Raw genomic sequence first — 57,671 nt, forward strand, 5'->3', positions numbered from 1 at the left:
TTTTCGTGTTAAAAAATCCTGTAAATTGACCGCACTTGCGGCTTGTTCTACAAGTGCTTTTTCTTCTGCATTTAAGGCTAAATTCGGTTTTAAACCTAAGGCGATATTCTCTTCTACGGAAAGATGAGTAAAGAGATTGTTTTCCTGAAATAGCATGGAAACGGGGCGTTCAAAAGGTGCCGTTTTGGTATGATTTTCATCATTAAGCCAAATCTCGCCACTATCAGCATATTCAAATCCGGCAATTAAATTCAGCAAGGTACTTTTTCCTGCGCCACTTTCACCAATGATGGCGATTTTTTCCTGGGCTTGAATCTGTAAATCAAATACCATCGGCATGGATTGATAATTGAAGACCACATTATTTAATTTAATCATTCTGTTCCTTCTGCCCTTCAATAAACATAAATAACCCTAAACATAAGCCCAACAAAATCAATGCCGTCACTGCCGCTTCTTGGCTTCGATATTGCCCGATTTGTTGATAAAGCAAATGAGGCAAAGAAGTAAAATCAGGGCTACCAAACAAGGCTATCGCCGTAAAATCGCCGAGTGATAAGGTCGTCGCAAGCGCCAAGGCATATTTCAATGGGGCTTTTAGCAGTGGATATTCAATTAAACGAAAACGTTGCCAACCTGTAATATTCAGCGATAAACAGAGTTTTTCATAATATTGCATCGATTGATTCATTGGTGTATTGAGAATTTTGATAACAAATGGCAAGGCAGCCAAGGCGTTACAAACCGATACCACTACAAACAAATGCCCTGCTGAAAAATCAATATCTTGCAACCAAAGGAATAAGCCGACTGCTAAGACAATCGTCGGAATGGCTAAAATCATCATGCCCCCCGTTAAAATTAAATGGGCTAATTTGGGGTGATATAACCATTGTAGTTGCCGTGAAAGCAATAATAAGAAAAATCCAAATAATACCGATAAAATCCCGGCTGTCGGTGCCATGGTTAATGAATAAGCAAGCGCCTTCCATAATTGTGGATTTTGCCAATAGCCAAATAATTGAGTTGCAGATAAACCTTGAAAAACAATATTGAATAAGGGACTTAAAATAAATAAGCACACAGAGAATAAGACAAAAACATGTCCAAATTTGACCGCACTTGAAGAAGGCAAAACCCAGCGGTAACGTTGCGAAATCTGCGTTTCAGGTGCTTTTGCCCAATATTGTGAAAGTGAAAATAAAGCAAAACAAAACGTAAATTGTACAAGCGCAAAAAGTGCGGCTTTGGGTAAATCAAATTCAAAGAAAATAGCTTGGTAAATCGCAACTTCTAGCGTGCTATTTTGTGGCCCGCCACCCAGTGCCAACACTATCGTAAAACTGGTGAAACACAGCATAAAAATCAGCACAAAGGCAGAGACTATTTGGCTTTTCAAATAAGGCCATTCAATTAAACGGAAAAATGTGAAACCTTTGATATTTAATTGTGCCGCAAGTTGGTGCTGTTCAGTCGGTACACTTTGCAAAGCTTGCAAACTCATTCGTGCCGCTAGAGGAATATTAAAAAATAAATGAGCAATGAGAATCCCACTTAAACCATAAATGGAGGGTTTCCACGAAATGCCTAAGATTTGCAGCAGTTGTGTTAGCCAACCGGCCGAGCCATAAATACCAATTAGACCGAAAATAGCCAATAATGCCGGCAAAACAAATGTGAGGGAAAAAATGCGTAAAATGAGCGATTTACCTTTGAAATCTAAATAGAAAAAAGCACGCGCAAATAAAGTTCCAATTACGCTAGAAAGCAATGCTGATAAGAATGCCTGCCCGACACTAAAGGTAATGACTTGATGCAGATAATCGTCTTTTAAAAAATCAGATAAGGCATAATCACTTCCTACTGAAAAAACCGCAGAAAGTGAAAATCCATAGAGTAAAACAATGAAAAAAATGACCGCACTTCCGCCCAAATAATGGCGAGGACGAAAATGCGGATGTTGCAATAAGCTCATTAATACTATTTAGATAAGGCTTTTTGCCATTGATTGATCCAGCCTTTAAGCTGCTCACTTGTCACCGTAGTGGTATCTAAAATACGCATTGATTTTGCACGAGAATTAAGCGCATCAATATGGCTTTCGATATTAGTCTCTACCACGGGTAACATCACATTATTTTTAGCAATATCCGCTTGAGCTTGTGGTGAAAGTAAGAATCCTAAAAATTCATCTGCACAGGCATTATTACGGTTAGCAACTTTTGCTGCGACTTCAACTTGTAATACGCTCCCCTCTGCAAATTCCGTTGCCACATAATTGTCTTTTTGTTCAGAAAGAATATGGTAAATCGGTGAAGTATTGACGCTTAAAACGACATCACCTTCGCCTTTTAAGAAGGCACCATAAGACTCAGTCCAACCTTTGGTGACCGTGACAGTATGTTTAGAAAGGGTTTTCCAAGCATTTTCGACATCTGCTGCTGGATAAACTGCATTCATCCAAAGTAATAGACCACGTCCTATACTGCTTGTGCGTGGATCTTGATATAACACTTTAAGATCTTGACGCTCAACTAATTCTTTTAAGCTCTTTGGTGGATTAGTCAGTTTATTTTTGTCATAAATAAACGCATATTGCGCATAATCAAATGGTAAGAACGTGTGATTTTCCCATTTAATTGGTAAACGTAACTGGCTTAAATCCACTTTATTTGGCTCAAAAATATTGAGTTTTTGTGCATCCTCAATTTGATAACTATCTAAACCGAGCACCACATCCGCCTTAATTTTTTTACCTTCTAGACGAACACGGTTAAACAAGGTGCCATTATTGTCAAAAGCCACATAATTCAGCTTACATTGCGGGAATTGTTGTTCAAAAGCCGCTTTAACTTTTGGTCCAGCGCTCCAATCAGCACTAAATGAATCATAAGTATAAACATCTAATGTTTGAGGTGCAGCTTGTGCGAAAGCGGAAGCAGTAAAAAGTGCGGTTAAAATGGGAAGAGTTTTGTTCATTATGCGTTCTCCTTATTTTTGCATAACGAAACAGCATAATGAGATGATTAGTTTCCTACGCCAGCATTATCTGTTTCAGGTTCACGGGTATTTCTCAGCCGTTAATATAGGCACCCCGACTAACGCGATGTAGTCTATCTTAAGGAAATTTAATCAACAAGTTATTTCATTTAAAAATGTTAATTCGATCACACTTTTCTATCTGGTTTATCATTTTTTGAGCAAAAGAAAACCTGCTAAAAAGCAGGTTTATCTTGATAATCGGTTATCAATTAAGCTTGATGTTTAGCCGCTACTTCACTTAATAAAGTTTGAAGTTCACCCGCTTGATACATTTCTAAAATAATATCACAACCACCAATTAGCTCACCTTCTACCCATAATTGTGGGAAAGTTGGCCAGTTTGCATAAGCCGGTAATTCAGCACGAATATCTGGGTGTTGAAGAATATCAACATAGCCGAAAGGCACTTTGCAATTCATTAATGCTTCAGATGCACGTGCAGAGAAACCACAAGAAGGTAATTTTGGTGAACCTTTCATGTAAATTAAAATTGGGTTTTCAGCGATTTGCTTTTTGATTTTGTCTAACGTTTCCATAATGTTCCTTGTTCAAATAAGTCTGAATAGGGCGTTATTCTAGCATAAGATAGAACCTGAGTGAAAGGCTTGGTCTTACCAACTTCCACCCGCTCCACCGCCGCCGAAGCCACCGCCACCAAAACCACCACCGGAAGAACCACCTCCGCCGAAGCCACCACCAAATCCACCTCCAAAACCGGAACCGCCGCCACGACGACGAGAAATAGTACTTTGACGAATGATTTTATTCAGTTGATCACGTTGATTCGGGCTAATATAGACTTCATCTTTGTGATATTGGAATTCACCAAATAGAACAATGGCAATAAATGCCAATACCATTAAGAATGGGATGTATTTATCGAACGCATCTTCTTCAACTTGTGCCGCATCGAACTCGCCTTTACTTGCCGCAATAATTTGGTTTAAGCCATCATTAATACCTTGCGCATATTGGCCTTGTTTAAATTGTGGCAAAATTGCCGAACGGATGACTTGTGATAAAAAAGCATCCGGCAATACGCCTTCTAAACCTTGACCTGTTGCGATAAAGACTTTGCGATCATCCTTCGCTATCAGCATCAACACGCCATTGTTCAGATTTTTTCGTCCAATGCCCCATTTATCACCTAAAGCAAAGGTATAATCCGCAATTTCATATTCACCAGTTGTAGGAACCAAAACAACAGCGATTTGTGAACTCGTTTCTTTACTATAAGCAATCAGTTTATTTTCTAAAATTTGCTTATGTTCTGATGAAAGTGTGTTGGTGTAATCGTTTATGTAATGGAAAGGATTTGGTGCAGGCGGAAATTCTACCGCAGCAACCATTTGAGCAAAAAAAATAAGGCTAAAAATAACCGCACTTTTCATAAAAGATAAAAGCTTAGCCATTAATAATTACCTCATTAGATAATTCATTCACATCATCAGGCTGAATGGGGAAATGGCGAGATAAAATATCACTGATACGATCAATCGCATCGATAATGCCTTGTGTATAAGCTTTTTGTTTAAACTGCTCAATCATTAAATCGCATTGTAACTGCCAATAAGCCACATCAACAAATTGATGAATACCTTTATCTCCTACGATTGCACAGAGATGATTTTTATATCCCACATAAATCAACACGGCATTTTGCGCCGCTGTTTTATGCATTTCCAGTTCATCAAACACTTCTAAAGCACGTTCCATTGCAGACAGTTGTGCAGAAGCCTTTGGTACTTTACGTTCAATATAAACACGTAACTCAGCCGAACTTAAGCTTTCGAGGCGACTAATCGCCGCCTCGATTTGCTTTTTATCTACCGGAATTCTGGAAAAGAATGGCATAGATAAACCTTAGTTAAAGTTTACAGTTGGTGCATTTTCAGCGCCTGCAGCTGATTTAAAGTAAGGTTTAGCTTTAAAACCAAAAATCATTGCTGCTAATTTAGTTGGGAATTGACGTACTTTTTCATTATAGATACGTGCAGCTTCATTAAATTTATTACGAGCCACATTGATACGGTTTTCTGTACCTTCAAGTTGCGCTTGTAAGTTCATAAAACCTTCATTCGCTTTTAATTGTGGGTATTGTTCTACTGTAACAAGTAAGCGAGATAATGCTGAACCCACTTGATTTTGGTTTTGTTGGAATTCGTTTAATTGTTCTTCCGTTAAATTAGACGGATCAATTTTAGTTTGTGTCGCTTTTGCACGCGCTTCGATGACATTAGTTAATGTTTGTTGTTCAAAATTAGCTTGACCTTTTACAGTATTTACTAAGTTTGGAATTAAATCAGCACGACGTTGATAAGATGATTCAACATTCGCCCAAACAGAATCAATTTCAGTTTCTGCTTTTACTAAACCATTGTAGCTAGACATTAAGCCTAAACCTGCAGCAACTGCGATAATAATCAAGATAATCCACTTTTTCATTCAAAAATTCCTTCAATTATAGGTTTAATTTATATAAGAAAAGACCTAAACCGAAGTTTAGGTCTTCTAATGTTAATCCGTTAATGGATAACTAAATAAAATTATTTAGTACCGTTAACTGCGATTTCAACACGACGGTCTGGTGCTAAACAAGCGATAAGCGCTTTACGACCTTTAACCGCGTCACAAGTAGAACCTGTAACTGGGTTAGCTTTACCGTGACCAACTGCAGAGATGCTTTGAGCTGGAACACCTTTAGCTACTAAGTAATTAGCTACAGAGTCTGCACGACGTTGTGATAATTTCACGTTTGGTGCATCTTTACCGATACGGTCTGTATAACCAGCAACAGCTACGTTAGCGTTGTTGATTTGAGCGATTTCACCATAGATACCGTCTAAAGTTGCTTTAGCTTGTGGTTTTAAGTTTGCTTTACCGAAAGCGAAAGTTACATCAGAGCTTAAGTTGAAAGTTTTGCTTACAACTTCAGGTGCAACAACTGGAGCAGCACCTTGACCGAAACGGTAAGATAAACCAGCGTTGATAGAACCGATCCATGGGTTATAGTCTTGAGAACTATTGTGAGTATCTTGAGTACGTAATTTACCTACGCGAGTTAACCATTGGTATTCTAAACGTAATGCTAACTCTGGTAATGATGGTAATGCATACTCAACACCAGCTGCGAACATTGGAGAAACGCGTAAGCTGTGACGACCTTCTGCGTGATCACGAGCACCAGTTGCTGTGTCATAGAATTTGTAGTCTGAACGTACTAAAGCTGCACCAACACGACCGTAAACATCTAAGCCGTCTAAAGCAGAAGTTAAACCGCCTAAACCATAGCTACCTTTTAAGCTTAAGTGAGCACCGTGGTTAGTGTGTTTGAATGCTACTTTACCAGCATCTTTGAATTTAACACGACCGAAGTCATCGTAACCTAATTCAACCGCTAAACCTAAGTTGTCACGATTTAAGATTTGGTAACCACCGAATACACCGTAAGTGAAAGAGTTACGGTTGTAACCAGCACCGAAATCAGAGTATGCATTAGTAGAGTGAACTACAGTGTTAGCTTTGATACCATCGTGGAAAGATGCTTGACCAGCTTTAACACCTGCATAGAAAGTGTTTTCTTGTGGAGCTGCTTGAGCTACAGAAGCTGCTGCTAAACCAGCAACGACTAATGCGATTGCAGTTTTTTTCATTTTGATGTCCTCTATTTAGTCATCGTTATTAATAAGAAAAGTTTCCTTGTTTATTGTGAACTTTATAAAAAAGAAACACTCTAAACGTTGCTTAACTAGGGTTTTGAATTTGCCCTAACTTATCCTTTTGACAAATTCAATTCCTTTGCCATAGCCAAAGGAACGTTCAAAAGTATGGTTATTATCCTATAAAAACACCAAAGATCAAACTTTTTTTGCCCTTTTTGGTTATTTTATAGACAAACAACCCCTAAAATGAACATTTGTTCACAAAAATCGGGTTAATTTTTAACCCGATTTCTATTCTAACAAAAAATATCTTTTGTTGAAATCGACTTTTTTTTGAGCTTCATATATCATCAAATTCACTTTCTTCTCTTTATATAGGTGAGTGATTTTATGTTGCCCCGTCTTTCTAATGTACCTCAACTTAATCATGTCGTAAGTGATTATCTTAACGAACTCCAAAAACAGCATTTTGAAGGTGATATTGCCTCAAATTATGCTGACCGTTTAAGTCTTGCGACAGATAACAGTGTCTATCAGCAGCTTCCTCAGGCTATTTTATTCCCTAAATCTGTTGCCGATGTAGTACGTATTACCAAATTAGCCAATAAAGAGAAATACCTTCAGCTAACTTTCACACCTCGCGGTGGTGGCACGGGCACCAATGGGCAATCTATTAACAACAATATTATTGTTGACCTCTCTCGCCACATGACAAACATTTTAGAGCTTAATATAGAAGAATGTTGGGTTCGAGTGCAGGCGGGCGTCGTAAAAGATCAATTAAACCAATTTTTAAAACCTCACGGTTTATTCTTTGCACCAGAGCTCTCCACCAGTAATCGAGCAACACTAGGTGGCATGATTAATACCGATGCCTCCGGTCAAGGCTCACTACAATACGGAAAAACCTCTGATCACGTTTTAGCATTACGTTCTGTTTTAATGAACGGTGAAATATTAGATACAAGTGCGGTCAAATCTGATGATGTTTTAGAAAACTACCCGCTTGCAGAAAATGGTAAAACGCTACATCAAACGATTTTCCAACGTTGCAAAGAGAAACGCGCCTCAATCATTCAAGATTTACCACAACTCAATCGCTTTCTCACTGGTTACGATCTTAAGAATGTCTTTAATAAAGATGAAAGTGAATTTAACCTCACCCGAATTCTGACAGGGTCAGAAGGGTCACTTGCGTTTATCTGTGAAGCTAAACTTAATTTATTACCGATTCCGAAATATCGTACCTTAATTAATGTGAAGTACAGCTCATTTGATGCCGCCCTTCGCAATGCGCCTTTTATGGTGAAAGCCAATGCCCTTTCCGTTGAAACCGTCGATTCCAAAGTGCTGAACCTTGCTAAGCAAGATATTATTTGGCATTCGGTAAAAGAACTTTTAACAGAAGAAGAACAAAATCCAATTCTGGGTTTAAACATTGTGGAATATGCGGGTAACAATCAAGCTAAAATTGACAGCCAAGTGAGCGCACTTTGTCAGAAATTAGATGAAAAAATTGCACAAGGCAAAGATCATATTATCGGCTATCAACTTTGTTCTGACTTGCCTTCTATTGAACGTATTTATGCTATGCGTAAAAAAGCGGTGGGGCTATTGGGGAATGCGAAAGGCACTGCCAAACCGATTCCTTTTGTGGAAGATACCTGTGTACCACCAGAACATCTTGCGGATTACATTGCAGAATTTAGAGCTTTATTAGATAGCCATAATCTGCAATACGGGATGTTTGGCCATGTTGACGCTGGCGTATTGCACGTTCGCCCCGCTTTAGACCTATGCGATAAAGACCAAGTTAAACTCTTTAAACAAATTTCAGATGAAGTGGCTGAACTCACGGTGAAATACGGCGGTTTGTTATGGGGAGAACACGGAAAAGGCGTACGTTCTCATTATGGCGAGAAATTCTTTACTCCCGAACTTTGGCAAGAGTTGCGTTATGTGAAATTCTTATTTGATCCAAACAATCGTCTAAACCCTGGCAAAATCTGTACACCACTTAATAGCGATGCGGAACTCTATTCCATTCTCTCACCGATGCGTGCGGACAATGATCGCCAAATCCCGATTCAAATACGAGATGAATTCAAAGGCGCGATGAATTGTAACGGCAACGGACTTTGCTTTAATTTTGATGAGCACAGCATTATGTGTCCTTCCATGAAAGTGAGTAAAAATCGCGTATTCTCACCAAAAGGACGAGCCGCGATGGTGCGTGAATGGTTGAGATTAATGGCCAATGAAAACGTATCGCCTGATCAATTAGATTTTCATAAAACACAAGTGAAACTGACCGCACTTGTGGAGCGTTTCCGCAATAGCGTGCAGAAATGGCGTGGTGAATATGACTTCTCACATGAAGTGAAGGCAGCAATGGATACTTGTTTGGCGTGTAAAGCCTGCGCAAGTCAATGCCCGATTAAAATTGATGTACCAAGTTTCCGTGCAAAATTTTTCCATTTTTACCACAGCCGTTATTTGCGTCCAGCCAAAGATCATATTGTGGCGAATTTAGAAGTTGCCGCACCTTATATGGCGAAACAACCGGCATTATTCAATTATTTCACCAAGCTAAAAATCACACAAAGCCTGGTTGAAAAAACATTGGGTATGACTGACTTGCCTCTCCTTTCTGAGCCTAACCTTCAACAACAATTAGTCGAAATCGGCTACCAAGGCAAAAAATTAGAAGAATTGGAAGGTCTCAGTGCAACAGAAAAAGCCAATATGCTCTTTATCGTACAAGATCCTTATACCTCTTATTATGATGCTAAAGTGGTCCGTGATTTTGTCGCTCTCACACAAAAACTAGGTTTTGAGCCAATCATTCTGCCTTTTAAACCGAATGGTAAAGCCATGCATATTAAAGGTTTTTTAACTCGCTTTAGTAAAACAGCAAAAACACAAGCGGAGTTTTTAAATCGCGTTGCTAAATTAAATATGCCTTTGGTCGGTGTAGATCCAGCGATTGTGCTTTCTTATCGAGATGAATATAAAGAGGCCTTAGGGGATTCTCGCGGTGATTTCCATGTGCTTACGGCGCACGAATGGCTGACCAATCAATTAGAAAGTAAAGCATTACAAAGTGCGGTGAAAAATATCGCGAAATCTGACCGCACTTTTGAGTGGCATTTATTCCCTCATTGTACTGAATCCACCTTTATGCCAAACAGTCCGAAAGAATGGCAGCATATTTTTGCACAATTTGGACAAACCTTGAAGGTCGAAAAAGTCGGCTGCTGTGGTATGGCGGGGGTATTTGGCCATGAGGTTCAAAATCAAACCATGTCAAAAGATATTTACAACGTATCATGGGGCAAAAAAATACAAGGTAAAGATCCGAATTATTGCCTTGCGACCGGCTATTCCTGCCGTAGCCAAGTGAAGCGATATGAAAAAGCTATCTTGAAACACCCTGTTCAAGCATTGCTTGAAGTGCTGAATAACTAGAGTGGATTTTCTACTTATAAGAATATTGTGAAAAATAAAAAGCGGCCAGATTTAAACTCTGACCGCTTTCTTTATTTAAAAACTACAACGCTTCAATCGCTTTATACTGCTCTTGGATTTTTTCTAATCCAGATTGGTATTCTGCTTGTTTTTCACGTTCTTTCGCAATTACCGCTTCAGGCGCTTTAGCCACGAAAGCTTCGTTGCTAAGTTTGTTTTCGATACGTTTAACTTCATTTTGATATTTTTCAATCTCTTTAGTTAAACGGGCAAGCTCTGCTTCTTTATTGATAAAGCCAGCCATTGGTACGAGCAATTCAGCATTGCCGACTAATTTCGCTACCGCAAGTGGTGCGGTTTCGTTTGCCGCTAACACTTGAACGTTGTCTAACTTCGCCATGGCTTTTAAAAGAGCGGTCTGTTTTTCGAGAGTTTTTGCATTTTCTGCGCTTAAATTACGGAATAACAGATCTAAGCCTTTGCTTGGTGCGATGTTGCTTTCTGCACGGATATTACGTACCGCAACGATCACTTCTTTTAACCACTCAATTTCAGCTTCTGCTTCTGGATCAAAGCCGTTTTCTTCCACTTGTGGGAAAGGTTGTAACATAATGCTGTCAGCTGTAATGCCCACAAATCCTTTCACTTTTTGCCAAATTTCTTCGGTAATAAATGGAATAAGCGGATGTGCTAAACGTAATAATTTTTCTAACACATGAACCAAGGTTTGGCTTGCCGCACGAATTTGTGCTGCATTGCCGCTTGCAAATACCGGTTTAGTTAATTCTAAATACCAGTCACAGAATTGGTTCCAAGTAAACTCATAAATCGCATTGGCACAAAGGTCAAAACGATATTGGCTTAATGAGTTACGGAAAGTTTCCACTGTGCGGTTGAATTCTGATTGAATCCAACGATCCGCTAATGAAAATTCGATCTCGCCTTCGCTTAAATCTAATTTTTCATTCGTAAGAACGAAACGGCTTGCATTCCACAATTTATTACAGAAGTTACGGTAGCCTTCTAAACGTTTCATATCCCAATTGATATCACGACCGTTTGAAGCCAATGCCGCTAATGTGAAACGTAATGCGTCTGTACCGTGAGCCGCAATACCTTCCGCAAATTCTTTACGGGTCGCTTTGGCAATTTTCTCTGCCAACTGCGGTTGCATCATGTTGCCGGTACGTTTTTCAAGTAAATCTTCAAGGCTGATACCGTCAATCATATCGATTGGATCGAGCACGTTACCTTTCGATTTCGACATTTTTTGTCCGTTTTCATCACGGATTAAGCCCGTTACGTACACGGTTTTGAATGGCACCTGTGGTTTACCGTTTTCATCTTTTACGAAGTGCATCGTAAACATAATCATACGCGCAACCCAGAAGAAGATGATGTCGAAGCCGGTAATTAACACATCTGTCGGGTGGAACATTTTGAGCTCTTTAGTTTGCTCTGGCCAACCTAAAGTAGAGAACGTCCATAAGCCTGATGAGAACCAGGTGTCTAACACGTCTTCATCTTGTTTAAGTTCAACCGCAGAATCTAAGTTATATTTTGACCGCACTTCTTCTTCGTTACGCGCAACATACACATTGCCTTCCGCATCATACCACGCAGGAATGCGGTGTCCCCACCAAAGTTGGCGAGAAATACACCAGTCTTGAATATCACGCATCCAAGAGAAGTAAAGGTTTTCGTATTGTTTTGGCACGAATTGGATTTCGCCGTCTTCCACCGCTTTAATTGCCACATCAGCAAGCGGTTTCACGCTCACATACCATTGGTCGGTTAGCATTGGCTCGATTGGCACACCACCGCGGTCGCCATAAGGCACTTTGAGATCGTGTGGTTTGATTTCGTCTAATAAACCTAGCGCTTCAAAATCTGCCACGATTTTCTTACGTGCAGCGAAACGCTCTAAGCCACGATAATCTGCTGGAATTGTCGCTTCATAGCCTGCAAGTGGTTTGCCGTCTGTACCGATAATTTCGGCTTCATCACGAATATCTGCATTTAAGGTTAAGACGTTAACCATCGGCAAGCTGTGACGTTTACCCACTTCGTAGTCGTTAAAGTCATGCGCAGGCGTAATTTTCACCACACCAGTACCGAATTCGCGATCCACATATTCATCAGCAATAATCGGAATTTCACGGTTTGCCAATGGCAGAACCACAGTTTTACCGATTAAAGATTGATAACGTTCATCTTCTGGATGTACCGCCACTGCTGTATCGCCCAACATGGTTTCTGGACGCGTGGTTGCCACCACTAAATAATCTTTACCGTCTGCCGTTTTTGCACCGTTAGCTAACGGATAACGGAAATGCCAAAGGGAACCTTTGCTCTCTTTGTTTTCTACTTCTAAATCAGAAATCGCGGTGTGAAGTTTTGGATCCCAGTTTACTAAGCGTTTGCCACGATAAATCAAACCTTCTTCGTGCAAGCGAACAAACACTTCTTTCACCGCATTTGATAAACCATCGTCCATGGTAAAACGCTCGCGTTCCCAGTCGATGGAGTTACCTAAACGGCGCATTTGTTGGCTAATTGTGCCACCAGAATAGGCTTTCCAATCCCAAATTTTGTTGATAAACGCTTCACGGCCATAATCATGACGTGTTTTGCCTTCTTCAGCCGCAATTTTACGTTCCACCACCATTTGGGTTGCAATACCCGCGTGGTCTGTCCCCGCTTGCCATAAGGTATTATGCCCTTCCATACGGTTAAAACGGATTAAGGTATCCATTAAGGTTTGTTGGAAAGCATGCCCCATGTGTAGGGAACCTGTGACGTTCGGAGGTGGAATCGCAATGCAATAGCTCGGCGCGTTTTCATTTTCAGACGGTTTAAAATAACCGCTCTCTTCCCAATGTTGATAAAGGGCTTGTTCTACCGCAGACGGATTAAAACGGTCTGCCATTTCGAATTTTTGTGTCATTTATACTTTCTCTTTAATTACTCACTTTAGTTTTAATTTTTTCTAATGATGGCTTAATAGCATTCTCAAATTTTTTCATATTCTCAATATGCCAATCTATAGATCTATCCCAATTAGCCATATCATCACGATTAAAACTATCATTTGATGATATAGATATTCTAGATGCCTTCTTATCCTCTAAAAGCTCCCAAGTCAATTCAGCACCAAATCTGTCCTCTATAATATCCTTTTCCTCTTTTAAGAGATTAAAAATTTTCTTATTATCATCAGATGATTCTTTGTTTATATACAACTCAACTCTAATCTTATCCTTTAATAAAACAAGGTTATATTGAATATTTGCGAGCCCTGCTCCAGTTGATATCCAACAACTCTGAGAACCAGTTCTCTTATCATATAGAGAAAAATCCCGACTTTTAGCACACTCCAATAACTTAGCCCAATATTTTGAATATAATTCTGCATTCATATTTTGAGTTATAGCATTTTTCTTTTCTTCTGCATCTTTCAGAGATACTCTAATTGTAAATTTTTCAATCTCAGGGACTGGAATTATTTTATCTACATCTATAATCAAATTCTGGTTCCACATATAGGGAACTACTTTAATACATTGAATATCAATATTATTTGATCGTAACCATAAAACAGTACTCGTAACCTCTGGTCTAAATTCCTTTGCAACAAGAATAATTCTCTGAGTATTTCCTGTATTAAGGCTAAAATTCTCGTTTTCTAAATAATCTATAATTTTATCTTCAGCATTAACAGGCAAGCCTTTTTTATTTAAATAGTTCTGATAAATCTCAATAATTTCTCTTTGAGTTAAAGCTGAACAATAAGATACATACTTCAGAGCCTGCCAGACAACATCTTTCCCACTATCATCTAATTTATTCTCAATAATGACTAAATTTCCTTTTTTATCTAATGCTAATAAATCTAGCCTTTCGTTAGTTTTATCAAATTCAGAAAATTCTTTTTGAATAATTAAAAGTTCTTCTTGCGCGCCAAGTTCTTTTGCCAATATTCTAGGATTGTTATCTATCCATTCTTGTAAATCATATCTTTCTTTTAAACCGTTCTCAGAAAATGTTGTCTCTGAAATTTCTTTTAACTCTTTGGTTTGCTCATCTAAAATGTACATATCGCCTATCTTTTTATTTTAAACTCAATAACATAAAATTGCTCTTCACTTGGATAAATCTCCCGAATCACCTCTTTCAATTCCGCCAACCCCATATTTTCCTGAGCGGCATGCTGTTCCGTTAGTTCATCAAGAGTAATCGGCGACACACCTAACACTTCAATCGTGCAGAAATATTGATTATCATCAAATCGACCTACACGCAAAATATCACCTGCTTTAAAATGGCTTTCAGATTTATCCCGAATGGTGATGGTTTTACGCCCAGCGAGAATATCGGCTTCGAAGCGTTGATAAAAGGTAATATCGTTCATAAAGTGCGGTCACAAAAAATCTATTTTGAATTTTGAGGGCGAATTGATCTCGCCCTCATATTGATAAGGATGAAATTATTCCTTAATTCCTCTTAATTCATCTTTAATGCGTTGAATTTCTAAGAATAAACGGCGTTCTTCTTGACGACAGAAACTATCACTACTTAAATTTTTCGCGTCAGCAGAACAACGAACTTGTTTATATTGTTTTTCTAGCACATTCAATACCGCTTTTTTCTGTTTATATTTAGCACTTTCTTTCGATGCTTTGTCAGCAGGAATTACGCGTGCTTTCTGAGCCGTTGCAGCTTGTTGTGCTAAAACGGTTTCTTTTTTCTCTGATACTTTTTCTGCCACATCATCCGCTTTCGCCTCTTTTTTAACTTCGGCTTTCACTGCGTCTGATTTTACATCTGCTTTGTTAGCCTCAGCTTTAACTTCTGTGGTTTCTGTTTTCTCAGCGACTTTTTCGGCTGATTTAGTTTCAGCCACCAATTCTTTTGATTTTTCAACCGTACTTTCTGGTTTTTCTGTTGATGCAGGTATTCTTACCGCTTTCTCAACTTGGGTTGATGTGTTTTCTTTATTGTCACAAGCAGATAATAAGGTGCTTGCGCCGAGAATAAGGCTTAAAGCCACTTTAGCGTTTAAATTCATGTTAATTTCCTAGGTTTTAAAGTTAAAAATATTAAGTGTTTTCAGTAGAAAGCGTCCAACCCTGCGAGCGAAGAATTTTATAACGTTCACGCGCTTGAGCTTTTTGCGTTTCTTCTACTGGTACAAAATCAATTAATTGTGTAAAGCTGTGGCTAAAATCCGGCACTTCCATTTGCAAATTGATCAGCAAATCTCGACGTTGGGCATTGCGTTTGCCTTTCCAACTAATCTCAATTGGCGGTGCATATTGTGTTGCTTCGCCTGAAAGATTATGAGGGACAAACTCATTCGGTTCCCTTTGCCATAATGCTTCATCAATTAAAAATGCTTGCTCTTCTGTTTCGCAAGCGATTAATACTCGCTTGCCTAAACGCCACGCTTGAGCGGCAAGATCACAGGCAAGTTGCTCAACTGTTATCTTCTTTTCTGGATTTAAGAGATAAAATTGTGCGTTTTTTGCCATGATTGTGACTTCTCCATTTATCGTTTTGTAAACTGGCGGATTTTATCAAAAAAGCACTAAAAAATAAATCATCAACAAGGTGATTAACGCAAATAGAAAAAACACGAAAATTTTTTACCGCACTTTTATGATCTATATCACAAAAGTGACTTTTTACCTTTATGTTACATTCCATTCATAACTCGTAGGTGTTAGAATTTTCGAGATTTGTTTTTATTTTTGATGATAGGAGTATCACATGGCATTTCGTATTGAAAAAGACACTATGGGCGAAGTTCAAGTTCCTGCAGATAAATACTGGGCAGCACAAACCGAACGTTCCCGTAACAACTTCAAAATTGGTCCGGCAGCCTCTATGCCGCACGAAATTATTGAAGCTTTCGGTTATTTGAAAAAAGCCGCTGCTTTCGCAAACTGTGATTTAGGTGTATTACCTGCTGAGAAACGTGATTTAATCGCAACCGCCTGTGATGAAATCCTTGCAGGAAAATTAGACGACCAATTTCCATTAGTCATTTGGCAAACCGGTTCAGGTACACAATCAAACATGAACGTGAACGAAGTAGTGGCTAACCGTGCTCACGTTTTACATGGTGGTAAATTAGGTGAAAAATCATTCATCCATCCAAATGATGATGTGAACAAATCCCAATCTTCAAATGATACTTTCCCAACTGCAATGCACATTGCGGCATACAAAAAAGTAGTTGAACACACCATTCCTTGTGTAGAACGTTTACAAAAAACTTTTGCTAAAAAATCTGCAGAATTTAAAGATGTGGTAAAAATTGGCCGTACTCACTTAATGGACGCAACCCCATTAACATTAGGCCAAGAATTCTCTGCATACGCCGCACAATTAGATTTTGGTCTACGTGCACTAAGAAATACCCTTCCACACTTAAGTCAATTAGCACTTGGTGGTACAGCTGTAGGTACTGGTTTGAACACACCAAAAGGCTATGATGTGAAAGTAGCAGATTACATTGCAAAATTCACTGGTTTACCATTTGTGACTGCAGAAAACAAATTTGAAGCGTTAGCCGCACACGATGCGATTGTGGAAACTCACGGTGCAATTAAACAATTAGCGATGAGCTTATTCAAAATTGCAAACGACATTCGTTTATTAGCATCAGGCCCTCGTTCTGGTATCGGTGAAATCTTAATTCCTGAAAATGAACCAGGTTCTTCAATCATGCCGGGTAAAGTGAACCCAACTCAATGTGAAGCATTAACCATGGTATGTGCACAAGTATTCGGTAACGATACCACCATCTCTTTCGTTGGCTCACAAGGTCACTTCCAATTAAACGTATTTAACCCTGTCATGGTGGCGAATTTCTTACAATCTGCACAATTATTGGGTGATGCTTGCGTATCATTTGATGAACACTGCGCAACCGGTATTCAACCAAACTACCCACGCATTAAACAACAATTGGAAAATTCATTGATGTTAGTAACCGCACTTAATACACACATTGGTTACGAAAATGCAGCGAAAATTGCGAAAACGGCACACAAAAACGGTACAACCTTACGTGAAGAAGCGATTAACTTAGGCTTAGTTTCAGCCGAAGATTTCGACAAATGGGTTCGTCCAGAAGATATGGTGGGTAGCTTAAAATAAACTCCCCTAATAATTTGATGTCAAAGGCAGGTATTCCTGCCTTTTTATTTGTGTTTTTTTAGAGGGCTTTTTTGTTATAATCACGGCAATATTTTTGATATGAAAAAAACTATGAAACTGAAATTTATTATTGCTGCCATTTCAGCCTTATTTTCCACCGCACTTTTTGCCCAATGGCAACCAGTTGGCAACGCTGAATACACATGGGGGCCATTCCATGTTTATACTGTCGGCTTATATTCTGAAACGGGGTCATATGAAAAGAATGAACGTCCGTTAATGTTTTCGATTAAATATGAGAAACCAGTTGAAGGGAAAAATTTCGCCATTGCTTTAACTAAAGAAATGGAAGCCCAAAACTTAAGTAAAGACGACACTACTGCATGGCTGAAAAAAATGCAGGAAATCTTCCCTGATTTTTCACCAAGCGACATCTTAAATTTTGTTGCCTTACAAGATAAAGGCTATTTTGTGTTAAACGACACCGTGTTAGATCACGAATTCGATCAAAAATTTACACAAGCGTTTATTGATGTGTGGCTTTCAGATAAAAGTAGTTTTATCAAATTACAACCGCAATTATTAGGTAAAGAAAAACCGGCTCACGATAGCAAAGAATTTCAACATCAACCGGCAAGCGAGCCTTTTGATGAAGAAAATACAATGCCGGAATTACCACCAAATTACGATTTTAAACAAGACGCAAAAGGATAAACAACAAGGGCGAACATGATACTGTTCGCCCTTTTCTTTTATTGTTTCACTTGCTGTTCTAAAAACAAGATCATCTGCAATGCAATATCAATGCCACTGGTCTTCTCAATCATTTCTAATCCTGGACTAGCATTCACTTCAAGCACTAATAAACCTTCTTTTGAACGAATCAAATCAACACCGGCTACCGCAAGCCCTAAAGCTTTAGTTGCTCGAATGGCAATGGATTTTTCCTCTTCAGTGAGTTTAACTTTTTCTGCTGTGCCACCACGGTGAAAATTCGCACGAAACTCGCCATCTTGCCCAATACGCTGCATTGTCGCGACGACTTTATCACCGATCACAAAACAGCGAATATCTGTCCCTTTTGCCTCTTCGATAAAATCTTGTAACAAGACAGGCACATTCGCATCTTTTAACGTTTCTAAAATACTAACCGCACTTTGTGGACGCTCGGCTAAAATCACGCCAATCCCTTGTGAGCCTTTTAAGGTTTTAATAATCATTGGAGCGGTTGTTTGCTTAATGGCTTGTTTCGGCTCAACTTCACAACCAGATAAGACTGAACTCGGTACTGCAATGCCTTGCTCCAATAACATCTGCAAACTGCGCCATTTATCGCGAGCAGCTAAAAATGCCTGTTCTTTATTAAGGCAATAGACACCCTTCCCTTGGAAATGACGTAATACCGAACAGCCCATTTGGGTGCTTGTCGTCCCAAAGCGTGGTAACACCGCATCATAATCAGGCAATAAATAAGGCTCACTTTCTGCATTTTGTTGATAATACAAAGAAAAGTGCGGTTGATTTTTGTCGAGTTTTAAAATGCAACGATTCGGATCCAAAATATCCATTTGATGCCCGCAACTTTCTGCTGCTTCTTTTAAACGCTGGCAGCTATAAAGGCGAGGCTCACGGCAAAGCATCAATAATTTCATTCAGTTATATCCTTAGGAAAAGAGGAGTTAATATATTACACCAATCACAATAATCCTGAAAAATGATTTCTGCTTTTGTGGAAATAGAGTAAAATCATTAGGAATTTTGTTTAAATAAAAGGAAAATTTTATGTTCGTAGTTATTTTTGGTCGTCCAGGCTGCCCTTATTGTGTACGTGCAAAAAACCTTGCTGAAAAATTAAAAGGTGAAGTAGCGGATTTCGATTATCGCTATGTAGATATTATCGCTGAAGGCATTTCTAAAGCAGATTTATCAAAATCTGTCGGTAAAGAAGTGGAAACTGTGCCACAAATCTTTATCGATGAAAAACCAATCGGCGGTTGCACTGATTTCGAAGCATTAATGAAAGAACAATTTAACGTTGTTGCTTAATTTTTGCTAAAAACATAAAAGTGCGGTTAATTTCAACCGCACTTTTTTATTTCATCTTAGTTAATTTGCAACAAAATCGACCAATCCCACTCCGTTTCATTCAAACGATATTGTTCTTTTAATGCGGGTCCACAAGAGTTAGAACCTACCCCACTCATTTTATAATCCACACACAAGATCGTACTGCCACTTTTTTCCAAATCATATTGGTGCTTTTTACTACCCAATTCTTCTTGAGAATAAGGGGAAACATTCATGCTAAAAGGCGAATGACTTTGCACGGTAAAGCAATCAGACAAATTCGCCACCTTCACTTCACGACAACCATAGTGACTGCCATTTTCTTGTGGTTTTAAATAAGGCACATGATTGCTTTCTGGCGTTGTCTTATAACGACCGAAAGCCATGGCGTGATGTTTATCCAGATAACTTTCCGTTGGACCATAGCCCACATACTCTACTTGGTTAAATCCTTGGTTAAGGAAAAAACGCAAGCCAAAACGTGGTAAGAATGGCAAGTGCGGTTGTTTTTCAGCATGAATATTAATCTGAAGCAACCCATTTTGTTCAATACGATACTCTACATTCAATGTCAAAATTCGCGCTTTTGATACGGCAACCAATCCTAATTTAAAGGTAATTTCAACCGCACTTTCCTGCTTGGTTAAGCGATAATCATAGGCTCGACTCGTCGCACGATCGTAACCTGCAGCAAGCCAATGTGCTTTCATTAAACTATCGTTATCTAAAGGCGCTCGCCAAATATTGAAATCAGTAGGTTGATTCAACCAAGGCTCGCCCGCTTTGCGAATTTGATAAATAGTGCCTTTATATTGATCAAACTGATATTCAACATCTGCCACTTTAACTAAAATTAAATTGGCATGTTCTGAAACAGAAATCGAGTGATGATTTGGTTTGAATTCATTTGTAGAGAATTGTTGTTGCTCCGACAAAATGATCTGATCAAATCCCAAACAATGCCCTTGGGGAATTAAGCCCGTTTCTGTTTTTTGATGATAGGTCAATGTTAAAACTTGTAATGAACCGTTACTTGTCGGCAATGTTAAAGGCAAAAGAGCGGTTGATTTTGGTGCAATGTTTAAATCATCTATTTGGCCTTCTTGTATAACAGCAAAATCTTCGGTGATTTGATAATGAATCGAAATAGCCTCTGCCGCATCCGTAAAATCCAAATAATTTTTGAGTTCAATATGGCCATTTTTTAATGTAGCTCGAAGTGGACGATACACATTTTTGTATTCCAACAAATTGCTTTGAATTTGACGGTCTGCCGTCACTAATCCATCAGCACAAAAATTACCGTCATTCGGCGTGTCATTAAAATCCCCGCCATAGCCCATCTTGCTTGAGTTTGGCAAATAAGGGGAATGATTACACCACTCCCATACAAAGCCACCACAAGCGCCTGCGTGTTGTTCCATAGCTTGGAAATAATCTTCTGTGTCACCGCAAGAATTTCCCATCGCATGCAAATATTCGCAAAAGAGATACGGCTTTTGATTTTGGGCATCGGCAAAATAAGCATCCAATTCTTCCGTACTGGTATACATTTCGCTATGAAAATCTAAATTGGATGTGTCATTTTGATGCGCTGAATGTTGAAAGATCGCATTTTCATAATGCACCAAGCGACTTGGATCGCGCAGTTTCACCCAAGCGGCTGCTTGCTCAAAATTTTCACCGTAGCCACTTTCATTTCCCAATGACCAAATCACGACAGAAGGACGATTTTTATCTCGCTCAACATTGGCATAAGTGCGGTCTAAAATGGCTTGATTAAATTCAGGGCTTCGAGCCATATAACAATAATTGTCGATTGTTTTTTGACGAATTGCGTCATGATCAATCTCTGTTTTTACCCCTAACAAAATGCTTGTTTCTGGTGACTCTACATAGACCGCATTCGTGCCGTGCGATTCAATATCACTTTCCGCAATCACATAAAAACCATATTCATCACACAGTTCAGTAAACCAAGGTGCATTAGGATAATGCGCGGTACGAATAGCATTAAAATTATGCTGTTTCATTAAGCGTAAATCTTGCAACACTTGTTCGCGACTAATGACATAACCGGTTTTAGGATCGCTATCATGGCGATTAACACCTTTAAACTTAATCGCTTGCCCATTAAATAACATTACGCCATTCTTTACTTCGATATGACGCAAGCCGACCTTTTGGCAAATCACTTCTGATCCATATTGCAAAATCAACGTGTATAAGCGAGGGTTCTCTGCATGCCATAATTGTGCATTTTCAATTTCAGCATGAAATGCATGCCCTTTTTGTTCAATTATCAATTTGCCTTGAGGATCAAATAATTGCCAAGAAATGGGGTGTTCGCGTTCTGCAAACTGACAGGCCACATACAATTGAGCCTTAGTAAGCTCTTGATTCAATTGTGTTTGAATGAAGAAATCTTGTAAGTAATTTCTTTCTCTCTCTAACAGATAAACATCTCGAAAAATGCCGGACATTCGGAATTTGTCTTGATCTTCCAAATAACTGCCATCACACCATTTCAACACAAGAACATGTAAGTGATTTTTCCCTTGTTGCAAAAAGTCAGTAATATCAAATTCGCTAGTGCAATGACTGATTTGGCTGTAGCCTACAAATTGGTGATTCACATAGACAAATAAGCAGCTATCTACCCCTTCAAAATTTAAGAGATACCGTTTTTCGGCATTGATTTCAACATTAAAAACGCGATGATACAAACCACAAGGATTTTCAATGGGCACATAAGGCGGATCAAAAGGGAAAGGATAATTTACATTAGTATATTGATGATTATCGTAACCATGATTTTGCCAATTGGAAGGAACAGGGATTTTATCTGTAAAGGAAAAATGAAGGAAATCTTGAGGCAAGTGAGTATAGCTTTCAAAATAAGCAAAATCCCATTCCCCATCTAGTAAGGTAAAGTAAGGAGAAAATTCTCGTGTCTTTTTGACCGCACTTTCTGTTGAAGAAAAAGGAATAAAATAAGCATGATGCGGTGTGGTATTCACGTGCAAGGTTTGCGGATCTTCAAAATAATGAGGCAACGACATAAAAACTCCCAATGCAATTTAGACTATAAAAAAGGGCGCCTGAATGACGCCCACTATACCTAAAATCTTCGACTAATCTAGTGGTAAGTTAATAAATCTTGATACTTATCACATTAATTTTTATGGTAATTTTGCCAAGAAGGCATAACCGCCTTTTTCACTCATTATCTCAACGTTAGAATCCGCTGTAATGAAGGCTGACTCACCTTGTTTCAAGGTAAGTGCGGTTGATTTTTCTTGTATTTTCAGCTCGCCTTGCATCACCAACAAAATACCCGCACTTTGAATATTCACTTCTGTTTGCTGCTCGGGGTCAACACGAATTTGAGCTAAAGCAAAATCTTTTACTGGCGTTTTATAAGTAAATTCTGACTGATTTTGAGGTGCGGCTGAGATAATTTGTGGTATCACTTCGCGACAATCCACAATTTTTAATAATTCGACAATATCGACATATTTTGGTGTTAATCCACCACGAATCACATTATCAGAACATGCCATTAACTCCACGTTTTGTCCGCGAAGATAAGCATGAGGAATGCCTGCATCTTGGAAAATACCTTCCCCTTCTTTTAAATGTACGATATTAAAGAGATAAAAACACACCAAGCCAGCATCTAATTTTTCAGGCGAAATTGACATGGATTCCACTGTATAAAGCACCCAATAATCAGGATTATCAAGTGCCAACTCGCCATTTTTATAAGGCTGTTGATTGGCTTCAATAATGGGTAATAGCCAATTTGCGAGCGTTGATTGATCCGCCAACATCACATCCGCATAGAATTCAGCAAGGTTTTGTGTGCCAAGTTTTTCAGCCAAAGGTTGCAAAGAGGGGCGCGCATTTAATGTGGCAAGGATTTGAGCTTTTGTTTTAAAACCATGTAAAAGCCAGAAATCAGATAAGGCAATCATCATTTCTGGTTTATGATTTCTATCTTTATAAGTCCGAGTGCTGTCTGTTAATGCCACGCCTTTTGCATTTTCAGCCTCAAAGCCCTTTTCAGCTTGGGCCTTAGTCGGATGCAATTGAATCGATAACGGCTTTTCAACATCTAAAATCTTTAACAAATAAGGAAGTTCATCACCAAATTGCTGACGACTTGCTTGCCCAAGTGCGGTCGGATTTTGCGATAAAAATTCAATAAGGGATTGTTTGTTACTGGCATTATCAATCTCAGAAGGTGCTGATGGATGTGCACCTAACCACCACTCTGCACAAGGTTGATCTTTCGCTGAATGTAATCCAATCAATGATGCAATATAGTTTTTTCCGCCCCATGCATAATGCTGTACTTGGCCTGTTAATCGATAAATCATCTTTACCTGCTTAAAAAAGAATAAGGATAAAAAAATCCGCTTATTTAAAGCGGATCTTTTAGTCTATAAATCTTATTTTGTTAAACTTAAAACAACAGATTCCCCAGCAATCACTTCACCCGATTTTTTCTCGATAGATGAGATTTCATCCATGTTAGAGATAACAACTGGTGTTAAAACTGATTTTGCTTTTGACTCTAATGTTGCTAAATCAAATTCGATTACTGTGTCGCCGCGTTTTACGCTTTGACCTTCTTGTGCGATGCGAGTGAATCCTTCACCTTTTAATTCAACGGTATCAATACCGAAGTGAACGAATAATTCAACCCCCTCTTTTGATTCCATTGAAAACGCATGGTTGGTTTCAAAAATTTTACCAATTACACCATCAACAGGCGCAACAATTTTGTTACCTGTTGGGCGAATCGCAATACCATCACCCACGATTTTTTCAGAGAAAACAACATCTGGTACATCTTCGATATTCACAATCTCACCAGAAAGTGGCGCATAAATTTCGACTTCCACTGTTTTGTTTTCTTTTGAACCAAATAATTTGTCAAATAAGCCCATTTTAATCTCCTATCTATTAAAGATGGCTAGTATTTTAACGTAAAACTCTGTTTTTGTATCTAGTTTAACGATTTTTCTGCTAAAAAAGCTTGAATTAATTGCTCAATTTCAGCAGCGGTTGGTTTTTGTAATGCTTCATCAGCTAAGGCTTTCACCTCTTGATAATTCACATGACGAATTAATTTTTTAATACGTGGCACAGAAATTGCACTCATACTAAATTCATCTAAGCCCATACCGAGTAACAATAAGGTTGCTCGTTCATCACCGGCTAACTCACCACACATACCTGTCCATTTACCTTCTGCATGAGAAGCATCAATCACTTGTTTGATCAAGCCTAGTACTGAAGGAGACATAGGATTGTATAAGTGAGAAATTAATTCATTACCACGGTCAACAGCTAGCGTATATTGCGTTAAATCGTTTGTACCAATACTAAAGAAATCCACTTCTTTCGCTAAGAATTTCGCATTCACCGCTGCAGATGGTGTTTCAACCATGACACCCACTTGGATATTTTCATCAAAAGCTTTACCTTCTGCACGCAATTCTGCTTTTAAGGTTTCAAGCACTGATTTTAATTCACGAATTTCTTCTACCGAAATAATCATCGGGAACATCACAGCAAGTTTACCAAATGCTGACGCACGTAATACCGCTCTTAATTGTGCATGTAAAATTTCACGACGATCAAGGGCAATACGTACCGCACGCCATCCTAAGAATGGGTTCATTTCTTTTGGTAAATTTAAATATGGAAGCTCTTTATCACCGCCGATATCCATGGTACGTAATACCACTAGACGACCTTCCATTGCTTCAACTACTTCTTTATAAGCAATGAATTGCTCTTCTTCGCTCGGCAATTGATCGCGATCCATAAAGAGGAATTCTGTACGGTATAAACCTACCCCTTCTGCACCATTACGATGTGCACCTTCGCAATCGCGAATCGTACCAATATTGGCTACCACATCAACTTTATGACCATCAAGGGTCACCGCTGGTAAATCTTTTAATTTCGCTAATTCTGCTTTTTCTTCAGCGAGTTTTGCTTCTAAGGTTTTTAATTCGTCAATTTCAGCTTGAGTCGGATTCACGTAAACACGGTTGTTTACCGCATCTAAAATAAGATAATCACCTGTATTCACTCGTGCTGTGACATCATTTGTCCCTACAATGGCAGGCAATTCAAGTGAACGAGCCATAATTGAGGTGTGAGATGTTCTACCACCAATATCGGTGATAAAACCTAATACTTTTTCTAAGTTTAATTGAGCAGTTTCTGATGGGGTTAAATCGTAAGCCACAAGGATGGATTCTTCGGTAATATCACCAAGATCCACAATATGCATGCCTAAAATATTTTTGATTAAACGATTACCGATATCGCGAATATCACCCGCACGTTCTTTTAAGTATTCATCATCAATTTCAGACAACATTTCAACTTGTTGATCGATGATTTTACTTGCTGCCACACTCGCATTCACTTTGTTTGAACGAAGATAATCAATAATTTCCTCTTCTAACTCTTCATCTTCAAGGATCATTAAATGGCCTTCAAAGATGGCCGCTTTTTCTTCACCTAAGGATTTTAATGCACGTTGATGAATAGAATTAAGTTGCTCAACAGCAGCTTCACGACCAGCATAAAAACGGGCAACTTCTGCCTCAACTTGCTCTTCTGAAATTTTTTGCGTATCAAGAACAATTTTTTCTTCTTTTAATACTAAGGCTTTACCAAAAACGATACCTGGTGACGCTGGAATACCTGTAATCATACTTTTACCTTCCGAGATAATTTATTAAAGGTTAGATAAACAATAGCCATAGAATAGAAATCCTATGGCTAATCGTAAATTATTCTAAAGTAGGAATTAATGCTACTAAATGTTCAACGGCTTGTTGTTCGTCTTCACCTTCCGCCGAGATGGTGATTACAGTTCCTTGCGTTAAGCCTAAGGTTTGTAGCTTAAATAGGCTTTTCGCACTTGCACTTTTACCACCGGAGGTCACTGTTACATCAGAAGCAAATGCTTTCGCTTCTTTTACAAATTGCGCCGCTGGACGGGTGTGTAAACCATTAGGAGCTGTAATTTCTACATCTTTTGAGAACATAATGTTACCTCTATAGTAATTGTAAAATTTAGTCTATAAATCCGCTGTAGTATCTCTATTAAATGCCCAATAATCAAGGCTAAACACAAAAAAACTTGAGCTACGTCACGAAATTCGGGGTAATTTATACCTAATTTACAGTAATTTGTCTACTACACAGAAAAATGACGCTGTGATTTCGTCTCACTCAAGCTTTCAATGAGGCGATGATAATTCTCATAGCGTATAGCTGAAATCCGACCTGCTTCGACAGCCTCACGTAATGCACAGCCAGGATCGTTCAAATGCTTACAATCTCGGAATTTACATGTACCTAAGACATATTGAAACTCACGATAGCCTTTGGTGATCTGATCTGGCTCCAAATGCCATAAACCAAACTCACGAATACCTGGTGAGTCAATCAAATTACCACCTTGTGGCAAATGATATAAACGAGAAGAAGTTGTGGTATGTTGTCCCAAGCCTGAGGTTTCGCTGATGCCACCGACTTGCGCATTGACGGTTGGTAAAATATGGTTAATTAAACTGGATTTGCCTACCCCTGATTGCCCTACAAAAATGGAAGTTCCATCACTTAAAAGTGCGGTCAATTTTTCCATATTTTTTCCGGTTTCAGCAGAAATGATGATGGTCTGATAACCAATATCACGGTAAATCTGTAACTGGCTTTCCACTTCCTGCTCTTGCTCGGCATCCAGTAAATCGCCTTTATTCACCACGATGACAGGCTCGATCCCCGCATTTTCACACACCACTAGATAACGATCGATAATATTGAGTGAAAGTACTGGCACAACCGCAGAAACAATAATAATACGATCGATATTGGCCGCAATCGGTTTCAGCCCATCATAATAATCTGGGCGAGCAATTTCATTTTGTCTTGGGTGAATGGCTTCAATCACGCCGCTCACCCCTTGGAGCTGCTCATTGCCTTGTCGCCAAATTACTTTGTCTCCAACCACGAGACTAGAAAGTGTACGACGTAAATTACAACGGAAAATCTCGCCTTGTGCATTTTCCACATCAGCATGAACTGAATAACGCGTAACGACTACCCCATCTTGGCTTTCACCTAGCATATCATCTTGCCATTCCACTTCTTTCTTCTTGTGGCGATGCAAGGCTTTCGCGTTATTTGATTGAATTCGACGAGTTTGATTTTGCGTTAGTTTACGTTTGCTCATAAAGTGCGGTCGTTTTTTCCGATGTTTTTCGTTAAAATAAACGGGATTAAGAAATGTTCATAGGATACCTTATATTATGCAATTAGATAAACAAAATCTGATTTGGATCGATTTAGAAATGACAGGATTAGATCCTGAAAAAGAACGCATTATTGAAATCGCAACCATCGTGACAGATAAAGATCTCAATATTTTAGCGGAAGGCCCTGTGATTGCCGTACATCAAAGTGATGAATTATTAAACAAAATGTCGGAATGGTGCGTAAAAACCCATACAGCAAATGGCTTAGTTGACCGTGTCAAAGCGAGCAAACTCACCGAACGTGCGGCTGAATTACAAACATTAGATTTTTTAAAACGATGGGTACCAAAAGGTGCTTCACCGATTTGTGGCAACAGCATCGCACAAGATAAACGCTTTCTTTACAAATATATGCCTGATTTAGCCGATTATTTCCACTATCGTCATGTGGATGTCAGTACATTAAAAGAATTGGCTTCTCGCTGGAAACCAGAGATTTTAGACGGTTTTAAAAAAGGTAATACTCATTTAGCCCTTGATGATATTCGTGAATCAATTAAAGAGTTGGCTTACTACCGTGAGCACTTTATTAATCTGGGTTGATGAAAACTTAGGCAAACTCAATCATTTGCGAAATCTGCGCTTGCGTTGAATAAATTTTTTCGTATAATGTTGCCTCATTCACCAATGTGAAATGCGGGAATAGCTCAGTTGGTAGAGCACGACCTTGCCAAGGTCGGGGTCGCGAGTTCGAGCCTCGTTTCCCGCTCCAAATTTTCACATGAATGTCCTGCGGGAATAGCTCAGTTGGTAGAGCACGACCTTGCCAAGGTCGGGGTCGCGAGTTCGAGCCTCGTTTCCCGCTCCAAATTCTCAATCCGTTGCTGAAAAGCAGCGGATTTTTTTATTGTATTTTCCCTACATATTCCCTTCAAAATACGATAAAATTCGTTAGAAACTTTAACCTAAAAAATCACTCTAATAATGACCGAATTCACCCAATACATTCCTGATGAAGGCACGATGCTCCGTTTTGGTAAAAAACTGGCTGAAGTGCTTATAAAACAACCGAAAGATAATGCCATTGTGCTTTATTTTAATGGCGATCTTGGCGCAGGGAAAACCACCCTGACTCGTGGAATGGTGCAAGGTTTAGGCTACCAAGGCAATGTCAAAAGCCCTACTTATACTTTAGTGGAAGAATATAGCATTGCAGGGAAAATGATTTATCACTTTGATTTATATCGTCTTGCCGATCCTGAAGAATTGGAATTTATGGGCATTCGTGATTATTTCAGCCAAAATTGCATCTGCTTAATCGAATGGGCAGAAAAAGGTAAGGGCATCTTGCCTGAGGCTGATTTATTGGTGAATATTGATTATTACGACGATGCTCGCAACATTACGCTAATCGCTCAAAATTCAGTGGGTGAGCATATTTTGACGCAACTATAAAACTGACTTACATGAAAGCAAAATTTTCGTTTCTTTTTGGAATATTTTCTCTAATTTCTACTACTGTATTTGCCGCCCCACAATGGACAATTGCCATTGATCCTGGCCACGGTGGTAAAGATCCCGGTGCAATCGGAAAAAATCTCGGCATTTATGAAAAAAATGTCACCCTTTCTATTGCACGAGAATTAAAGGCTTTATTAGATAAAGATCCTAACTTCAAAGGTGTCTTAACACGCAGTAGCGATTACTACATTTCGGTGCCAGAACGCTCTGAAATTGCGCGTAAATATAGAGCAAATTTTCTCGTTTCTATCCATGCGGACTCCTCTCTTAATGCAGACCAACGTGGCGCATCAGTTTGGGTACTATCCAATCGCCGAGCCAACGATGAAATGGGTCAATGGTTAGAAGATGATGAAAAACGCTCTGAGCTTTTAGGCGGTGCAGGTAAAGTACTTTCCAATAACAATGACAAATATTTAGATCAAACTGTACTCGATCTACAATTTGGTCATAGCCAACGTACAGGCTATGAACTTGGTAACAGCATTTTACGTCGCTTTGCTCGCGTCACCTCCTTAAGTCGCAGCACCCCACAACATGCGAGCCTTGGCGTATTGCGTTCACCCGACATTCCTTCTGTTCTGGTGGAAACGGGATTCCTTTCCAATATGGAAGAAGAACAAAAACTGAATACCATTGCTTATCGTCGTCGTATTGCTTATATGATTTATGAAGGCTTAGTTGCTTATCGTAATGGTAATTTAAAAGCAATTGCCGTTCCACCTAGTGATGAGCAAGACAGCAAATCTACAAAATCAAGCGATAAAAACAATGAAAAATCTGACCACACTTCAGATGTGAAAGACAGCGGTATTCGCCATAAAGTGAAACCAGGTGAAAGCATTGGTAGCCTAGCAAATAAATATGATGTCAAAGTCAGCGAAATCATTGAGTTAAATAAACTGAAACGCAAAGAACTTTGGTTAAATGAAACAATTAAGATTCCTGATAATGGCAAAGACAAAAAAGCAGAAGAACCGATCAAAAAAGAAGAGAAAAACACTGAAAAATCTGACCGCACTTCCGATGTCAAGGACAGCGGCGTACGTCATAAAGTGAAACCAGGTGAAAGCATTGGTAGCTTGGCGAACAAATACGATGTAAAAGTCAGCGAAATCATTGAATTAAATAAACTAAAACGTAAAGAACTTTGGCTGAATGAAACCATTAAAATTCCGGATAACGGTAAAGGTAAAAAGGTAGAAGAAAAACCTAAGGCAGATGATAAAGCCAAAGCCGATAACAAAGGAAACAACAGCAAAATTGTTGAAGCTGAAAAAGCGGTTTCTAAAAAAGATCAAAAACAAGAAAAAGCTGAGAATAAAAAAGAGCCTGAGAAAAAAGGTAACGATAAAAAAGACACTTCTTCAAAAGGAAATGAAAAGAAAGATGATGGCAAAAAAGAAACCCCGCTTTACCATACAGTGAAAGCCGATCAAACTATCTATGCTATCTCTCGTGAATACAATGTACCGGTTAATCGTCTTTTAAAACTGAACCCAACATTGAAAAACGGCAACGTCGTGACTGGTCAAAAAATTAAACTTAAAGAAAAATAAGGAATCCTATGGCAATCAAAATTCTTTCTCCACAGCTGGCTAATCAGATTGCCGCAGGTGAAGTGGTCGAACGCCCTGCCTCTGTGGTAAAAGAATTGGTGGAAAACAGCCTTGATGCCGGTGCCAATAAAATTCATATTGATATTGAAAACGGCGGCGCCAGCCTGATTCGTATTCGAGATAATGGCAGTGGCATTCCTAAAGAGGAATTAAGCCTAGCACTCGCTCGACACGCAACCAGTAAAATTGCCGATCTCGATGATCTCGAAGCCATTTTAAGTTTAGGTTTCCGTGGTGAAGCCCTTGCCAGTATCAGCTCTGTTTCTCGTCTCACGCTTACCTCTCGCACGGCAGAGCAAAATGAAGCGTGGCAGGTTTATGCTCAAGGACGAGAGATGGAAACCACAATCAAACCCGCATCTCATCCAGTCGGCACGACAGTTGAAGTGGCGAATCTCTTTTTTAATACGCCTGCGCGTCGTAAATTCTTACGCACTGATAAAACAGAATTTGCTCATATTGATGAGGTCATTCGCCGAATTGCTTTAGCAAAATTCAATATCGCTTTTACGCTCACCCATAATGGCAAAATTATTCGACAATATCGTCCTGCAACAAATGAAGAACAACAACTAAAACGTGTTGCCGCCATTTGTGGCGATGATTTTGTTCAACATGCTTTATGTATTGATTGGAAACATGATGATCTGCATCTTTCTGGCTGGGTGGCGACACCTGAGTTTACCCGTTCTCAAAATGATTTAAGCTATTGCTATATCAATGGACGAATGGTGCGTGATAAAGTGATCACCCATGCCATTCGTCAGGCTTATGCGGAGCATTTGCATACTGAGCAATATCCTGCATTTGTGCTATTTATCGACCTCAATCCACATGATGTCGATGTCAACGTGCATCCAACAAAACACGAAGTGCGTTTCCATCAAGCGCGTTTAATTCATGATTTTATCTGTCAAGGCGTAACAAATGCGCTCAATGCCATTCCTCAAGCTGAATTGGATTTAGTGCCAGCGATGAATGAGGCAAGAGAGCCTTCGGTTTCATATCAACCTCACTACGAAACAAAACCCAATCGTGCAGCGGCTGGGCAAAATATTTTTGCCTCGAATTATCATCAGCCTCGTGAAAAACAATCAGAAAATCGACCGCACTTTTCAAACCGTAGTGAGTACGTTCCATCATATGGTTATCGTGAACAACCTACAAAGACCGAACAACGTTTATATGGTGAATTAGTACGTCCTGCGGAAAATTCTCAAGTTTTAACAACACCTGTCGTTGAACAACAACTCCCACAGACAAGTGATGCAGGCTATTTACGTGCATTGACATTAATTGAAAATAAAGCATTGCTTTTACAACAAAATCAGCAGTTTTATTTGATGTCATTAGCTAAATTGCAAACCTTAAATTATGAATTAACCTTACAACAAGGTGAAATTTCACAACAGCCGTTGCTCATTCCGATTATTTTTCGCTTAGATGAAAAACAATTTGAACAATGGCAAAAACAAAAAGCTTTTTTCCAACAAAGTGGTTTTGAATTTATTGAAAATGAAGCTCAGCTACGTCTTACATTAAACAAAGTCCCTGCGGTTTTACGTACACAAAATTTACAAAAATGTGTGGTGAGCCTACTTGCGGAACATCTAGAAAATATACCTGATTTTCTGACCGCACTTTGTCAGACTCTAGAGATGAAACCAATTCAAGTGTTAGCGGACGCAGTCAGCTTATTAAGTGAAACGGAACGCTTACTGAATAAAGCTCATCAAGAAAAATTTAATACATTACTGAAACCGATTAACTGGCAGCCTTTTTTAACTGATTTGTAATATGACACAAAAAACTGACTCCAAACCAACCGCACTTTTTCTGATGGGGCCAACAGCCTCAGGAAAAACAGATCTTGCTATTCAATTGCGTCAAAGCCTGCCAGTGGAAGTGATCAGTGTCGATTCTGCATTAATTTATAAAGGGATGGATATTGGTACGGCAAAGCCTTCTAAAGAAGAACTTGCCCTTGCCCCTCATCGCTTAATCGATATCTTAGATCCCGCTGAAAGTTATTCTGCGATGAATTTTCGTGACGATGCGCTCAGAGAAATGACCGATATTACCGCGCAAGGCAAAATTCCGCTTTTGGTTGGCGGTACCATGTTGTATTACAAAGCATTGATTGAAGGCCTTTCTCCCCTTCCATCTGCTGATGAAAAGTTACGCTTAGAGATTGAAGAAAAAGCGCAAAAACTTGGCTGGCCAGCACTTCATCAAGAATTACAAAAAATTGATCCTGTTTCAGCAGAGCGTATCAATCCAAATGATTCGCAGCGAATTAATCGTGCATTAGAAGTATTCTATTTAACGGGCAAATCATTAACGGAATTAACCGAACAAAAAGGCGAAGAATTGCCTTATCAATTTTTACAATTTGCTATTGCACCAGAAAATCGCGCGGTGTTACATCAACGTATCGAACAACGTTTCCATAAAATGATCGAATTAGGTTTCCAAGAAGAGGTTGAAAAACTCTATCAACGAGAAGATCTCCATCCTGATTTGCCTTCTATCCGCTGTGTGGGCTATCGACAAATGTGGGAATATTTACGTGGTGACTATGATCATGAAGAAATGGTCTTCCGCGGTATTTGTGCAACCCGACAATTAGCCAAACGACAAATCACCTGGCTGCGCGGCTGGAAAATACCATTAAATTGGCTAGATAGTCTGCAACCGCAAAAAGCCAAAGAAATCATACTACGCAAGATTGACGAACATTTTAAGGGGTAAATTATGGCGCTTTCACTTCCGCTTTCGACTGAAAAACTCATTCAACTTGGCGAAGTGCTTTGCCAACATTTCCCTGCAATGAATCTTGATGAAATAACCCAACAAATCGAGCGGGACGCAACAGATCTCACGACACCAATCGGACAAATAAACTATGCCATCAGTCTGTCTGATTTCTTGGAAAAAGTCTTAAAAAAACACCCGCACTTTTTAGCCCAGTGGTGGCAAACGCCTCCTCAATGTTCAGATTGTCAACATTACGCTAGCCGTTTAGCTGACCAACTCTCTACTATCCAAAACGAAGAACAGCTTTACAAAACGTTACGAGATTTTCGTAATCAAGAAATGGCAAAACTCAGTTTCTGCCAAAGTTTAAATCTTGCTACCGTAGAAGAAATTTTTATTCGTCTTTCTCAACTTGCTGAAAGTCTTATTATTGGTGCGAGAGATTGGCTGTATAAACAAACTTGTGAAGAAATGGGCACACCTTGTGATGAACATGGCAACCCTCAGCAACTCTATATTCTTGGCATGGGAAAATTAGGTGGTTTTGAGCTAAATTTCTCCTCTGATATTGATTTAATTTTTACTTACCCTTCACAGGGAGAAACCATTGGTGCAAGACGAGCCGTTGATAATGCCAAATTTTTTACTCGTTTAGGACAACGCCTGATCAATGCTTTAGATCAATTCACGCCAGATGGCTTTGTCTATCGTACGGATATGCGCCTTCGCCCTTTTGGTGACAGTGGTGCACTTGCCTTAAGTTTTTCTGCGATGGAGCAATATTACCAAGATCAAGGGCGAGACTGGGAACGCTATGCTATGATCAAAGGGCGTATTTTAGGCGCTGATGCGCAAGATCCCTATGTAAAAACCTTGCAGCAATTACTTCGCCCCTTTGTGTATCGACGCTATATTGATTTTAGTGTGATTCAAGCTTTACGTGAAATGAAAGGTAAAATTGAGCGTGAAGTACGTCGTCGTGGCTTAAAAGACAATATTAAACTAGGCGCAGGCGGGATTCGAGAAATCGAATTTATTGTACAAGTTTTTCAACTGATTCGTGGTGGACGTGAGATTAAGCTCCAACAACATGAATTGCTTAAACTTCTCCCTGAAATACGAGATCTTGGTTTAATTACGCCTGAACAATATCATGAATTAAGAGAAGCTTATATCTTCCTTCGTCGTACTGAAAACGTACTACAAGCTATTGATGATCAACAAACGCAACTTCTTCCGACAGATGAAGAAAATCGCCTTAGATTAATGGTCGCTTGTCGAGAATACACTTACTTAGATGAGAACAATCAAACTATGATGAAATCTTATCCAATTGAAAACTGGGATGATTTCTATCAAATACTACAAGCACACCAACAAAAAGTGCGGTCAGTTTTTGATGCATTAATTGGTGAAGAAAAAGATGAACGTACCGATGACAATAATCAGTGGATTGATTTTTTAGAAAGTGACCTCGATGATATTGAACAAATGCTGATTGATAATCACATTGATGATGACGCAATTTCCGATATCTTAGATAAACTTATTCAATTCAAAGAGGGGCTTGCGCGCCGTGTTATTGGCTCTCGTGGTCGAGAAGTTTTAGCTCACTTATTGCCAAATATCTTCACTCAAATATTTGAACAAAAAAATTACCGCACTTTATTGCCACGCATTCTCAATATTATCGATAAAATTGCGAGTAGAACGACGTATTTAGAATTACTCTTAGAAAATCCCCAAGCCATTAAGCAGCTAATTGAACTATGTGCGCAATCCCTGATGATCGCTGAACAAGTGGCTCGCTATCCTATTCTACTCGATGAATTATTAAATACTGAAGCGCTACGTAATCCATTACCGTTCACACAGTATCCTGATGAATTGAAACAATATATGCTGCGATTACCACAAGATGATGAAGAACAATTTATTGACGGTTTACGCCAATTCAAACAGTCTATTTTATTACGCGTTGCTGCCGCCGATATTCTCGAAGTATTGCCTGTTATGAAAGTGAGCGATCATCTCACTTATCTAGCTGAAGCAATTATTGATGCCGTTGTCAATTTTGCTTGGCAACAAGTCAGTCAACGCTTTGGTGTACCGGAACATCTAGCGGGTAAAACAGAAAAAGGCTTTTTAGTCATTGGCTACGGTAAATTAGGCGGAATTGAACTCGGATATAAATCCGATTTGGATTTAGTCTTTTTATATCAAGCTGTTGAAGGACTGACTGTTGGTGGAAAAAAATCCATTGATAGCAATCAATTCTATTTAAGATTGGCTCAAAAAATTGTCAGTATTTTTAGTATGAATACCAGTGCAGGCATACTTTACGATGTTGATATGCGATTACGACCTTCAGGCGATGCAGGCTTATTAGGCTGTTCACTTCAAGCATTTGAAAACTATCAACTCAATGAAGCATGGACTTGGGAGAAACAAGCTCTTGTCCGCAGTCGTGCCATTTTTGGTGAAACTGAATTAAAAGCAGAATTTGAAAAAATTCGCTGTAATGTGCTTTCTGCTCAAAGAGATATTAATCAGCTAAAAATTGAAGTAAGAGACATGCGTGAAAAAATGTACGAACATTTATCTCACACAAAAGAAGGCTTTTTTAATATCAAAACAGATCGTGGCGGCATTACCGATATTGAATTTATCGCCCAGTATCTGATGCTCGCAAATGCCCCAGCTAATCCAATATTAACCAAATGGTCTGATAATGTCCGTATCTTTGATTCCATGGCAGAATATCACATTATTTCTCTAGCAGAATGTGAAAAGCTCAAATCCTGTTACGTGACACTGCGTAATAAAATCCATCACCTAAACTTATTAGGAAAGCCTGTCATTGTTGATGATTCGGAATTTATAGAAGAAAGAGAATTTGTTTGTTCTTTCTGGAATAAGTTATTTTCTTAAAAGATTAAAGGAGTCTATCCCCAGATATTTGGGATAAACTCCTTTTCATATATTCTCTACGTAAAAACAGCCTAACTTTCTACCGCACTTATATTGTCAAAGTAATCTTTAACAAAACTCCATAAACAAAAACCCCAAGCCATTCAGCTCGGGGTTCACATTCAGTACCTGGCGGTGTCCTACTCTCACATGGGGAAGCCCCACACTACCATCGGCGCATCGGCGTTTCACTTCTGAGTTCGGTATGGGGTCAGGTGGGACCACCGCTCTATCGCCGCCAGGATTATTCCTTTAATAACTTTTCTCTACTCTGCTCTCACTATCTCTAGTGCTCACAACCAAACAAGCTGATTCACTTCAAAACTTTCTCTTCGTCTCTGAGTCTTTTTATTTTAGTCTTACAACCTCAAAAACCCTTGAGCGTTGTATAGTTAAGCCTCTCGGGCAATTAGTATCTGTTAGCTCAACGGCTCGCACCGCTTACACACCAGACCTATCTACGTCTTAGTCTTAAACAACCCTTACTGTCTTAAAAACAGGGAGAACTCATCTCTTGGCAAGTTTCGTGCTTAGATGCTTTCAGCACTTATCTCTTCCGCACTTAGCTACCCGGCAATGCGTCTGGCGACACAACCGGAACACCAGTGGTGCGTCCACTCCGGTCCTCTCGTACTAGGAGCAGCCCCAATCAATTCTCCAACGCCCACGGCAGATAGGGACCGAACTGTCTCACGACGTTCTAAACCCAGCTCGCGTACCACTTTAAATGGCGAACAGCCATACCCTTGGGACCTACTTCAGCCCCAGGATGTGATGAGCCGACATCGAGGTGCCAAACACCGCCGTCGATATGAACTCTTGGGCGGTATCAGCCTGTTATCCCCGGAGTACCTTTTATCCGTTGAGCGATGGCCCTTCCATTCAGAACCACCGGATCACTATGACCTACTTTCGTACCTGCTCGACTTGTCTGTCTCGCAGTTAAGCTTGCTTATACCATTGCACTAACCTGACGATGTCCGACCGTCATTAGCAAACCTTCGTGCTCCTCCGTTACTCTTTGGGAGGAGACCGCCCCAGTCAAACTACCCACCAGACACTGTCCGAGACCACGTTTCGTAATCTTCGTTAGAACATCAAACGTTAAAGGGTGGTATTTCAAGGACGACTCCATAATCACTGGCGTGACTACTTCTAAGTCTCCCACCTATCCTACACATCAAAATTCAATGTTCAGTGTCAAGCTATAGTAAAGGTTCACGGGGTCTTTCCGTCTAGCCGCGGGTACACCGCATCTTCACGGCGATTTCAATTTCACTGAGTCTCGGGTGGAGACAGCCTGGCCATCATTATGCCATTCGTGCAGGTCGGAACTTACCCGACAAGGAATTTCGCTACCTTAGGACCGTTATAGTTACGGCCGCCGTTTACTGGGGCTTCGATCAGGAGCTTCTCTTTCGATTACACCATCAATTAACCTTCCAGCACCGGGCAGGCATCACACCCTATACGTCCACTTTCGTGTTTGCAGAGTGCTGTGTTTTTAATAAACAGTTGCAGCCAGCTGGTATCTTCGACCGGTTCAACCTTCGCCCGCTAGGGACTACAATCTACGCCGGCGCACCTTCTCCCGAAGTTACGGTGCTATTTTGCCTAGTTCCTTCACCCGAGTTCTCTCAAGCGCCTGAGTATTCTCTACCTGACCACCTGTGTCGGTTTTCAGTACGGTTTAGATAAACCTGAAGCTTAGTGGCTTTTCCTGGAAGTGTGGTATCGGTTACTTCAGCTCCGTAGAGCCTCGTCATCATCTCTCGGTGTTAAAGAAGTCCGGATTTGCCTAAACTTCTCACCTACCAACTTAAACGCACATATCCAACAGTGCGATAACCTAACCTGCTCCGTCCCCACATCGCAGTTTATCCAAGTACGGGAATATTAACCCGTTTCCCATCGACTACGCTTTTCAGCCTCGCCTTAGGGGCCGACTCACCCTGCCCCGATTAACGTTGGACAGGAACCCTTGGTCTTCCGGCGAACGGGTTTTTCACCCGTTTTATCGTTACTTATGTCAGCATTCGCACTTCTGATACGTCCAGCAAACCTCTCGATTCACCTTCATCCGCTTACAGAACGCTCCCCTACCCAACAGTATTGCTACTGATGCCGCAGCTTCGGTGCTATATTTGAGCCCCGTTACATCTTCCGCGCAGGCCGACTCGACTAGTGAGCTATTACGCTTTCTTTAAATGATGGCTGCTTCTAAGCCAACATCCTAGCTGTCTAAGCCTTCCCACTTCGTTTCCCACTTAATATAGACTTTGGGACCTTAGCTGGCGGTCTGGGTTGTTTCCCTCTCCACGACGGACGTTAGCACCCGCCGTGTGTCTCCTGAGTATCACTCTTCGGTATTCGTAGTTTGCATCGGGTTGGTAATCCGGGATGGACCCCTAGCCGAAACAGTGCTCTACCCCCGAAGGTGTCCGCTCAAGGCTCTACCTAAATAGATTTCGGGGAGAACCAGCTATCTCCCGGTTTGATTGGCCTTTCACCCCCAGCCACAAGTCATCCGCTAATTTTTCAACATTAGTCGGTTCGGTCCTCCAGTTAGTGTTACCCAACCTTCAACCTGCCCATGGCTAGATCACCGGGTTTCGGGTCTATACCTTGCAACTAGACGCCCAGTTAAGACTCGGTTTCCCTTCGGCTCCCCTATTCGGTTAACCTCGCTACAAAATATAAGTCGCTGACCCATTATACAAAAGGTACGCAGTCACCCCAAAAGGGCTCCCACTGCTTGTACGTACAAGGTTTCAGGTTCTATTTCACTCCCCTCACCGGGGTTCTTTTCGCCTTTCCTTCACAGTACTGGTTCACTATCGGTCAATCAGGAGTATTTAGCCTTGGAGGATGGTCCCCCCATCTTCAAACAGGATATCACGTGTCCCGCCCTACTTGTCGTTAGCTTAGTACCATGACCTGGACTTCGAGTACGGGGCTATCACCCTGTATCGCCAAGCTTCCCAGCTTGTTCCTCTGTCTCTGTCATTATCACTAACAGGCTCCTTCGCGTTCGCTCGCCGCTACTAACGAAATCTCGGTTGATTTCTTTTCCTCGGGGTACTTAGATGTTTCAGTTCTCCCGGTTTGCCTCACTTACCTATGGATTCAGTAAGTGATAGTAGATTCTTCATCTACTGGGTTTCCCCATTCGGACATCTTGGATTAAACGCCTCTTATCGACTCATCCAAGCTTTTCGCAGATTAGCACGTCCTTCCTCGCCTCTGATTGCCAAGGCATCCACCTTGTACGCTTAGTCACTTAACTATACAACCTCAAAAATTCTCGATGTTGTGTTTTCAACTAAACACTTGATTGCTTTTGTTCAATCAAGATTTTCTTCTTACTCAGACTTTTTCTTATCCTTAAAGGACTTGAAAGTCTCTTCAGTTTTTCAGCTTGTTTCCTGGTTGTTAAAGAACAGAAGATAATAAAGTTATCTTTATTTGGCGTCCCCACGGGGATTCGAACCCCGGTTACCGCCGTGAAAGGGCGATGTCCTAGGCCTCTAGACGATGGGGACAACAAATAAAGATACTCTATCTTACACTTTGCTTACGCACTTTTCTCTCTTCATTCATTTTCTACAATATATCAATCAATCTGTGTGGACACTTATTGTCTCTCGTTTTTGGTAAGGAGGTGATCCAACCGCAGGTTCCCCTACGGTTACCTTGTTACGACTTCACCCCAGTCATGAATCATACCGTGGTAAACGCCCTCCAAAAGGTTAAGCTATCTACTTCTGGTACAACCCACTCCCATGGTGTGACGGGCGGTGTGTACAAGGCCCGGGAACGTATTCACCGCAACATTCTGATTTGCGATTACTAGCGATTCCGACTTCATGGAGTCGAGTTGCAGACTCCAATCCGGACTTAGACGTACTTTGTGAGATTCGCTCCAGCTCGCACTCTCGCTTCCCTCTGTATACGCCATTGTAGCACGTGTGTAGCCCTACTCGTAAGGGCCATGATGACTTGACGTCATCCCCACCTTCCTCCGGTTTATCACCGGCAGTCTCCTTTGAGTTCCCGACCTAATCGCTGGCAACAAAGGATAAGGGTTGCGCTCGTTGCGGGACTTAACCCAACATTTCACAACACGAGCTGACGACAGCCATGCAGCACCTGTCTCAGAGTTCCCGAAGGCACCAATCCATCTCTGGAAAGTTCTCTGGATGTCAAGAGTAGGTAAGGTTCTTCGCGTTGCATCGAATTAAACCACATGCTCCACCGCTTGTGCGGGCCCCCGTCAATTCATTTGAGTTTTAACCTTGCGGCCGTACTCCCCAGGCGGTCGATTTATCACGTTAGCTACGGGCGCCAAGCTCAAAGCTCAACCCCCAAATCGACATCGTTTACAGCGTGGACTACCAGGGTATCTAATCCTGTTTGCTCCCCACGCTTTCGCACATGAGCGTCAGTACATTCCCAAGGGGCTGCCTTCGCCTTCGGTATTCCTCCACATCTCTACGCATTTCACCGCTACACGTGGAATTCTACCCCTCCCTAAAGTACTCTAGCGACCCAGTATGAAATGCAATTCCCAGGTTAAGCCCGGGGCTTTCACACCTCACTTAAGTCACCGCCTGCGTGCCCTTTACGCCCAGTTATTCCGATTAACGCTCGCACCCTCCGTATTACCGCGGCTGCTGGCACGGAGTTAGCCGGTGCTTCTTCTGTAGTTAACGTCAATCACCTAGTCTATTAAACTAAATGCCTTCCTCGCTACCGAAAGAACTTTACAACCCGAAGGCCTTCTTCATTCACGCGGCATGGCTGCGTCAGGGTTGCCCCCATTGCGCAATATTCCCCACTGCTGCCTCCCGTAGGAGTCTGGGCCGTGTCTCAGTCCCAGTGTGGCTGGTCATCCTCTCAGACCAGCTAGAGATCGTCGGCTTGGTGAGCCTTTACCTCACCAACTACCTAATCCCACTTGGGCTCATCCTATGGCATGTGGCCCGAAGGTCCCACACTTTCATCTCTCGATACTACGCGGTATTAGCTACAGTTTCCCGTAGTTATCCCCCTCCATAAGCTAGATTCCCAAGCATTACTCACCCGTCCGCCACTCGTCATCAAAGAAGCAAGCTTCTTTATGTTACCGTTCGACTTGCATGTGTTAAGCCTGCCGCCAGCGTTCAATCTGAGCCATGATCAAACTCTTCAATTCAAGTTCAATCGCTCAATACTGCTGACATAAAATGTCACTACTTAAAAAGTATATGAATTTCTAGTTAGCACCTATTAAGACTTCAAAATTAAAAAATATTTTTAAAACAAGTCAATCAACAAGTGCCCACACAGATTGTCTGATATATTGTTAAAGAGCAAAAAAGAACGACGCACCGGTTTTTCTTAAGATTCACAACAGCGCGTCGTTGTGTGGGGCGTATTATAGGCATTTCAGATGCCTTTGCAAGATCTTTTTGTAAAAAAATGTAAATTTTTTGCTGTTTGCTTACAAACGCACCAACATGACGAGAAAAAATCATTTTAAAACGGTAATTCCATCAAATCCCCAGAGAGCCAACGCTTGTTCTAATTGGTGTTTATTCTCTACATCTTGCGTACAAAAGACCTGATTTTTCACCTCAGATTTTGACCGCACTTCTAATTTATCAAGTAAATACTGCAAGCGTCTGGCAATAGCGAATCCAGGGTCCATAAAATTCTTCACTTGAGGTAAGCAAATTTGAATTTCATCTTTAATTAAAGGGAAATGGGTACAGCCTAAACAAATCGTATCTAAATTCTCTATTGAGGCCCAAGGAGTTAATTCATTTTTCAATGCAATCAAATCGACCGATTTCCCTTGGATTTTATGCTCTGCGATTTCAACCAGTTTAGTTGAGCCTAATCGTTCAACGACACAATGAGCGGCAAACTGATGAATAAGATCATTAACATAAGGGCGTTTAACCGTGCCCTTTGTTGCCAATAGACCAATATGTTTCGTTTGTGAGATTTCTGCCGCTGGCTTGATGGCGGGTACAGTTCCCACTATCGGAATAGAAAATTGTTCACGCAAAGGCGGTAGCACCACCGTACTCGCGGTATTGCAAGCAATCACAATGGCATCAAGTGGATAATCCTGATTAATTTTTTTACAAATATCCAATGTTCGCTGAATAATTGTTTCTTCTGATTTTTCTGAATAAGGAAAGCCTGCATTGTCAAAGCAATACAAATAATGGTTATCTGGCATGAGCTTTTTCGCTTCCCGATAAACACTCAAGCCCCCCATTCCAGAATCAAAGAAAAGTACCGTTGATTTATTCATTTATAAAACTCTTTCAAAAATAACCGCACTTTAGGCATTCGAATAAATTTCTCGATTATTTAGCCAACGGCGGATTAAACTTTCTGCCACATCAGGATATTTCACTATTAATGCTTTAGCATAATGTTGAACGGTTGGAATCATTTTACGATCGCGCATTAAATTCGCCACCTTAAATTCGGCGATCCCTGTCTGCTTAGTGCCCAATACCTCACCCGGGCCGCGAATTTCTAAATCTTTCTCTGAAATCACAAACCCATCTTGGCTATCACGCAATACTTGTAAACGTTTTTGCGACACTTTACCCAACGGCGGTTTATACATTAAGACACAAAAAGAAGCCGTACTGCCACGCCCTACTCGTCCACGTAACTGATGAAGTTGTGATAAGCCCAAACGCTCAGCATTTTCAATGATCATTAGACTGGCATTTGGCACATCCACGCCCACTTCTATCACAGTTGTAGCCACAAGCAAATCAAGTTCTGCATTTTTAAACGCAGCCATAATATCTTGTTTTTCTTGCGGTTTCATTCGCCCATGTACAAGGCCTATTTTAAGCATCGGCAGCGCTTTCGTTAAATCTTCCCAAATGGCCTCAGCTGCTTGCGCTTCTAATACTTCAGACTCATCAATCAACGTGCAAACCCAATAAGCCTGGCGTTTTTCATTAATACAGGCATTTTTGACTCGAGCAACGATTTCATCACGGCGTTCTTCAGAAATAACAACTGTCGTAATCGGTGTTCTGCCTGGAGGTAATTCATCAATAATCGACGTATCAAGATCAGCATAAACCGTCATCGCTAGCGTTCTCGGAATTGGGGTTGCTGTCATAATCAGTTGATGGGGATAAAATCCTGCTTTTTCGCCTTTTTCTCGCAACATTAAACGCTGATGCACACCAAAACGATGTTGTTCATCAATAATAACCAAGGCTAAGTCGGCAAATTCTACTTCTTCTTGGAATAAAGCATGCGTGCCTACCACCATTTGTACCGCACCAGACTTAATTTTTTCCAATTCAGCTTGGCGAGCTTTCCCTTTCACCTTACCCGCTAACCAGCCAACTTCAATACCGAAAGGCTCTAACCAACGGCGGAAATTATTCGCATGCTGTTCTGCTAAAATTTCGGTTGGTGCCATTAAAGCCACTTGTTTGCCATTATCAATCGCTAATAAGGCGGCTAAGGCTGCTACCAAAGTTTTTCCCGAACCTACATCGCCCTGAACAAGCCGCATCATCGGATAGTCTTTTGCTAAATCCTGTTCAATATCCGCCACGACTCTATTTTGGGCATTCGTTGGTTGAAAAGGCAAAGATGCAAGAAAACGTTGCTTCAAATCAGTTTGATAATGCAATGGCAACGCTAAAAACTGCTGCGTACCCAACCGCACTTTTTGCATCGCAAGATTATGCGCAAGAAGCTCTTCAAAGATAAGTCGTTGCTGTGCGGGATGTTGTCCTTTTTCCAAAATATCTAATGATATATCTGGTGGCGGACGATGCAAAAATCGAATAGCATCCTTTAAGCTAAAAGGATGCGGATTAAATTCATTAGGTAAAATTTCTGTTAATTGGATTTTATCGAGTAAAGCCAATGCTTGATCGGTTAGCTTACGTAATGAATTTTGTTTTAAACCTTCCGTTGTGGAATAAATAGGCGTGAGCGTTTCTTCTAAAACCAATGGCGCATTATCCCGAATGATTTGATACTCAGGATGATGTATTTCCGCCATAAAACGCCCACGTTTAATTTCGCCAAACGCTTTGACGCGCGTACCAATCTGAAAACTGTTTTTCATTCCCGCATTAAAATTGAAGAAACGGAGCATAATCTTGCTCGTTCCATCAGAAAGACTTACGGTTAAAATAGGACGGCGCCCAAAGGCAACTTCACAAGTTTGGACAATTCCTTCAATGGTGGCATATTGTTCAGGACGAAGATCGGTAATAGGTGTAATTCTCGTGCGATCTTCATAACGGATAGGTAAATGAAAAAGCAAGTCTTGGAGATTATGAATTCCAATACGGCTTAATTTATCGGAGATTGCCGCGCCTACACCAGATAAAGTAGTTAGAGGAACGGCATCGAGAAGTTGCGTGCTCATTATGCTTCATTAATATTGCGCTTCAAACGAATCACACTGGTAATTTGTTTGATTTTTCGCATAATGTTTTCCAAATGATAGATATCTCTTGCGCCAACTTGGATAATGACTAATAGCACATTATTCTCTAACTCTTCTGTCCAAATACTTTGAATATTACTTTCACAAGTCGTGACGGCTGTCATAAGGCTACCTAATGCATTTTGCTCATTAAGCATTTCAATGTGTAATTCAGCATCAAAATTGACCGCACTTTCAGACTCTTCCCATTTTGCAGCGGTGAAATCCTTCGTATTGCTTGATACTAAATTAGAACAAGCTTGATGATGCACTACTACGCCTTTTTTCGCAGAGCTTAATGCCACGATCGGATCACCCGGAATTGGATGACAACATTGAGCAAAAGATGCTTTCATTTCGCCATCTCGGCTTAATGTTAGTGTACTTTGTGTATTTTCAGGCACACCATCCACATCAATTTCAATGGCTTCATCCATTAATTGATGGGCAATAACGCTCGACATTTGATTGCCGACACCAATTTCTACAAAAAGCTCATTGAGGCTTGAGAGATTCAATTCATTCAATACTGCTTGGATTTTCTCTTCAGAAACTTCAGAGAGATAATGTGGTTTCAATGCCATTTCCAATTGTTTTTTACCAGTTTGAACGGCATCATCTGCACGTAATAATTTTAAGAAATGACGAATACGAGTTCTCGCGCGAGCGGTCACTACAAAGTTTAACCAGCTAACGCTTGGATGAGTATTTTCACTGGTTACAATCTCAACGGTTTGACCAGATTCTAAAGCTTGTGATAATGGATAAGGTTTATGCTCTACTACTGCCGCAACACAGTGATTTCCCACATCAGAATGCACTGCATAAGCAAAATCAACAGCGGTTGCACCCATTGGTAATTCAACAATACGACCTTTTGGCGTAAAGACATAGATTTCTTTCGGGAAAAACTCGGATTTTACATTTTCAATAAACTCAAAGGAGTTACCCACGTTTTGTTGAATATCCACCAAGCTTTGCAACCAACGTTGTGCGCGTACTTGAGCTGTGGTGCTATCGTTTTTACCACCTTCTTTATACACCCAATGGGCGGTAATTCCCATTTCAGCAACCTGTTCCATCTCTTCAGTTTGCAAGTGAACTTCCACAGGTACACCATGAGGGCCAATCATTGAGGTTTGTAGCGCTTGGTAGCCATTTGCGCGTGGCACAGCAATATAATCTTTCACTTTACCTGGGCGAGGCTTATACAAACTATGCATTTGCCCCAATCCACGATAGCAATCATCAACCGAATTCACAATAACGCGGAAAGCATAAATATCCATAATGGAATGGAATTTCTGATCTTTCGTGCGCATTTTTTGATAGATTTTATAGAGATGTTTTTCTCGCCCCCAAATACGACTTGGAATACCCGCATTTTCAAGACGTTGTGAGATATCATTAGAAATACGTTGGATCAACTCCTGACGAGAACCACGTGCCTGTTCGACGAATTTTTTAAGCACTTCATAACGGCGAGGATGCATGGCTTCAAAAGATAAATCTTCTAATTCATTTTTGATATGCTCAATGCCTAAACGATGGGCTAATGGACAGTAAATCTCTAGGGTTTCTTTTGCAATGCGACGACGCTTATCTGGACGTAATGAGCCCAGTGTTCGCATATTATGGGTACGGTCAGCCAGTTTGATTAAGACGACACGAATATCTCGAGTCATCGCTAAAATCATTTTCCGGAAGTTTTCAACCTGTGCTTCTTGGCGGGTACGGAATTTCAATTTATCCAGTTTAGATACGCCATCTACAATTTCGGCTACGCTAGCGCCAAACTCATCTTTTAATTGGGATTCGGTATAAGGGGTATCTTCGATAACATCATGCAATAATGCAGCCATGACAGCTTCATGGTCTAAATGCATTTCCGCAATGATTGAAGCCACTGCAACTGGGTGCGTAATGTAAGGTTCGCCACTTGAGCGAAATTGTCCTTCGTGAGCATCTCGCGCAATAACGAATGCACGTTTGATTAATTCAATTTTATCGGCGGGCAAATACCCCTGAATAATTCGATCTAAATTGGCAAACAATTCCAAAGGACACCTGACTTTTTGTAGAGAGAAAGACTAGGCGATCAAAATAGCTTTAATTTTGACCGCACTTTAATAAGATTATTCTGTGATTAACGCTACTGCCACTTCTTCATTACGTTGAGAAGCCGCCGCATCTAAATACTCTTTTGCATCCATGATTTCTTGGTTGATTAACCCTTTTTCGATTTCACGTAATGCAATGACAGTTGGCTTATCGTTCTCTTCCGGCACTAACGGCTCACTTTGATGTAACTCTAATTGTCTCGCACGACGAGCGGCGGTTAAAATTAAATCAAAACGGTTACCAATTTTTTCTACTGCATCTTGCACAGTCACTCGAGCCATGTTTTACTCCGATGTTAAAAATAATGTCTGTAAGGGGAAATATTGTACTCAATTCAAGGTTATTTTGCTAGTAGCTGGTGAATTAAGTCTGCATTTTCTGTTTGTTGATAAGCTTTGGTCAAGCGCTCTGCCTGTAAAATACTTTGCAAATCTGCCAATGCCTGCTCAAAATTATCATTCACAATAACGTAATCATATTCATTATAATGGGAAATTTCGCTGATTGCTTTTGACATTCGCTCAGCAATGACTTCTTTACTATCCTGTCCACGTCCAATCAAGCGACGTTCTAATTCAGGCAATGAGGGAGGCAAAATAAAAATACTTTTTACAGAAGGTACTTTCTGACGAATTTGCTGTGCACCTTGCCAATCAATATCTAAAAACACATCAATGCCCTTAGCCAAGTTTTCTTCAATTGCTGGCAATGAAGTGCCGTAATAATTACCACCAAACACTTTTGCATATTCTAAGAAGTGGCCTTTTTCAATTAAGGTTTCAAATTCTTCTACTGAAACAAAATAATAATGCACACCATGACTTTCGCCTGGACGAGGAGAACGCGTTGTGTGTGAAATAGACACCATTTTTTTCGTGCCTTGATTTTTTTCTAATAACGCCGAAATTAATGATGACTTGCCCGCCCCACTTGGTGCAGAAAGAATATATAAATTACCTTGAGACATAATTGAAACCTCTTCTTGTTGTTTGTTTTTATTATACAAAAAGAAAATGAAAAGTGCGGTCAAATTTTCATTTGTTTTACCAAATTATTAAAAAGTGATCGAGATCACAAAAAAGTGGTATATACCCTTTTTTTTATCAAAATGCCCATGCTATAATCGGCGGGAACTCGTTAGAGCAACGATTTTGTTTAACTTAAAAAATAGAAGGTGAAAATCTTATGGCTATTAAAATTGGTATCAACGGTTTCGGCCGTATCGGTCGTATCGTATTCCGTGCAGCACAACATCGCGATGACATCGAAGTTGTAGGTATCAACGACTTAATCGACGTTGAATACATGGCTTACATGTTGAAATACGATTCAACTCACGGTCGTTTTGACGGTACTGTTGAAGTTAAAGACGGTAACTTAGTCGTAAACGGTAAAACTATCCGTGTTACTTCTGAACGTGATCCTGCAAACCTTAACTGGGGTGCGATCGGCGTTGATGTTGCAGTTGAAGCAACAGGTTTATTCTTAACTGATGAAACAGCACGCAAACACATCACTGCTGGTGCGAAAAAAGTCGTATTAACTGGTCCTTCTAAAGATAGCACACCAATGTTCGTACGTGGTGTAAACTTCGGTGCATATGCAGGTCAAGACATCGTGTCTAACGCTTCTTGTACTACAAACTGTTTAGCACCTTTAGCACGTGTTGTTCACGAAACTTTTGGTATCAAAGATGGTTTAATGACTACTGTTCACGCAACAACAGCGACTCAAAAAACTGTTGATGGTCCATCAGCTAAAGACTGGCGCGGTGGTCGTGGTGCATCACAAAACATCATCCCTTCATCTACCGGTGCTGCGAAAGCTGTGGGTAAAGTATTACCAGCATTAAACGGTAAATTAACTGGTATGGCGTTCCGTGTTCCTACTCCAAACGTTTCTGTAGTTGACTTAACTGTAAACTTAGAAAAACCAGCAACTTACGAACAAATCAAACAAGCAATCAAAGATGCAGCTGAAGGTAAAACTTTCAACGGCGAATTAAAAGGTGTTTTAGGTTACACTGAAGATGCAGTAGTTTCTACAGACTTCAACGGTTGTGCTTTAACTTCTGTATTTGATGCTGATGCAGGTATCGCATTAACTGACTCTTTCGTTAAATTAGTATCTTGGTACGATAACGAAACTGGCTACTCAAACAAAGTATTAGACTTAGTTGCACACGTATACAACTATAAAGGCTAATCAAAATAGCTAAAAAATTAACCGCTCTTTTTAGAGCGGTTTTTTATTTCTAATCAATTTAAATTTTCTCAATACTTTATATATTCTTTATTGATCATTTCAATATAAAAATAGAAAAATAATATGTCTATTATTTATTCTATATTCACAAAATAATAACATTTTACTAGATTTTAAATTTATTTCGTTTATATTAGCGTACAGTTGTTCGCTCAAATAAGGCTTATATGAATTTAGAACGTCATTTCGTCAATCGAATTCGCCAGCAGGCAAAAACTCGTCAAAATGCAACCGCACTTCGCCATAAAATTAATGGCTTGTGGAAAGATATTTCGTGGAACTCATTCCAACAGCAACTTGATCAGCTTTCATTAGCTTTTCTTGCTTGCAATATTCAAGTACAAGATAAAATTGCAATTTTTGCACACAATATGTCACGTTGGACTATTGCAGATATTGCGGCGCTTCAAGTCCGAGCTATCACTGTTCCAATTTATGCAACCAATACGGCACAACAGGCAGAATTTATTTTAAATCATGCCGATGTCAAAATTCTATTTGTTGGCGATCAAGAACAATATGCTCAAGCGTTAGAAATTGCACATCAGTGTCCACAATTACAAAAAATAGTGGCCATGAAAGAACAAATTCAACTAACAGAAACTACCCTTTCCTGCCATTGGGACGATTTAATTCAATTAGGTACAGCAGAATTTCAGGCTGAATTTGAAACTCGCTTAGCAAATAAAACGATGGATGATTTATTCACGATCATCTACACCTCTGGCACAACAGGTGAACCGAAAGGCGTAATGCTCGATTACAATAACTTGGCGCATCAACTTGAAGCCCATGATATTGCATTAGATGTTAATCAAGATGAGGTTTCACTTTCTTTTTTACCATTTAGCCATATTTTTGAGCGAGCTTGGGTTGCCTATGTGTTACATCGTGGAGCAATCCTTTGTTATCTCGAAGATACCAATCAAGTACGTGAAACATTAACAGAAGTGCGCCCAACCTTTATGTGTGCAGTACCGCGTTTCTATGAAAAAATTTATTCTGCTGTGATTGATAAAGTACAAAAAGCCCCTTTTATTCGGCAGATGATTTTCCATTGGGCGATTGCAATGGGGCAAAAACGTTTTGATCTTCTCTCTCAAAATAAAAAAGTCCCGTTCTTCTTGCAAAAACGTTATGCGCTTGCCGATAAACTGGTGCTGTCTAAACTGCGTTCATTGTTAGGCGGACGTATCAAAATGATGCCTTGTGGTGGCGCAAAATTAGAACCAACCATTGGTCTTTTCTTCCATAGCATTGGGATTAATATCAAACTCGGTTATGGCATGACAGAAACCACGGCTACCGTTTCTTGCTGGGATGACCATCATTTTAATCCGAATTCTATCGGTAAATTAATGCCAAATGCCGAAGTTAAAATTGGGGAAAATAACGAGATTCTAGTGCGTGGCGGTATGGTAATGAAAGGTTACTATAAAAAGCCTGAAGAAACGGCCCAAGCCTTCACCGAAGATGGTTTCTTGAAAACGGGAGATGCCGGTGAATTTGATGCTGAAGGTAATTTATTTATTACCGACCGCATTAAAGAATTGATGAAAACTTCTAACGGTAAATACATTGCGCCACAATATATTGAAGGGAAAATTGGTAAAGATAAATTTATCGAACAAATTGCGATTATTGCTGATGCAAAAAAATATGTTTCAGCGTTGATCGTGCCTTGTTTTGATAGCGTAGAAGAATATGCGAAAAAACTGAATATTAAGTATCAAGATCGCATGGAATTACTCAAACACTCTGAAATTATCAAGATGTTTGAACAACGTATCGAAAGTCTTCAAAAAGAACTGGCACACTTCGAGCAAGTGAAGAAATTTACGCTACTCTCTCAAGCATTTAGTGTAAAACTTGGTGAAATCACGCCTACGCTAAAATTACGCCGAAAAGTGATTATGGAACGCTATCGTCATATTATTGACTCGATGTATTCCAACAACAAGGAAAATAAAGAATAAAAAAGTGCGGTGAATTTCACCGCACTTTTTATTTTAACGAAAATGATTTATTCAACTTCGACCAGCACACCTTCTTGGTGAGGTTTCAATACGCCAACCTCGCTAAGCTCGATACCGGCTTTTTTCGCAATCTCTAAGATTTCCGCTTCACTTTCTGGTTTAACCGCAATCAACAAGCCACCAGAAGTTTGAGGATCGCAAAGCACCGCCTTTTGATAATCCGTAAGAGGACCGATTTTATGACCATAGCTTTCAAAGTTACGGTTGGTTCCACCTGGTACACAACCTTCAGCAATATAATCAGCTACGCCATCTAATAATTTGATTTTATCAAAATGCACAACTGCATTAAGGTTTGAGCCTTCACAGATTTCAGCTAAGTGTCCTAATAAACCAAAACCAGTGACATCCGTCATGGCGGTTACACCAGCAACTTCCGCAAATTGGCTACCAATCAGGTTCATTTGACACATTGCCGCCGTTGCTAAGCCCTGATGTTCTGGTTTTAACTTGCCTTTTTTCTCTGCGGTAGTCAGCACACCAATACCTAATGGTTTGGTTAAATAAAGCTTACAACCCGCTTCTGCTGAAGCATTACGTTTTACACGATCGGTAGCAATCACGCCTGTTACGGCTAAACCAAAAATAGGTTCTGGCGCATCAATCGAGTGTCCTCCTGCGAGGGAAATCCCCGCTTGATAACAAGCAAAACGGCCACCATCAACTATTTTCTGTGCCACTTCTGCCGGCAATTTATTGATGGGGAAACCTAAAATGGCAATTGCCATAATCGGCTTACCGCCCATTGCGAAAATGTCACTAATGGCGTTGGTTGCCGCAATACGTCCAAAATCAAAAGGATCGTCCACAATAGGCATGAAAAAATCCGTGGTACTGATAATTGCAGTACCATTACCAAGATCATAAACCGCAGCGTCATCCGCTGTTTCATTTCCCACTAATAAATTGGGGTCAGCAAATTTTTCGAGTTTAGTCTGTAAAATTGTCCCTAACACCTTAGGCGAAATTTTACAGCCTCAACCTGCGCCGTGGCTGTATTGTGTTAAACGAATCTCATCCGTCATATTCAATCCTTTGTAAAAATAACATACTTCTTAAAAAAAGAGCGGTTAGAAAAAGCCGTATTTAGGAGGCCAACTTCTCCACTTTTGCTTGCTTGATCATATTATCGCTGACTTCTAAAATGGTAATTCTTAAGCCATTGATTTCACAAACAGTTCCTTCATCAGGAATATCTTCAAGATGTTCGAGAATCAAACCATTAAAGGTGCGTGCATCCTCTGTATCTAATTCCCAACCAAACATTTTATTCAAATCACGAAGATTTGCCGAGCCTTCAATAATCATCGAACCATCAGATTGCTGAACGACTTCTTGTTCAATAGTCGGCGCAGTGGTGGTGGTAAAATCACCCACAATTTCTTCTAAAATATCTTCAAGAGTGACTAATCCTTTAATGTCACCATATTCGTCCACCACTAAACCAATACGTTCTTTTTTCGTACGGAAATTCGCTAATTGTGTTTTCAGTGGTGTCCCTTCTGGAATGAAGTACACTTCATCGACGGCACGTAGTAAAGTTTCTTTGGTGAATTCATTTTTTTCTAATAACAAACGAAACGCTTCACGCACACGCAAAATTCCTAATACTTGCTCATCAAGGCTGCCTTTATACAACACAATTCGGTTGTGTGGTGCATGATTAAGCTGGCGCATAATCGCTTTCCAATCGTCATCAATATCAATCCCTGCTATTTCATTACGTGGCACCATGATATCGTCGACGGTCACCGTTTCCATATCTAAAATAGAGAGTAACATTTGTGGATGCTGTTCATCCGGTGTGGCTTCTCCTGCTTCCGATACGATACTACGTAGTTCTTCACGGCTAATCACTTGCTTTTGCATATCGGGTTTTAAACCCACCATTCGCATTAATGTCTTCGTGAAAAGATTCATTAACCAAACTAACGGATAAAATATTTTTAATAGTAAGACCAAGATATGACTTGAAAATAATCCCACCTTTTCAGGGTGCATTGCCGCGACGGTTTTAGGGAAAATTTCAGAAAAAACAAGCATCACAAAGGTTAATAAACCTGTTGCAATGGCCACACCCGCATCGCCATATAAACGCATACCAATCATGGTTGCAATAGCTGAGGCACTGATGTTAACAAGGTTATTAAAGATCAGAATAAAACTTAACAAGGTATCTGGCTTCTCAAGCAGTTTTTCTGCTTTTTGCGCACCTTTATTACCTTGTTCCGCCATAAAACGAAGGCGATATTTATTGAGAGAGAGTAATCCGGTTTCTGAGCCGGAAAAATAGGCTGATAAAACTAAACAAATAATGAGTGTAATAAATAAAGTACTAAGGGGGATACTGTCCAAGGGTAAATCCTTTTGTTCGTTAATCAACAAAAAGTGCGGTTATTTTCACCGCACTTTTTACCTGTTCTTTGATTTAGATTAAATCAAACGGCTACCAAAATAGCCAATCGTGAGCAGAATGATACCTGAAATTGCGTAAATAATCATCCTTTTTCCACGCCAGCCTAGTCGCCAATGACCAAAACAAGCAATACCAAAACTAATCCAAGCAAGGAAAGAGAAAATTGCTTTGTGCAGATTTTCTAGGGTTACCGCTTGTAATACATGATAAGTACCTGAAATTAAAGTGAGCGTCAGTAATGCTTCACCCATCGCAAATAAACAGAAGAAATGACGTTCAACTGCCATTAATGGCGGAATTGCTGGTGAAAATTGGATTTTACGCTTTTTCAAATTACGGTCTAACCACACCAATTGGATCACATAAAGCGTTGCGATAAAACAAACTGCATAGGTAAACAGCGACAAGCCGATATGGAACAGCATCAATGTATTTTGATTAAGCATCTGAATGATATGGCTTGATAAGAACGTCGCAAAGATCAAGCTAATGATCGAAAACGCATACACGATAGGTAAAACAAACCACATCGTAGAAACCAGAAACATTGAAAGCGTCGCTAAGGCAGCAATAATTACACTCATTAAGGAAGCGATTTCCATTAGCGTAAAACTCTGCCCTGAGGCCAAATCCTCTAACAAAGGGAAAGTGCTAACTGCATGCAGAATAATTGCAGCAAGTGCGGTCAGAAAAAATGGAATTTTGCTTTGACTCAACTTCCCTTCTGATGAATTCATCAAAAACGGGGCGATCAGCAATAGACTAAGAATGTAAAAAATAATCGAAAAAAGGGCAAACCACATAATGCGTTCTCTTTACTAGGAATTATTCTTATTTTAACGGATCTTTTCTCTAGATCGCCATAATTTTATTTGAAATGATGAAAAACGCCCAAATTTCGGTATAATTACGGCAATTTTTTAAGAAAAAACAGGATTTAAAATGTTTGAGAATTTATCGGATCGCCTTTCCAAAACGCTACGCAACATTAGCGGTAAAGGTCGCTTAACTGAAGATAATATTAAAGAAACCCTACGCGAAGTGCGTATGGCATTGTTAGAAGCTGACGTTGCGTTGCCTGTCGTACGTGAATTTATCGCCAAAGTAAAAGAAAGCGCATTAGGCGAAGAAGTCAATAAGAGCTTAACACCTGGCCAAGAGTTCTTAAAAATTGTTCAACGTGAACTCGAAAAAGCAATGGGGGAAGCTAATGAAAGCTTAAACCTGGCGACACAACCACCTGCAGTTATTTTAATGGCGGGTTTACAAGGTGCGGGTAAAACCACCAGCGTAGGTAAATTAGCGAAATTCTTACGCGAACGTCATAAAAAGAAAGTGCTCGTGGTATCTGCCGACGTATATCGTCCTGCAGCGATCAAACAGCTTGAAACCTTAGCACAATCTGTTGGCGTGGATTTCTTCCCATCTGATGTCAAACAAAAACCGGTAGATATTGCAAAAGCGGCACTTGCTGAGGCTAAACTCAAATTTTACGATGTATTAATTGTGGATACCGCGGGTCGCTTACACGTTGATAGCGAGATGATGGATGAAATCAAGCAAGTTCATGCGACATTAAATCCAATTGAAACGCTTTTCACGGTTGATGCGATGACTGGTCAAGATGCGGCAAATACTGCAAAAGCCTTCAATGAAGCTTTGCCACTTACCGGGGTTATCTTAACCAAAGTGGATGGTGATGCGCGTGGCGGTGCGGCTTTATCTATCCGTCAAATCACAGGCAAACCGATTAAATTCCTTGGTGTAGGCGAAAAAACAGAAGCTCTCGAGCCATTCCATCCTGATCGTGTAGCATCCCGTATTTTAGGCATGGGTGATGTGCTTTCCCTTATCGAAGATCTGGAACGTTCTGTGGATCGCGAAAAAGCGGAAAAAATGGCGCAAAAATTCAAGAAAGGTGATGATTTCACCTTAGACGATTTCCGCGAGCAGCTCCGTGAGATGAAAAAAATGGGCGGCATGATGTCGATGCTTGAAAAATTACCGGGTGCGAAAAACTTACCGGATCATGTCAAAAATCAAGTAGATGACAAAATGTTCATCAAAATGGAAGCCATCATTAATTCCATGACCTTAAAAGAACGTGCCAATCCAGATATTATCAAAGGATCTCGCCGTCGTCGTATTGCATTAGGTTCTGGTACACAAGTTCAAGATGTAAATAAGTTGCTGAAACAATTTGACGAAATGCAACATATGATGAAGAAAATGCGTAAAGGCGGAATGGCGAAGATGATGCGTGGCATGCAAGGCTTAATGGGCGGAGGCGGCTTAGGTGGCCTTGGTGGTTTAGGCGGCATGTTTAAACGTTAATTCCTTCTTCAAATAAAGTGCGGTCAAAAATCAATAGGTTTTTGACCGTATTTTTTATCTTTTTATTCAGCATTTCCTATTACCCGATTAAATTACTCAGTTTTAGGTAATATTTTCATCAATCGATAGCCGATATAATTGCTCAAGTATTTTACTTGGCGTAAAATCTAGGTTCTGATGATTATCTACAGCATTTAATCATCAGGAAGTGATATTTTCTAATAATCTAGGAGTGATAAAATGGGACAGTATAAAAAGTTCTGGTACCTATTAGTCGCCGTATTGATTGGAGCCTTCTCCATCCTCGGTTACTATGGGTTCGAAGTTTATCGTGAAGCACCACCGATTCCGCAACAATATGTTTCTGAATCAGGTGAAAAAGTGATTACTCACGATGATATTTTACATGGTCAAACCGCTTGGCAAACCACTGGTGGTATGCAAGTGGGTTCTGTTTGGGGTCACGGTGCATACCAAGCACCAGACTGGACGGCAGATTGGCTTCACCGTGAATTAACTAACTGGTTGGATATTACAGCGAATCAAGAATTTGGTAAAAACTTCGCTGATTTAAATGATGAACAACAAACCTTATTAAAAGCGCGTCTAACCAAAGAATATCGTGGTAGCAAAGTTGAAAACGGTACCGTTGTGCTTTCAAACACCCGTTTAGCGGCAATGGAAAAAACAGCACAATACTACATCTCTTTATACGGTGATGATCCTGCAACCAAAGTGACCCGTGAACACTTTGCAATGAAGGATAATACTCTTCCTGATTTACAAGCTCGTAAAGACTTAGCTAAATTCTTCTTCTGGACCGCGTGGACAGCATCTGCTGAACGTCCAAATACTCACGCGAGTTACACCAACAACTGGCCACATGAGCCGTTAATTAATAACGTACCAACACCAGAAAACGTGATTTGGTCTATTGCGAGTGTGGTATTCCTCATTGCAGGTATTGGTTTCGTAGTATGGATTTGGTCATTCAAAAAACGTGAAGATGAAAAAGAACCACCTACACCTGAGTTCGATCCGCTCACAAAATTACAACTCACCCCTTCTCAACGTTCGTTAGGTAAATACCTCTTTACTGTACTTGCTCTTTTCGTATTGCAAGTAACATTAGGTGCAGTTGTGGCACACTACACGGTTGAAGGTCAAGAATTCTATGGTATTGATATTTCGCAATACTTCCCGTATTCATTAGTGCGTACATGGCATATTCAAGCAGCCTTATTCTGGATTGCAATGGCATTCTTAGCGGGTGGTTTATTCCTTGCACCAATCATTAATGGTGGTAAAGATCCGAAATTCCAAAAATTGGGTGTGGATGTTCTCTACTGGGCATTAGTGGTGTTAGTCGTTGGTTCATTCACTGGTAGCTACTTAGCAATTGCGCATATTCTCCCTGAAGAATGGAGCTTCATGTTCGGTCACCAAGGTTATGAATTCATTG

General features: G+C 40.2%; 42 protein-coding genes, 3 tRNA genes, 3 rRNA genes and 1 riboswitch (2 of these 49 running past the window's edge). Of the genes, 16 read left to right on the forward strand and 32 right to left on the reverse strand.

The window, feature by feature from the left end; genetic code table 11:
* The 8 genes from thiQ to ompA all read right to left on the reverse strand — a co-directional run.
* A protein-coding gene (gene thiQ, locus INP93_RS09235; protein ID WP_197544745.1) for a thiamine ABC transporter ATP-binding protein crosses the window boundary here: on the reverse strand, nucleotides 1-378 show its 5' portion. The gene continues 252 nt to the left of window position 1, outside the view; 378 of the gene's 630 nt are visible here — the first part of the coding sequence; it begins with the start codon at nucleotides 376-378; its stop codon lies beyond the left edge, outside the window.
* Nucleotides 371-1,975, reverse strand: a complete 1,605-nt coding sequence (gene thiP, locus INP93_RS09240) for a thiamine/thiamine pyrophosphate ABC transporter permease ThiP (protein ID WP_197544746.1) — start codon at nucleotides 1,973-1,975, stop codon at nucleotides 371-373. The genes thiQ and thiP overlap by 8 nt, the downstream gene beginning before the upstream one ends.
* 5 nt (nucleotides 1,976-1,980) lie before the next feature.
* A complete protein-coding gene (thiB, locus tag INP93_RS09245; RefSeq protein WP_197544747.1) occupies nucleotides 1,981-2,979 on the reverse strand; it encodes a thiamine ABC transporter substrate binding subunit in 999 nt (332 codons plus the stop codon).
* 35 nt (nucleotides 2,980-3,014) lie between these two features.
* Nucleotides 3,015-3,107, reverse strand: a riboswitch (TPP riboswitch).
* A gap of 144 nt (nucleotides 3,108-3,251) precedes the next feature.
* Nucleotides 3,252-3,578 carry a Grx4 family monothiol glutaredoxin gene (grxD, locus tag INP93_RS09250; protein WP_005699458.1) on the reverse strand — a complete coding sequence of 109 codons (327 nt, stop codon included), beginning with the start codon at nucleotides 3,576-3,578 and terminating at the stop codon, nucleotides 3,252-3,254.
* A 75-nt stretch (nucleotides 3,579-3,653) separates the two neighbouring features.
* On the reverse strand, nucleotides 3,654-4,454 hold the full coding sequence (locus tag INP93_RS09255) for a TPM domain-containing protein (RefSeq protein ID WP_197544748.1): 801 nt from the start codon (nucleotides 4,452-4,454) through the stop codon (nucleotides 3,654-3,656).
* Nucleotides 4,447-4,896: a TPM domain-containing protein gene (locus tag INP93_RS09260; protein ID WP_197544749.1), complete on the reverse strand. Its 450-nt coding sequence runs from the start codon at nucleotides 4,894-4,896 to the stop codon at nucleotides 4,447-4,449. The genes INP93_RS09255 and INP93_RS09260 overlap by 8 nt, the downstream gene beginning before the upstream one ends.
* Before the next feature lie 9 nt (nucleotides 4,897-4,905).
* A complete protein-coding gene (locus INP93_RS09265; protein WP_178164160.1) occupies nucleotides 4,906-5,487 on the reverse strand; it encodes a LemA family protein in 582 nt (193 codons plus the stop codon).
* Nucleotides 5,488-5,588: 101 nt separating this feature from the next.
* A complete protein-coding gene (gene ompA / locus INP93_RS09270; protein ID WP_197544750.1) occupies nucleotides 5,589-6,695 on the reverse strand; it encodes a porin OmpA in 1,107 nt (368 codons plus the stop codon).
* Between the two features lie 399 nt (nucleotides 6,696-7,094).
* Here ompA and ydiJ point away from each other — a divergent pair, with 399 nt between their 5' ends.
* Entirely contained in the window at nucleotides 7,095-10,172 is a 3,078-nt protein-coding gene (gene ydiJ / locus INP93_RS09275; RefSeq protein ID WP_197544751.1) for a D-2-hydroxyglutarate dehydrogenase YdiJ, read from the forward strand.
* An 82-nt stretch (nucleotides 10,173-10,254) separates the two neighbouring features.
* Here ydiJ and valS read toward each other — a convergent pair whose 3' ends face one another.
* From valS to INP93_RS09300, 5 genes are all read right to left on the reverse strand, one after another.
* On the reverse strand, nucleotides 10,255-13,119 hold the full coding sequence (gene valS / locus INP93_RS09280) for a valine--tRNA ligase (protein ID WP_197544752.1): 2,865 nt from the start codon (nucleotides 13,117-13,119) through the stop codon (nucleotides 10,255-10,257).
* A 13-nt stretch (nucleotides 13,120-13,132) separates the two neighbouring features.
* Nucleotides 13,133-14,269 (reverse strand): DUF4268 domain-containing protein, encoded by a 1,137-nt coding sequence (locus INP93_RS09285; protein WP_197544753.1) that lies wholly within the window; start codon nucleotides 14,267-14,269, stop codon nucleotides 13,133-13,135.
* A 5-nt stretch (nucleotides 14,270-14,274) separates the two neighbouring features.
* On the reverse strand, nucleotides 14,275-14,583 hold the full coding sequence (gene yqfB, locus INP93_RS09290; protein WP_197544754.1) for a N(4)-acetylcytidine aminohydrolase: 309 nt from the start codon (nucleotides 14,581-14,583) through the stop codon (nucleotides 14,275-14,277).
* A gap of 75 nt (nucleotides 14,584-14,658) precedes the next feature.
* Entirely contained in the window at nucleotides 14,659-15,240 is a 582-nt protein-coding gene (locus INP93_RS09295; protein WP_197544755.1) for a hypothetical protein, read from the reverse strand.
* 31 nt (nucleotides 15,241-15,271) lie between these two features.
* Nucleotides 15,272-15,703: a DNA polymerase III subunit chi gene (locus tag INP93_RS09300; protein ID WP_111386570.1), complete on the reverse strand. Its 432-nt coding sequence runs from the start codon at nucleotides 15,701-15,703 to the stop codon at nucleotides 15,272-15,274.
* Between the two features lie 238 nt (nucleotides 15,704-15,941).
* On the opposite strand from INP93_RS09300, the gene fumC reads away from it, so the two are divergent.
* Both fumC and INP93_RS09310 read left to right on the forward strand, forming a co-directional pair.
* Entirely contained in the window at nucleotides 15,942-17,336 is a 1,395-nt protein-coding gene (gene fumC, locus INP93_RS09305) for a class II fumarate hydratase (RefSeq protein ID WP_049366126.1), read from the forward strand.
* A gap of 111 nt (nucleotides 17,337-17,447) precedes the next feature.
* The gene (locus INP93_RS09310; protein ID WP_070868120.1) at nucleotides 17,448-18,050 is read left to right on the forward strand and encodes a chalcone isomerase family protein; all 603 of its coding nucleotides are present in this window, start codon (nucleotides 17,448-17,450) and stop codon (nucleotides 18,048-18,050) included.
* A gap of 38 nt (nucleotides 18,051-18,088) precedes the next feature.
* Here the strand turns inward: INP93_RS09310 and INP93_RS09315 are convergent, their stop codons facing one another.
* Nucleotides 18,089-18,988, reverse strand: coding sequence for a RimK family alpha-L-glutamate ligase (locus tag INP93_RS09315; RefSeq protein ID WP_197544756.1), 900 nt, complete (start codon nucleotides 18,986-18,988; stop codon nucleotides 18,089-18,091).
* A 130-nt stretch (nucleotides 18,989-19,118) separates the two neighbouring features.
* Between INP93_RS09315 and INP93_RS09320 the strand changes: the two genes are divergently transcribed.
* Complete coding sequence (locus INP93_RS09320) at nucleotides 19,119-19,382, forward strand: GrxA family glutaredoxin (RefSeq protein WP_005695639.1); 264 nt, start codon at nucleotides 19,119-19,121, stop codon at nucleotides 19,380-19,382.
* 56 nt (nucleotides 19,383-19,438) lie between these two features.
* On the opposite strand, the gene INP93_RS09325 is transcribed toward INP93_RS09320, so the two are convergent.
* The 6 genes from INP93_RS09325 to rsgA all read right to left on the reverse strand — a co-directional run bounded on the left by INP93_RS09325 (nucleotide 19,439) and on the right by rsgA (nucleotide 27,672).
* Complete coding sequence (locus tag INP93_RS09325; protein WP_197544757.1) at nucleotides 19,439-22,465, reverse strand: glycoside hydrolase family 2 TIM barrel-domain containing protein; 3,027 nt, start codon at nucleotides 22,463-22,465, stop codon at nucleotides 19,439-19,441.
* A gap of 120 nt (nucleotides 22,466-22,585) precedes the next feature.
* Nucleotides 22,586-23,785, reverse strand: a complete 1,200-nt coding sequence (manA, locus tag INP93_RS09330) for a mannose-6-phosphate isomerase, class I (protein ID WP_160222020.1) — start codon at nucleotides 23,783-23,785, stop codon at nucleotides 22,586-22,588.
* 72 nt (nucleotides 23,786-23,857) lie between these two features.
* On the reverse strand, nucleotides 23,858-24,358 hold the full coding sequence (gene crr, locus INP93_RS09335) for a PTS glucose transporter subunit IIA (RefSeq protein WP_049366136.1): 501 nt from the start codon (nucleotides 24,356-24,358) through the stop codon (nucleotides 23,858-23,860).
* 59 nt (nucleotides 24,359-24,417) lie between these two features.
* A complete protein-coding gene (ptsI, locus tag INP93_RS09340; RefSeq protein WP_197544758.1) occupies nucleotides 24,418-26,145 on the reverse strand; it encodes a phosphoenolpyruvate-protein phosphotransferase PtsI in 1,728 nt (575 codons plus the stop codon).
* Between the two features lie 79 nt (nucleotides 26,146-26,224).
* A complete protein-coding gene (gene ptsH, locus INP93_RS09345; RefSeq protein ID WP_005695633.1) occupies nucleotides 26,225-26,482 on the reverse strand; it encodes a phosphocarrier protein Hpr in 258 nt (85 codons plus the stop codon).
* Between the two features lie 152 nt (nucleotides 26,483-26,634).
* On the reverse strand, nucleotides 26,635-27,672 hold the full coding sequence (gene rsgA / locus INP93_RS09350) for a small ribosomal subunit biogenesis GTPase RsgA (RefSeq protein WP_193452021.1): 1,038 nt from the start codon (nucleotides 27,670-27,672) through the stop codon (nucleotides 26,635-26,637).
* Between the two features lie 76 nt (nucleotides 27,673-27,748).
* Here rsgA and orn point away from each other — a divergent pair, with 76 nt between their 5' ends.
* From orn to glnE, 8 genes are all read left to right on the forward strand, one after another.
* Nucleotides 27,749-28,297 (forward strand): oligoribonuclease, encoded by a 549-nt coding sequence (gene orn / locus INP93_RS09355; protein WP_049370207.1) that lies wholly within the window; start codon nucleotides 27,749-27,751, stop codon nucleotides 28,295-28,297.
* A 93-nt stretch (nucleotides 28,298-28,390) separates the two neighbouring features.
* Nucleotides 28,391-28,466: transfer RNA gene (locus INP93_RS09360), tRNA-Gly, on the forward strand.
* A gap of 20 nt (nucleotides 28,467-28,486) precedes the next feature.
* Nucleotides 28,487-28,562 (forward strand) — tRNA-Gly (locus INP93_RS09365).
* 116 nt (nucleotides 28,563-28,678) lie between these two features.
* Complete coding sequence (gene tsaE, locus INP93_RS09370) at nucleotides 28,679-29,149, forward strand: tRNA (adenosine(37)-N6)-threonylcarbamoyltransferase complex ATPase subunit type 1 TsaE (RefSeq protein WP_197544759.1); 471 nt, start codon at nucleotides 28,679-28,681, stop codon at nucleotides 29,147-29,149.
* An 11-nt stretch (nucleotides 29,150-29,160) separates the two neighbouring features.
* Nucleotides 29,161-30,774 (forward strand): N-acetylmuramoyl-L-alanine amidase, encoded by a 1,614-nt coding sequence (locus tag INP93_RS09375; RefSeq protein ID WP_197544760.1) that lies wholly within the window; start codon nucleotides 29,161-29,163, stop codon nucleotides 30,772-30,774.
* 8 nt (nucleotides 30,775-30,782) lie between these two features.
* Nucleotides 30,783-32,630 carry a DNA mismatch repair endonuclease MutL gene (gene mutL, locus INP93_RS09380; RefSeq protein ID WP_197544761.1) on the forward strand — a complete coding sequence of 616 codons (1,848 nt, stop codon included), beginning with the start codon at nucleotides 30,783-30,785 and terminating at the stop codon, nucleotides 32,628-32,630.
* Nucleotide 32,631: 1 nt separating this feature from the next.
* Nucleotides 32,632-33,585 carry a tRNA (adenosine(37)-N6)-dimethylallyltransferase MiaA gene (miaA, locus tag INP93_RS09385; protein ID WP_197544762.1) on the forward strand — a complete coding sequence of 318 codons (954 nt, stop codon included), beginning with the start codon at nucleotides 32,632-32,634 and terminating at the stop codon, nucleotides 33,583-33,585.
* Between the two features lie 3 nt (nucleotides 33,586-33,588).
* Nucleotides 33,589-36,522, forward strand: coding sequence for a bifunctional [glutamate--ammonia ligase]-adenylyl-L-tyrosine phosphorylase/[glutamate--ammonia-ligase] adenylyltransferase (gene glnE, locus INP93_RS09390; RefSeq protein WP_420026357.1), 2,934 nt, complete (start codon nucleotides 33,589-33,591; stop codon nucleotides 36,520-36,522).
* Nucleotides 36,523-36,688: 166 nt separating this feature from the next.
* On the opposite strand, the gene rrf is transcribed toward glnE, so the two are convergent.
* The 9 genes from rrf to gmk all read right to left on the reverse strand — a co-directional run bounded on the left by rrf (nucleotide 36,689) and on the right by gmk (nucleotide 48,125).
* Nucleotides 36,689-36,804, reverse strand: a 5S ribosomal RNA gene (rrf, locus tag INP93_RS09395).
* A 145-nt stretch (nucleotides 36,805-36,949) separates the two neighbouring features.
* A 23S ribosomal RNA gene (locus tag INP93_RS09400) occupies nucleotides 36,950-39,847 on the reverse strand.
* A 180-nt stretch (nucleotides 39,848-40,027) separates the two neighbouring features.
* Nucleotides 40,028-40,103, reverse strand: a tRNA-Glu gene (locus INP93_RS09405).
* Between the two features lie 112 nt (nucleotides 40,104-40,215).
* Nucleotides 40,216-41,755, reverse strand: a 16S ribosomal RNA gene (locus INP93_RS09410).
* The 16S, 23S and 5S rRNA genes sit together here with 1 tRNA gene alongside, the layout of an rRNA operon.
* A gap of 318 nt (nucleotides 41,756-42,073) precedes the next feature.
* Nucleotides 42,074-42,865, reverse strand: a complete 792-nt coding sequence (murI, locus tag INP93_RS09415; RefSeq protein ID WP_197544763.1) for a glutamate racemase — start codon at nucleotides 42,863-42,865, stop codon at nucleotides 42,074-42,076.
* Nucleotides 42,866-42,895: 30 nt separating this feature from the next.
* A complete protein-coding gene (gene recG, locus INP93_RS09420) occupies nucleotides 42,896-44,977 on the reverse strand; it encodes an ATP-dependent DNA helicase RecG (RefSeq protein ID WP_197544764.1) in 2,082 nt (693 codons plus the stop codon).
* The gene (spoT, locus tag INP93_RS09425) at nucleotides 44,977-47,097 is read right to left on the reverse strand and encodes a bifunctional GTP diphosphokinase/guanosine-3',5'-bis pyrophosphate 3'-pyrophosphohydrolase (protein ID WP_197544765.1); all 2,121 of its coding nucleotides are present in this window, start codon (nucleotides 47,095-47,097) and stop codon (nucleotides 44,977-44,979) included. The genes recG and spoT overlap by 1 nt, the downstream gene beginning before the upstream one ends.
* Before the next feature lie 75 nt (nucleotides 47,098-47,172).
* Nucleotides 47,173-47,439 (reverse strand): DNA-directed RNA polymerase subunit omega, encoded by a 267-nt coding sequence (gene rpoZ, locus INP93_RS09430; protein ID WP_197544766.1) that lies wholly within the window; start codon nucleotides 47,437-47,439, stop codon nucleotides 47,173-47,175.
* Between the two features lie 59 nt (nucleotides 47,440-47,498).
* Nucleotides 47,499-48,125, reverse strand: a complete 627-nt coding sequence (gene gmk, locus INP93_RS09435) for a guanylate kinase (protein ID WP_197544767.1) — start codon at nucleotides 48,123-48,125, stop codon at nucleotides 47,499-47,501.
* 218 nt (nucleotides 48,126-48,343) lie between these two features.
* Here gmk and gap point away from each other — a divergent pair, with 218 nt between their 5' ends.
* Both gap and INP93_RS09445 read left to right on the forward strand, forming a co-directional pair.
* Complete coding sequence (gap, locus tag INP93_RS09440) at nucleotides 48,344-49,363, forward strand: type I glyceraldehyde-3-phosphate dehydrogenase (protein ID WP_049363694.1); 1,020 nt, start codon at nucleotides 48,344-48,346, stop codon at nucleotides 49,361-49,363.
* Between the two features lie 227 nt (nucleotides 49,364-49,590).
* A complete protein-coding gene (locus tag INP93_RS09445; RefSeq protein ID WP_197544768.1) occupies nucleotides 49,591-51,399 on the forward strand; it encodes an AMP-dependent synthetase/ligase in 1,809 nt (602 codons plus the stop codon).
* 47 nt (nucleotides 51,400-51,446) lie between these two features.
* On the opposite strand, the gene selD is transcribed toward INP93_RS09445, so the two are convergent.
* The 3 genes from selD to INP93_RS09460 form a co-directional block, all read right to left on the reverse strand.
* Nucleotides 51,447-52,484, reverse strand: a complete 1,038-nt coding sequence (gene selD / locus INP93_RS09450; protein ID WP_197544769.1) for a selenide, water dikinase SelD — start codon at nucleotides 52,482-52,484, stop codon at nucleotides 51,447-51,449.
* Nucleotides 52,485-52,545: 61 nt separating this feature from the next.
* Nucleotides 52,546-53,814 carry an HlyC/CorC family transporter gene (locus tag INP93_RS09455; protein WP_049383316.1) on the reverse strand — a complete coding sequence of 423 codons (1,269 nt, stop codon included), beginning with the start codon at nucleotides 53,812-53,814 and terminating at the stop codon, nucleotides 52,546-52,548.
* A gap of 78 nt (nucleotides 53,815-53,892) precedes the next feature.
* Nucleotides 53,893-54,678, reverse strand: a complete 786-nt coding sequence (locus INP93_RS09460; RefSeq protein WP_197544770.1) for a cytochrome C assembly family protein — start codon at nucleotides 54,676-54,678, stop codon at nucleotides 53,893-53,895.
* 139 nt (nucleotides 54,679-54,817) lie between these two features.
* Between INP93_RS09460 and ffh the strand changes: the two genes are divergently transcribed.
* Entirely contained in the window at nucleotides 54,818-56,209 is a 1,392-nt protein-coding gene (ffh, locus tag INP93_RS09465) for a signal recognition particle protein (protein ID WP_197544771.1), read from the forward strand.
* 240 nt (nucleotides 56,210-56,449) lie between these two features.
* Nucleotides 56,450-57,671, forward strand: the 5' portion of a protein-coding gene (locus tag INP93_RS09470; protein WP_197544772.1) for a nitric-oxide reductase large subunit. The gene runs 1,022 nt beyond the window's last position; the window shows 1,222 of its 2,244 coding nt (coding positions 1-1,222); it begins with the start codon at nucleotides 56,450-56,452; its stop codon lies off the right edge, out of view.

The organism is Haemophilus parainfluenzae (assembly GCF_014931415.1).
Classification (GTDB): Bacteria; Pseudomonadota; Gammaproteobacteria; order Enterobacterales; family Pasteurellaceae; genus Haemophilus_D; species Haemophilus_D parainfluenzae_AF.

Coding starts and splice junctions, on each gene's coding strand:
- ptsH (WP_005695633.1), bottom strand. CDS start 26,482: ATGTTCTCAAAAGATGTAGAAATTACAGCTCCTAATGGTTTACACACC.
- tsaE (WP_197544759.1), top strand. CDS start 28,679: ATGACCGAATTCACCCAATACATTCCTGATGAAGGCACGATGCTCCGT.
- ffh (WP_197544771.1), top strand. CDS start 54,818: ATGTTTGAGAATTTATCGGATCGCCTTTCCAAAACGCTACGCAACATT.
- crr (WP_049366136.1), bottom strand. CDS start 24,358: ATGGGCTTATTTGACAAATTATTTGGTTCAAAAGAAAACAAAACAGTG.
- fumC (WP_049366126.1), top strand. CDS start 15,942: ATGGCATTTCGTATTGAAAAAGACACTATGGGCGAAGTTCAAGTTCCT.
- grxD (WP_005699458.1), bottom strand. CDS start 3,578: ATGGAAACGTTAGACAAAATCAAAAAGCAAATCGCTGAAAACCCAATT.
- ydiJ (WP_197544751.1), top strand. CDS start 7,095: ATGTTGCCCCGTCTTTCTAATGTACCTCAACTTAATCATGTCGTAAGT.
- gmk (WP_197544767.1), bottom strand. CDS start 48,125: ATGTCTCAAGGTAATTTATATATTCTTTCTGCACCAAGTGGGGCGGGC.
- murI (WP_197544763.1), bottom strand. CDS start 42,865: ATGAATAAATCAACGGTACTTTTCTTTGATTCTGGAATGGGGGGCTTG.
- INP93_RS09310 (WP_070868120.1), top strand. CDS start 17,448: ATGAAACTGAAATTTATTATTGCTGCCATTTCAGCCTTATTTTCCACC.
- recG (WP_197544764.1), bottom strand. CDS start 44,977: ATGAGCACGCAACTTCTCGATGCCGTTCCTCTAACTACTTTATCTGGT.
- gap (WP_049363694.1), top strand. CDS start 48,344: ATGGCTATTAAAATTGGTATCAACGGTTTCGGCCGTATCGGTCGTATC.
- INP93_RS09260 (WP_197544749.1), bottom strand. CDS start 4,896: ATGCCATTCTTTTCCAGAATTCCGGTAGATAAAAAGCAAATCGAGGCG.
- INP93_RS09320 (WP_005695639.1), top strand. CDS start 19,119: ATGTTCGTAGTTATTTTTGGTCGTCCAGGCTGCCCTTATTGTGTACGT.
- INP93_RS09295 (WP_197544755.1), bottom strand. CDS start 15,240: ATGAATTTAAACGCTAAAGTGGCTTTAAGCCTTATTCTCGGCGCAAGC.
- ptsI (WP_197544758.1), bottom strand. CDS start 26,145: ATGATTACAGGTATTCCAGCGTCACCAGGTATCGTTTTTGGTAAAGCC.
- INP93_RS09285 (WP_197544753.1), bottom strand. CDS start 14,269: ATGTACATTTTAGATGAGCAAACCAAAGAGTTAAAAGAAATTTCAGAG.
- glnE (WP_420026357.1), top strand. CDS start 33,589: ATGGCGCTTTCACTTCCGCTTTCGACTGAAAAACTCATTCAACTTGGC.
- valS (WP_197544752.1), bottom strand. CDS start 13,119: ATGACACAAAAATTCGAAATGGCAGACCGTTTTAATCCGTCTGCGGTA.
- mutL (WP_197544761.1), top strand. CDS start 30,783: ATGGCAATCAAAATTCTTTCTCCACAGCTGGCTAATCAGATTGCCGCA.
- rsgA (WP_193452021.1), bottom strand. CDS start 27,672: ATGAGCAAACGTAAACTAACGCAAAATCAAACTCGTCGAATTCAATCA.
- yqfB (WP_197544754.1), bottom strand. CDS start 14,583: ATGAACGATATTACCTTTTATCAACGCTTCGAAGCCGATATTCTCGCT.
- INP93_RS09315 (WP_197544756.1), bottom strand. CDS start 18,988: ATGAAATTATTGATGCTTTGCCGTGAGCCTCGCCTTTATAGCTGCCAG.
- ompA (WP_197544750.1), bottom strand. CDS start 6,695: ATGAAAAAAACTGCAATCGCATTAGTCGTTGCTGGTTTAGCAGCAGCT.
- miaA (WP_197544762.1), top strand. CDS start 32,632: ATGACACAAAAAACTGACTCCAAACCAACCGCACTTTTTCTGATGGGG.
- manA (WP_160222020.1), bottom strand. CDS start 23,785: ATGATTTATCGATTAACAGGCCAAGTACAGCATTATGCATGGGGCGGA.
- INP93_RS09255 (WP_197544748.1), bottom strand. CDS start 4,454: ATGGCTAAGCTTTTATCTTTTATGAAAAGTGCGGTTATTTTTAGCCTT.
- INP93_RS09460 (WP_197544770.1), bottom strand. CDS start 54,678: ATGTGGTTTGCCCTTTTTTCGATTATTTTTTACATTCTTAGTCTATTG.
- INP93_RS09265 (WP_178164160.1), bottom strand. CDS start 5,487: ATGAAAAAGTGGATTATCTTGATTATTATCGCAGTTGCTGCAGGTTTA.
- thiB (WP_197544747.1), bottom strand. CDS start 2,979: ATGAACAAAACTCTTCCCATTTTAACCGCACTTTTTACTGCTTCCGCT.
- INP93_RS09445 (WP_197544768.1), top strand. CDS start 49,591: ATGAATTTAGAACGTCATTTCGTCAATCGAATTCGCCAGCAGGCAAAA.
- thiP (WP_197544746.1), bottom strand. CDS start 1,975: ATGAGCTTATTGCAACATCCGCATTTTCGTCCTCGCCATTATTTGGGC.
- orn (WP_049370207.1), top strand. CDS start 27,749: ATGCAATTAGATAAACAAAATCTGATTTGGATCGATTTAGAAATGACA.
- INP93_RS09375 (WP_197544760.1), top strand. CDS start 29,161: ATGAAAGCAAAATTTTCGTTTCTTTTTGGAATATTTTCTCTAATTTCT.
- rpoZ (WP_197544766.1), bottom strand. CDS start 47,439: ATGGCTCGAGTGACTGTGCAAGATGCAGTAGAAAAAATTGGTAACCGT.
- INP93_RS09300 (WP_111386570.1), bottom strand. CDS start 15,703: ATGGCAAAAAACGCACAATTTTATCTCTTAAATCCAGAAAAGAAGATA.
- INP93_RS09325 (WP_197544757.1), bottom strand. CDS start 22,465: ATGTCGTTGCCTCATTATTTTGAAGATCCGCAAACCTTGCACGTGAAT.